51 protein-coding genes, 2 pseudogenes and 1 riboswitch (1 of these 54 cut by a window edge) are annotated in these 55,942 nt (G+C 65.8%); of the genes and pseudogenes, 24 read left to right on the top strand and 29 right to left on the bottom strand.

Translation table 11 applies throughout. The features are described from left to right. The 3 genes in view from RXV88_RS09150 to RXV88_RS09140 are tightly spaced (each overlapping or abutting the next) and all read right to left on the bottom strand, a layout consistent with a single transcriptional unit that may run on beyond the window. Positions 1-502 carry the 5' portion of a CDP-alcohol phosphatidyltransferase family protein gene (locus tag RXV88_RS09150; RefSeq protein WP_316292173.1) on the bottom strand. The gene continues 170 nt to the left of window position 1, outside the view, so the window shows 502 of its 672 coding nt (coding positions 1-502); the start codon lies at positions 500-502; the stop codon falls past the left edge of the window. After that, positions 495-3,011: an AMP-binding protein gene (locus RXV88_RS09145; RefSeq protein ID WP_316292171.1), complete on the bottom strand. Its 2,517-nt coding sequence runs from the start codon at positions 3,009-3,011 to the stop codon at positions 495-497. The genes RXV88_RS09150 and RXV88_RS09145 overlap by 8 nt, the downstream gene beginning before the upstream one ends. Next, the gene (locus RXV88_RS09140) at positions 3,008-3,712 is read right to left on the bottom strand and encodes a hypothetical protein (protein ID WP_316292169.1); all 705 of its coding nucleotides are present in this window, start codon (positions 3,710-3,712) and stop codon (positions 3,008-3,010) included. Before RXV88_RS09140 ends, RXV88_RS09145 begins: the two co-directional genes overlap by 4 nt. Before the next feature lie 186 nt (positions 3,713-3,898). Between RXV88_RS09140 and RXV88_RS09135 the strand changes: the two genes are divergently transcribed. After that, positions 3,899-4,618: a TIGR00730 family Rossman fold protein gene (locus RXV88_RS09135; protein ID WP_316292168.1), complete on the top strand. Its 720-nt coding sequence runs from the start codon at positions 3,899-3,901 to the stop codon at positions 4,616-4,618. Between the two features lie 504 nt (positions 4,619-5,122). Here RXV88_RS09135 and RXV88_RS09130 read toward each other — a convergent pair. Further along, positions 5,123-5,248 (bottom strand): hypothetical protein, encoded by a 126-nt coding sequence (locus tag RXV88_RS09130; RefSeq protein ID WP_316292165.1) that lies wholly within the window; start codon positions 5,246-5,248, stop codon positions 5,123-5,125. A gap of 938 nt (positions 5,249-6,186) precedes the next feature. On the opposite strand from RXV88_RS09130, the pseudogene RXV88_RS09125 reads away from it, so the two are divergent. The 3 genes and pseudogenes from RXV88_RS09125 to RXV88_RS09115 all read left to right on the top strand — a co-directional run. Further along, positions 6,187-6,810, top strand: a pseudogene (locus RXV88_RS09125) (IS481 family transposase); the annotation flags it as partial. Between the two features lie 347 nt (positions 6,811-7,157). Then, positions 7,158-7,730 carry a hypothetical protein gene (locus RXV88_RS09120; RefSeq protein WP_316292163.1) on the top strand — a complete coding sequence of 191 codons (573 nt, stop codon included), beginning with the start codon at positions 7,158-7,160 and terminating at the stop codon, positions 7,728-7,730. Next, positions 7,714-7,935: a hypothetical protein gene (locus RXV88_RS09115; RefSeq protein ID WP_316292162.1), complete on the top strand. Its 222-nt coding sequence runs from the start codon at positions 7,714-7,716 to the stop codon at positions 7,933-7,935. Before RXV88_RS09120 ends, RXV88_RS09115 begins: the two co-directional genes overlap by 17 nt. Before the next feature lie 205 nt (positions 7,936-8,140). Here RXV88_RS09115 and RXV88_RS09110 read toward each other — a convergent pair whose 3' ends face one another. The 3 genes from RXV88_RS09110 to RXV88_RS09100 are packed head-to-tail and all read right to left on the bottom strand — an operon-like array spanning position 8,141 to position 10,329. Continuing rightward, positions 8,141-8,605: a CoA-binding protein gene (locus tag RXV88_RS09110; RefSeq protein ID WP_316292161.1), complete on the bottom strand. Its 465-nt coding sequence runs from the start codon at positions 8,603-8,605 to the stop codon at positions 8,141-8,143. Further along, the gene (locus RXV88_RS09105) at positions 8,606-8,974 is read right to left on the bottom strand and encodes a 2Fe-2S iron-sulfur cluster-binding protein (RefSeq protein ID WP_316292159.1); all 369 of its coding nucleotides are present in this window, start codon (positions 8,972-8,974) and stop codon (positions 8,606-8,608) included. Then, a complete protein-coding gene (locus RXV88_RS09100; protein WP_316292158.1) occupies positions 8,971-10,329 on the bottom strand; it encodes a selenium-binding family protein in 1,359 nt (452 codons plus the stop codon). The genes RXV88_RS09105 and RXV88_RS09100 overlap by 4 nt, the downstream gene beginning before the upstream one ends. Before the next feature lie 82 nt (positions 10,330-10,411). Between RXV88_RS09100 and RXV88_RS09095 the strand changes: the two genes are divergently transcribed. Further along, on the top strand, positions 10,412-11,182 hold the full coding sequence (locus RXV88_RS09095) for an IclR family transcriptional regulator (protein ID WP_316292157.1): 771 nt from the start codon (positions 10,412-10,414) through the stop codon (positions 11,180-11,182). Here the strand turns inward: RXV88_RS09095 and RXV88_RS09090 are convergent. The 8 genes from RXV88_RS09090 to RXV88_RS09055 all read right to left on the bottom strand — a co-directional run bounded on the left by RXV88_RS09090 (position 11,179) and on the right by RXV88_RS09055 (position 18,711). After that, positions 11,179-11,592 (bottom strand): universal stress protein, encoded by a 414-nt coding sequence (locus RXV88_RS09090; protein WP_316292156.1) that lies wholly within the window; start codon positions 11,590-11,592, stop codon positions 11,179-11,181. The two genes, RXV88_RS09095 and RXV88_RS09090, sit on opposite strands and share 4 nt — an antisense overlap. A 181-nt stretch (positions 11,593-11,773) precedes the next feature. Then, positions 11,774-12,487, bottom strand: a complete 714-nt coding sequence (locus RXV88_RS09085; RefSeq protein WP_316292154.1) for a ThuA domain-containing protein — start codon at positions 12,485-12,487, stop codon at positions 11,774-11,776. Beyond that, on the bottom strand, positions 12,484-13,353 hold the full coding sequence (locus tag RXV88_RS09080; RefSeq protein WP_316292152.1) for an NAD(P)-dependent oxidoreductase: 870 nt from the start codon (positions 13,351-13,353) through the stop codon (positions 12,484-12,486). Before RXV88_RS09080 ends, RXV88_RS09085 begins: the two co-directional genes overlap by 4 nt. Continuing rightward, on the bottom strand, positions 13,353-14,873 hold the full coding sequence (locus RXV88_RS09075; protein WP_316292151.1) for a sugar ABC transporter ATP-binding protein: 1,521 nt from the start codon (positions 14,871-14,873) through the stop codon (positions 13,353-13,355). The genes RXV88_RS09080 and RXV88_RS09075 overlap by 1 nt, the downstream gene beginning before the upstream one ends. After that, positions 14,870-15,871, bottom strand: coding sequence for an ABC transporter permease (locus RXV88_RS09070; RefSeq protein WP_316292150.1), 1,002 nt, complete (start codon positions 15,869-15,871; stop codon positions 14,870-14,872). Before RXV88_RS09070 ends, RXV88_RS09075 begins: the two co-directional genes overlap by 4 nt. A 13-nt stretch (positions 15,872-15,884) precedes the next feature. Further along, a complete protein-coding gene (locus RXV88_RS09065; protein ID WP_316292148.1) occupies positions 15,885-16,859 on the bottom strand; it encodes an ABC transporter permease in 975 nt (324 codons plus the stop codon). 31 nt (positions 16,860-16,890) lie between these two features. Further along, complete coding sequence (locus RXV88_RS09060) at positions 16,891-17,688, bottom strand: SDR family oxidoreductase (protein ID WP_316292146.1); 798 nt, start codon at positions 17,686-17,688, stop codon at positions 16,891-16,893. 75 nt (positions 17,689-17,763) lie between these two features. Beyond that, entirely contained in the window at positions 17,764-18,711 is a 948-nt protein-coding gene (locus tag RXV88_RS09055) for a sugar ABC transporter substrate-binding protein (RefSeq protein WP_316292144.1), read from the bottom strand. A gap of 369 nt (positions 18,712-19,080) precedes the next feature. Between RXV88_RS09055 and RXV88_RS09050 the strand changes: the two genes are divergently transcribed. From RXV88_RS09050 to RXV88_RS08995, 12 genes and pseudogenes are all read left to right on the top strand, one after another. Beyond that, the gene (locus RXV88_RS09050) at positions 19,081-20,763 is read left to right on the top strand and encodes an ABC transporter substrate-binding protein (RefSeq protein WP_316292142.1); all 1,683 of its coding nucleotides are present in this window, start codon (positions 19,081-19,083) and stop codon (positions 20,761-20,763) included. 23 nt (positions 20,764-20,786) lie between these two features. Then, positions 20,787-21,596, top strand: a complete 810-nt coding sequence (locus RXV88_RS09045) for an SDR family NAD(P)-dependent oxidoreductase (RefSeq protein WP_316292140.1) — start codon at positions 20,787-20,789, stop codon at positions 21,594-21,596. 88 nt (positions 21,597-21,684) lie between these two features. Further along, complete coding sequence (locus tag RXV88_RS09040; protein WP_316292138.1) at positions 21,685-22,983, top strand: Xaa-Pro peptidase family protein; 1,299 nt, start codon at positions 21,685-21,687, stop codon at positions 22,981-22,983. 99 nt (positions 22,984-23,082) lie between these two features. After that, positions 23,083-24,078: a thiamine pyrophosphate-dependent dehydrogenase E1 component subunit alpha gene (locus RXV88_RS09035; protein ID WP_316292137.1), complete on the top strand. Its 996-nt coding sequence runs from the start codon at positions 23,083-23,085 to the stop codon at positions 24,076-24,078. A gap of 10 nt (positions 24,079-24,088) precedes the next feature. Next, positions 24,089-25,084, top strand: coding sequence for an alpha-ketoacid dehydrogenase subunit beta (locus RXV88_RS09030; protein WP_316292136.1), 996 nt, complete (start codon positions 24,089-24,091; stop codon positions 25,082-25,084). After that, on the top strand, positions 25,074-26,384 hold the full coding sequence (locus RXV88_RS09025) for a biotin/lipoyl-containing protein (protein ID WP_316292134.1): 1,311 nt from the start codon (positions 25,074-25,076) through the stop codon (positions 26,382-26,384). The genes RXV88_RS09030 and RXV88_RS09025 overlap by 11 nt, the downstream gene beginning before the upstream one ends. Positions 26,385-26,401: 17 nt before the next feature. Continuing rightward, a complete protein-coding gene (locus RXV88_RS09020) occupies positions 26,402-27,859 on the top strand; it encodes an NAD-dependent succinate-semialdehyde dehydrogenase (protein ID WP_316292132.1) in 1,458 nt (485 codons plus the stop codon). Positions 27,860-27,869: 10 nt separating this feature from the next. After that, positions 27,870-28,754, top strand: a complete 885-nt coding sequence (locus RXV88_RS09015; RefSeq protein WP_316292130.1) for a 2-oxo acid dehydrogenase subunit E2 — start codon at positions 27,870-27,872, stop codon at positions 28,752-28,754. Between the two features lie 31 nt (positions 28,755-28,785). Further along, positions 28,786-29,541, top strand: coding sequence for an SDR family oxidoreductase (locus RXV88_RS09010; protein ID WP_316292128.1), 756 nt, complete (start codon positions 28,786-28,788; stop codon positions 29,539-29,541). A gap of 84 nt (positions 29,542-29,625) precedes the next feature. Next, positions 29,626-30,846, top strand: coding sequence for an FAD-binding oxidoreductase (locus RXV88_RS09005; protein WP_316292126.1), 1,221 nt, complete (start codon positions 29,626-29,628; stop codon positions 30,844-30,846). Positions 30,847-31,065: 219 nt separating this feature from the next. Continuing rightward, a pseudogene (locus RXV88_RS09000) lies at positions 31,066-32,466 on the top strand (selenium-binding protein SBP56-related protein). Positions 32,467-32,757: 291 nt separating this feature from the next. Continuing rightward, positions 32,758-33,402 carry a hypothetical protein gene (locus tag RXV88_RS08995; RefSeq protein WP_316292211.1) on the top strand — a complete coding sequence of 215 codons (645 nt, stop codon included), beginning with the start codon at positions 32,758-32,760 and terminating at the stop codon, positions 33,400-33,402. A 1,015-nt stretch (positions 33,403-34,417) separates the two neighbouring features. On the opposite strand, the gene RXV88_RS08990 is transcribed toward RXV88_RS08995, so the two are convergent. After that, entirely contained in the window at positions 34,418-35,416 is a 999-nt protein-coding gene (locus RXV88_RS08990) for a LacI family DNA-binding transcriptional regulator (RefSeq protein ID WP_316292124.1), read from the bottom strand. Between the two features lie 100 nt (positions 35,417-35,516). Between RXV88_RS08990 and RXV88_RS08985 the strand changes: the two genes are divergently transcribed. Continuing rightward, a complete protein-coding gene (locus RXV88_RS08985; protein WP_316292123.1) occupies positions 35,517-36,689 on the top strand; it encodes a phytanoyl-CoA dioxygenase family protein in 1,173 nt (390 codons plus the stop codon). 190 nt (positions 36,690-36,879) lie between these two features. On the opposite strand, the gene RXV88_RS08980 is transcribed toward RXV88_RS08985, so the two are convergent. Next, positions 36,880-37,584, bottom strand: a complete 705-nt coding sequence (locus RXV88_RS08980) for a hypothetical protein (protein WP_316292122.1) — start codon at positions 37,582-37,584, stop codon at positions 36,880-36,882. Further along, positions 37,556-37,831, bottom strand: coding sequence for a hypothetical protein (locus RXV88_RS08975; protein ID WP_316292121.1), 276 nt, complete (start codon positions 37,829-37,831; stop codon positions 37,556-37,558). The genes RXV88_RS08980 and RXV88_RS08975 overlap by 29 nt, the downstream gene beginning before the upstream one ends. Before the next feature lie 158 nt (positions 37,832-37,989). Here RXV88_RS08975 and RXV88_RS08970 point away from each other — a divergent pair, with 158 nt between their 5' ends. Next, positions 37,990-38,643 (top strand): hypothetical protein, encoded by a 654-nt coding sequence (locus RXV88_RS08970; RefSeq protein WP_316292119.1) that lies wholly within the window; start codon positions 37,990-37,992, stop codon positions 38,641-38,643. Positions 38,644-38,699: 56 nt separating this feature from the next. On the opposite strand, the gene RXV88_RS08965 is transcribed toward RXV88_RS08970, so the two are convergent. From RXV88_RS08965 to RXV88_RS08955, 3 genes are read right to left on the bottom strand one after another with little or no spacing between them, the layout of a single operon-like run. Next, entirely contained in the window at positions 38,700-39,398 is a 699-nt protein-coding gene (locus RXV88_RS08965; protein ID WP_316292117.1) for an ATP-binding cassette domain-containing protein, read from the bottom strand. Further along, positions 39,385-40,902, bottom strand: a complete 1,518-nt coding sequence (locus RXV88_RS08960; protein ID WP_316292116.1) for a thiamine/thiamine pyrophosphate ABC transporter permease ThiP — start codon at positions 40,900-40,902, stop codon at positions 39,385-39,387. The genes RXV88_RS08965 and RXV88_RS08960 overlap by 14 nt, the downstream gene beginning before the upstream one ends. Continuing rightward, positions 40,878-41,858, bottom strand: coding sequence for a thiamine ABC transporter substrate binding subunit (locus RXV88_RS08955; RefSeq protein ID WP_316292115.1), 981 nt, complete (start codon positions 41,856-41,858; stop codon positions 40,878-40,880). Before RXV88_RS08955 ends, RXV88_RS08960 begins: the two co-directional genes overlap by 25 nt. A gap of 37 nt (positions 41,859-41,895) precedes the next feature. Then, positions 41,896-41,993: riboswitch (TPP riboswitch) on the bottom strand. 172 nt (positions 41,994-42,165) lie between these two features. Here RXV88_RS08955 and aroC point away from each other — a divergent pair. Further along, entirely contained in the window at positions 42,166-43,272 is a 1,107-nt protein-coding gene (gene aroC / locus RXV88_RS08950; RefSeq protein ID WP_316292114.1) for a chorismate synthase, read from the top strand. 55 nt (positions 43,273-43,327) lie between these two features. On the opposite strand, the gene RXV88_RS08945 is transcribed toward aroC, so the two are convergent. Both RXV88_RS08945 and RXV88_RS08940 read right to left on the bottom strand, forming a co-directional pair. Further along, positions 43,328-44,197, bottom strand: coding sequence for a DMT family transporter (locus RXV88_RS08945; RefSeq protein WP_316292111.1), 870 nt, complete (start codon positions 44,195-44,197; stop codon positions 43,328-43,330). 65 nt (positions 44,198-44,262) lie between these two features. Beyond that, positions 44,263-44,790 carry a cytochrome b/b6 domain-containing protein gene (locus RXV88_RS08940; protein ID WP_316292109.1) on the bottom strand — a complete coding sequence of 176 codons (528 nt, stop codon included), beginning with the start codon at positions 44,788-44,790 and terminating at the stop codon, positions 44,263-44,265. Positions 44,791-44,971: 181 nt separating this feature from the next. Here RXV88_RS08940 and RXV88_RS08935 point away from each other — a divergent pair, with 181 nt between their 5' ends. The 3 genes from RXV88_RS08935 to RXV88_RS08925 all read left to right on the top strand — a co-directional run bounded on the left by RXV88_RS08935 (position 44,972) and on the right by RXV88_RS08925 (position 49,165). Further along, complete coding sequence (locus RXV88_RS08935; RefSeq protein WP_316292108.1) at positions 44,972-46,108, top strand: lytic murein transglycosylase; 1,137 nt, start codon at positions 44,972-44,974, stop codon at positions 46,106-46,108. A 429-nt stretch (positions 46,109-46,537) separates the two neighbouring features. Then, the gene (locus tag RXV88_RS08930) at positions 46,538-47,116 is read left to right on the top strand and encodes a hypothetical protein (RefSeq protein WP_316292107.1); all 579 of its coding nucleotides are present in this window, start codon (positions 46,538-46,540) and stop codon (positions 47,114-47,116) included. A gap of 246 nt (positions 47,117-47,362) precedes the next feature. Further along, on the top strand, positions 47,363-49,165 hold the full coding sequence (locus tag RXV88_RS08925) for a calcium-binding protein (protein ID WP_316292105.1): 1,803 nt from the start codon (positions 47,363-47,365) through the stop codon (positions 49,163-49,165). 159 nt (positions 49,166-49,324) lie between these two features. Here the strand turns inward: RXV88_RS08925 and RXV88_RS08920 are convergent, their stop codons facing one another. Further along, entirely contained in the window at positions 49,325-50,437 is a 1,113-nt protein-coding gene (locus RXV88_RS08920; protein ID WP_316292104.1) for a site-specific DNA-methyltransferase, read from the bottom strand. Between the two features lie 91 nt (positions 50,438-50,528). After that, a complete protein-coding gene (locus RXV88_RS08915; protein ID WP_316292103.1) occupies positions 50,529-51,158 on the bottom strand; it encodes a ribonuclease HII in 630 nt (209 codons plus the stop codon). A gap of 154 nt (positions 51,159-51,312) precedes the next feature. On the opposite strand from RXV88_RS08915, the gene RXV88_RS08910 reads away from it, so the two are divergent. After that, a complete protein-coding gene (locus tag RXV88_RS08910; protein WP_410468811.1) occupies positions 51,313-52,110 on the top strand; it encodes a sterol desaturase family protein in 798 nt (265 codons plus the stop codon). A 9-nt stretch (positions 52,111-52,119) separates the two neighbouring features. On the opposite strand, the gene RXV88_RS08905 is transcribed toward RXV88_RS08910, so the two are convergent. The 4 genes from RXV88_RS08905 to petA form a co-directional block, all read right to left on the bottom strand. After that, on the bottom strand, positions 52,120-52,899 hold the full coding sequence (locus RXV88_RS08905) for a methyltransferase domain-containing protein (RefSeq protein WP_316292099.1): 780 nt from the start codon (positions 52,897-52,899) through the stop codon (positions 52,120-52,122). 136 nt (positions 52,900-53,035) lie between these two features. After that, positions 53,036-53,827, bottom strand: coding sequence for a cytochrome c1 (locus tag RXV88_RS08900; protein ID WP_316292097.1), 792 nt, complete (start codon positions 53,825-53,827; stop codon positions 53,036-53,038). Between the two features lie 16 nt (positions 53,828-53,843). Further along, positions 53,844-55,190, bottom strand: a complete 1,347-nt coding sequence (gene petB / locus RXV88_RS08895) for a cytochrome b (RefSeq protein WP_316292096.1) — start codon at positions 55,188-55,190, stop codon at positions 53,844-53,846. A 10-nt stretch (positions 55,191-55,200) separates the two neighbouring features. Beyond that, entirely contained in the window at positions 55,201-55,767 is a 567-nt protein-coding gene (gene petA, locus RXV88_RS08890) for a ubiquinol-cytochrome c reductase iron-sulfur subunit (protein ID WP_316292094.1), read from the bottom strand. Between the last annotated feature and the right edge of the window lie 175 nt (positions 55,768-55,942).

Genomic DNA, 55,942 nt, shown 5'->3' with positions numbered 1-55,942 from the left:
CCAGACCGGCCACCGTGAACATGCGCTGTTGTTTCGCGAAGACCCCGCGATAATCCGCCGGCGCTCCGGCCAGAACGCCAATCGCCCTGACGTAGGCCACCAAGAGCGCGAGGCAGGCGGCGAGCCAGCCGGCCAGCGGGCTGCCCCCCAGCCCATAGCCCGCCCCGACCAGCAGCGCGACGTCCGAAACGCGGTCCGGGACCTCGTTCCAAAGCGCGCCGGTCGCCGTGCCCTTGTCCTGCTCCACCGCAACCATGCCATCGAACATGTTGGACAGCCCGCGCAGCAAGACCATGACGGCGGCCGCCAGCCACAGCGCCCGCGCTGCTTCCGGAAAGACCTGCGTCAGCGCAAGCGCGGTCCCCGCGCCGACGCCGGCCGCCAGACCGAAGCCCGAAATCATGTTCGGGGTCAGACCCCGCGCGGCCATGAGGCGCGCCGCCGCCTGGGTGATCCGCATCTGCCGCGCCGGAATGGGGCGCCGCCCGATATCGTCAGCCATTGTTCGGCCCTCCGTTCCTCAACGTCTCTTCCATGTCCAGAAGCTCGGCCACCCGGGCCTCCAGAAGGGCCCGTGCCTCTTCCGGCGGCATCTTCGGCGGGGTGACGACCGGCGCGCCGAACCGCACCGAGACCGGCGCACGGCGTGGCCAGGTCGCCCCCTTGCGGAGCAACCGGGCACCGCCGGTGACGGCGATCGGGACGACCGGCAGATCGAGTCCCCTGGCCAGCAGGCCGATGCCCGCCTTGAACGGCAGCAGGCGGCCGTCGGGCGAGCGCGTACCCTCGGGGTAGATCAGGATCGACCAGCCCTCATCGGCCAGCAACCCGCAATGCCCCAGGCTCTCCCGCACGCGCCCTTCTCTGGAAAACGGGAACGCCCCCAGGACGGCAGCGGCGAAGAGGGCGGCGATGCGCCTTGCAAAGAAATAATCCGCCGCCGCGGCCACGGCGGTCTTGCGGCGCAGGCCCGCAGGCAGCGCGCGCAGGATCGACACCGTATCCGCGTGGCTGGCATGGTTGGCCACGAACAAAATCGGCCCCTTCGCGGACGCAAACGCCTCCTGTCCGGTCACCGTGAAGGGGCGGGCGAAAACATGATGCGGCAAGAACAGAAGCAATGGCTGCAGCAGCGCCCGCGCAACGCACGCCGCAGCGGTGCGCGGCCAGTTTGCCAGGTTCACGGACTGGGCGGTGGGGACCGGATGGCTCAGAAGCAGGGCCAGGTCGGCCACCGTCGCAAGCCCGGCAATCGCGTCCTCGGGCATTTCCAGCCCGGTTTGCCGCTCGATCTCGGCGGCCAGTTCGACGCGGCCCAGGGAGTCGATGCCGAGGTCGGTATCGAGCCGCATTTCGGGAGAGAACGCTCCACCTGACCGGGTGACCCTTTGCAGGATCCGGGCGATCTTGTCGGTGGGCGCGGCGGGGTCCGCTCCGGACGCCCCGTCCGTGTCCTCGTCCTCCCCCGGCCGCAACGCGCGCCGCTTGATCTTGCCCAGCGCGGTCTTCGGAAAATCGCCCTGCCACAGCGAAAACCCGGTGATACGCTGATGGCTGGCCAGCGCCGCATTGGCCCGGTCGAGCGCGCGGGCCGCGTCCGCCTCGGCGTTTCCGTCTTCCAGCCGGATCACCGCGTGCAGCCGCTCGCCTTTCTTGTCCGGGACGCCGAGAACCGCGCATTCGCGGACTTCGGGCTGGCAGGCCAGTTCGCGCTCTACATCGACGGGAAACACGTTCATGCCGCTTGGCAGAACGATGCGCTCGGACAAGCGCCCGACGATCCGGAAACGGTGCCCCGGCATCTCCTCTGCGATGTCGTCGGTCCGGTACCAGCCATCCGGCGTGAAGGCCGCATTGGTGCGCTCGGGATCGTTCCAGTACCCGCCGAAGACATTGGGCCCGCGCACCTGAAGCTCGCCCTCGTCCGACAGCCGAACCTCCGTGCCCTCGAGCGGGCGTCCGGCGCTGCCCGGGACGCGATCATCGAAGCCGTTGGTCAGGATCACCGGCGCGCATTCGGTGGCGCCGTAGCCCTCGATGACGCGAATGCCCGTGCGTTCCCAGGCTTTCATCAACTCGGCCGGCAGACCCGCCCCGCCGCAGAGAAAGTAGCGCAACCGCCCGCCGAACGCCCGGTGCATCGGCAGGAAGAGCAGCCGGCGCAGCGCCATCGGCAAGTGCGGCGCGATCTGGTGCTGCAGTGCCCAGAGCCCTCCCATGCCGCCGGACCGGGCCCGGTCGTCGGCCGCACCACGCAGCAATTCCAGAAATCCGGGCACCACCACCATCCCGGTCACGCGAAAGCGGCGGGTCTCGGCAAGGATCGCCGAGGGTTTCAGCGAGGGCGTGTAATGGACGGTGCCCCCCATCAGCATCGGAAGGAACAGCCCGACGGTCTGTTCGTACATATGCGACAGCGGCAGGATCGAGACCAGCCGCATCGCCTCGCCCGGCGGCACGACACCCGACACGCCCCGCACGTCGCTCAGAATATTGCCATGGGTCAGCACCACGCCCTTGGGATCGCCAGTCGTGCCCGAGGTAAAGACGATTTCGGCGATGTCGTCGTGCCCCGGCTCGGGCATCTGCGGGGCGTCGTTCGCGGCAAGGGGAAGATCCTCGATGGCGATCACGGGCAAGCGGGTGGCAACCCGCGCCGACCGCGGCGCGATTACGGCGACTGCCTGGGTTTTTCGGCATACCGCCTCCAGAAACTCGTCGGTTGCGTTCAGGTCCAGCGGCACGGCGACGACACCCGCGCGGAAGAGGCCAAAGAGCGCAGCGACCGTGCGGATGCCAGACGGCGCGATCAGCAGCACGCATTGCCCCTTAAGTAACCCATGCTCGCCCACAAGCGCGGCGGCCATCGCTGCGGACGCCTGCTCCAGGTCGCGATAGGTCAAGGTCCGGGTGCGGAGCCGTTCGCGTGAGGTCAGGCAGGGGGCCTCGCCGTAGAGCTTCGCGCAATGCCGGACAAAATCCGGCAGAGATGCGGGGAAACCTGTATTCACCTGGCCACCTCTTGTCCTGGACCGGCAAACGCACGGGTTTTGAGAAAGGTCGACGCCTGATCGAGGAAATGGGCGTCATCGTAGACATCGTCATGCGAGAGCGGCACCGTGACGATCGCATCCGCGTCCGGCAGAAGCCGCTCCAAGGCCTCGGGGGAGAGATCGAGCGTCGCCTCTTCGATACCCAGCCACCGGGCGAGCGCCGAACTCTTGGTCTCCACGATCAGCCCGGCGCCAAGCGGCGAAGACGGGAAGGACAGGCTGGCCGGGTCGGTGCGCGACAGGTCCACGACCGACCGAAATCCCAGAAGCGTCAGCAGGAACGCCGGCACCCGGGCGCAGAGCCGGCGCGCCAGCTGTTCCTGCAAGGGACCCCGGTCCCAGACCGTTCGCCCGATGGGCCACCGTGCGCCCTGCGCATGAAGCAACCTGAATATGACGCCGCCGCCGATATAGAACACGAAATGCAGCCGCCCCGCGCCGTCCGGAGCGAAACGCCGCCGCAACAGGAAGGACACCCAGGCCGCGCTCGCCCGCAGCCCCAGCGGGTAGGGGATCCACGGCACGAAAGCCTGGTCCCCGAAGGCCGCGCGGAAATATTGCCGTGCGGAGCGGCGCTTTCGCCAGCCCGCGGTCAGGCCAACCAGAACCACGACCACGTCCTGAGCGGCGATAGTCCCGATGTCAGTCGCTCGGACCATTCATGTTTCCATCCATCCGGTTCCCCTGAGCCATGCCTCGAGCCTCAATCCCTCGATCGAAGGGCGGGCGGCGCTTTCAGCATAGAGAAGCGTGTGCGCAAAAAATTGATCTACGACAATGAACGGCGGGCCGTCGCGGGTTTCTATGGAAAGTACCAAAGACCGACAGCGAGGGGGAAACGGCAGATGACCGATCGGATCGTGCAGGACAACAGGGGTCTGCTCGACCTCATTCTGGGGGCCGAGACCGCGCTGCTTCGTGGACGGCGCACGCGGGCCGAAGACGTCGAGGCGGCGGTCGGGATCTTTCTCGAACTGCTGCGCGGCTTCGAGCTTCTGAACGTGCCCGATCCCTGCGTAACCTTGTTCGGCTCCGCCCGCATCTGCGAAGGCGAACCGGCCTACGAGACCGCGCGCGCCGTCGGCGCCGCGTTGGCGGAAGCAGGTTTCGCCGTCATGACGGGGGGTGGGCCCGGCCTCATGGAAGCCGCAAACCGCGGTGCGAAGGAGGCGGGCGGCTACAGTGTCGGATGCAACATCCGGCTTCCGACCGAGCAGGAGCCGAACCCCTATCTCGACGATTTCGTCGAGTTCGAACATTTCTTCATCCGCAAGCTGATGCTGATCAAGTATTCCTGCGGCTTCGTCATCCTTCCCGGCGGCTACGGGACCCTCGACGAGGCGTTCGAGGTCGCAACGCTCATCCAGACCGGCAAAATCGAGCGTTTCCCGATCGTCGTGATGGACAAGGAGTTTTACGGTCCCTTCGAGAAACTGATCCGCGGCCGGATGAGTGAAAGCCGCCTGGTCGACGAAGAACGGCTGGACATCGTGCTATTGACCGACGACCCGGCGGAAGGGATCGAATGGATCCGGTCGCACGCGAAAAACGGCTTGGCGAAGTAGCAGGTTGCATGCGAGCGTCGAACAAGGCAGCCAGTTCATTACCGCCGCCAAATTTGTATGCCTCCGCCTCGGCGACAGGGCATCGGGCCGATCCCGATCAAGCTTGACCCGGCATCGCTTCACCGTGAAGGCGTGGATATCGCGATGACTTTTGGCGGCCAAGTCATGGGCTCGATTTCAGCGAAATTCTTGGGCCGGTGAAGACATTCGTCAGGCGCGGACCGAAAGATCCGACTATTCTGCTCGGATGGAAAGCTGGGAAACAGTTCCCAAAGGGGCTTCCATGGTTATTGAACCACGCGGTGCGGGCAGTCTCGTTCGCAATGGCTACGGTGACGAGGCGGGTTCCTATGCTGCAGGCACCCCGTTGAGCCAATGTTCGACTTTCATGAGGTCTGAACACCCTGCATGCCGTATAAGAATGGTAAGTTCAGGATGTCTCGATAATCATGACGGGACCTGGCGAAAAACAGGCTCTGACGGCACAAGTTTTGAGACGGCCTTTCATGATTTTTGTGCCGGTGGATTCTTGCGCGTCGCAATATTGATGACGGTCTTGTCACGCTCTTGATGACAGGGTTTTGCTTTGGAATTGTGGCCTTTTGGATTGTGCGCCGCAGCTTTGGCCACAGGGAGGTCTCCACCCTGCTTCCAATTCTTGTACTGGCGCCGTCCTTGGTTGGATGGACTGCTCGGCATGGGAAGCTCTGCCAGCTCATACTTTGGAGAGGACGCAACGCCGCGCAAGCCCAGTTGGGCTGGGGTGTTGACTGCATAAATCCCTTCGCCTGAAGCCCGTGGAAGGCTTTTCCGGCTGTGTTGCGGGTCACTCCCATGCCATCCGCAGCCTGACGGACACTGAGCCGGATCCGACCGTTGTTGTTGTTTTGAGGACCTTTCCACTCCAGTTTCAGCAATGGGTAGAGGGCCTGAGCGAGCGGTGAGAGCGCTCTCCAAGCGTCAGTTTCCATCATGTTGCGAACCATCTTCGTGAAGTGCTCTTCGCGGCGCTCGTTTTTCTGTCACGGCCCATCGGAACGAACCACGTCAAAGGAATTACCGTCGGCATCGCACCCAAAATCCGAGCAAGCTGCGGCTGCTTGCAGCGGTTCGGCACTGGTTTTGAGACCAGAAGAGACCCCGCCCAAACGCTTGACGCTTTGGGCAGATTTTCAGGGTTAGGAAGGGTAACACCGGAGTGGCCCGATCTACCCCAAGCGCGTTTCTGTAATGCTCTGATATGCAAAATTAATCTGGGTCCTCGTCTGAGGCTTCTGCCTGAGCAATGGTCCAGAAAAGTACCTGTATTCGGTCGCGCCGCCAGCGCGCGTCTTCAATAGATGTGAAGGAGGCTCGGAACCGGTTATCTTCAAAGGTGATAGGCACCCGGTACTTGGAGCCGCGAACCTCGATGTTTCTCATGCCGGATTTGACCGTTTGCTCATAGTATTCTTGGTCTTGCTCAAGGGTCTAAATGATCCGAGCCACGTGCGGTGGGGGTGGAACCTTAGGTGTTTGATCCCAGGGTTTGATGGTGCGATCCATTCGTCGGAATCGAAGGACGCCTTATGGGACAGATACGCCACGGCTGCGCCACGACCACGCACGCCATCCGAGCAGCAATACTGCGATCGCAAGCTTCGAACGCGGAACTGAGCCGGGAGCTTGGCATCAACGTCAAACCATCGCCAAATGGCGCAAGCGGCAGACGGTGGAGGATTTGAGGACCGGGCCAAAGAAGCCAAGCTCCACCGTTCTCAGCGAGGAGGAAGAGGCCGTCGCCGTCGCATTCCGGCGTCATACCCTGTTGCCACTGGACGATTGCCTTTACGCCCTTCAGCCGACGATCCCGCATCTCACCCGCTCTTCGCTGCATCGATGTCTCCAGCGGCACGGCATCTCTCGTTTGCCCGACGTGGACGGCCCCTCTCACACATGCAAGCATGTGTTGCCGGGCAAGGGACAAGCCGAAGCGGCAGCGGTTCAAGCGTTACCCGATCGGGTTATTCCACATCGACATCGCCGGACTTCGCACGGCCGAAGGCAAACTCTATCTCTTTGTCGCCATTGACCGGACCAGCAAATTCGCAGTGGCTCAGATGGTCGAGAAGGCAGATCGCAAGACGGCATGGGATTTCCTCGAACTCCTGCTCGATGCTGTGCCCTACCGCATCCATACGATCTTGACCGAGTTGCCAGTGGTTGCGCCATTGGTCCGAGCGACCACTGGCGACGGCATCCAGTTCGCCGAGCAACCCCGGAACCGGAACACCATCTATTCCAGACCGATGCGGTTCGACATGTGAATTGGGTTTTTAGATGAAAGGAGAAGCTTATGGATGTTTTTAGGAATACTCTGGAAAGCAAAACGGCGTTTGCCGGGATCGCCATTCTCGCTTTGATTTGATTGAACGCTCGGTGAGCGTACTGTTTCTCTGCGGGTCGAGAGCCGATGCCTGCAAGATGCAGTGCGCCCTTCGTTCCATCTCCCTTTGTCCGGTGATATTGCTGAGCGGTTTCCAGCATCAGTGAGTTGCCCATGAAGTATGTCGCGCCGTCTGCCAAAGAAACCGCGTTCAACTGCCCTCACTGCGGGGCGCTGGCGAAACAGCATTGGAGCGATATCTTCGTGCGGTACAAGGGCGTCAAGCACCCGCTTCCTACAATCGTTGGCGAAGGCGGCGCGGACGAATTTGATTTGAAAGAACTGGAAGATGATTTGAAGCGAGAGCTCACCGAGTGGGCAAATAGGATGGCCAAGGGGGCACCCTTCCTCAAGTTCAGCAAACAACGCACGGCGGTCCACCACACGTTACACAATGTACATCTCTCGACTTTCTACAATTGTGACAAAGTTTCGGTGTGGATCTATGACCGCTTGACCTACCCCCAAACCGGAGAAGCCCCGGCGGCGAACCCGGATATGCCCGACGACATCCGGCGGGACTATGACGAGGCAAGCACGATCCTTGACCGGTCGCCCAGAGGGGCGGCGGCGCTTATCCGCCTTGCTATCCAGAAGCTCTGCAAGGAACTGGGTCAGCCCGGAAAGAACATCAATCGGCGAACTGGTGAAGGGCGGGCTCGACCCGAGGGTGCAGCAGGCGCTTGATGCCGTCCGGGTCATCTGGAACCACGCCGTACACCCCGGGCAGATCGACCTGCGGGATGACCGGGCGACGGCAGAGACGCTCTTCAAGCTCCTGAACCTCATTGTGGACAAAACCATATCCGAGCCCAAGCACGTCGCTGAGGTCTACGCCTCTCTGCCCGAGGGCGCGGTGAAGGCCATCGAAAAGCGGGACGGAAAGGCGTAGGTCTGCATCCTGTTCAAGGAAAACCTGCTTTTGACGCCCGGCCCCGGTCATCGCATTCCGAAAGATGACTTCGCGAAAGCTTGGTGTTCGGCAACCATTCCTGAGAGGGGAGCCTTTACCTTCCCCGCCCCTCCGGATGGCCCGAGGTCATCTCGTCGGGAAAGACCTGATCGCCCCCAATCCGGCCCCGCGCGTACCGCCCGCGTCAGATCGCCAGGTCGAGGCGGGGTTTCCAGAACGGGCGGAAGAGCTCGATCTTGGGGCAGCGGTCCATCACGACCTTGAGGCCCGCATCCTCGGCCAGTTTGGCGGCGCGGTCGTCGTAGACGCCGATCTGGCCCCAAAGCACCTTGGCGCCGATCTCGATGGCCTGCTCGGCGATGCCGTAAAGCTCTTCCTTGGGGCGAAACACCTCGACCATGTCGACGGGACGGTCGATGTCCTTGAGCGAGCGGTAAACCGGGATGCCGCGGATCTCGGTCACCGCCGGGTTGGGGTTCACCGGGATCATGTCATAGCCGGTCTCGTGCAGCACGCGCAGCACGCCGTAGCTGAACTTGGTCTTGTCGGCGCTCGCCCCGACCATCGCGATGGTCTTCACCGAGCGCAGGATGTCCGACAGGTAGGCCTGCGGATAATCGTAGCGGCGGTCGATATCGGCGTCGGGCATTCAGATCTCCTTTGGGGTGGCGATATCCGCCTTGAGCTCGTGCGGCTCCAGCGGATCGAGGAAGGGGTTGCGGTATAGCGTGTCGTGACTTTCGACGCCGATCTCGAGCGTGCAGTCCGACAGCGGACGCGCGACGCAGAGCAGCACGTAGCCATGCGAAAGCTGGCGGTTGTTAAGCGCGACCTGCCGGCGCTGGTCGACACTGCCATCGGTCAGCTTGGCGGCGCAGGTGATGCAGCCGCCGTATTTGCAGCCATAGGGCAGATCGACGCCCTGCTCGCGCAGGGTGTCGAGCAGGGGGCGCCGGGCGTCGACCGTAAGGGTCGCACCGCCGCGATTGGCCAGCGTGATGGTCCGCGTCCCGCTCACAGCCAGATATCGCTGGTGCAATCGCCGCCGGGATAGCGGGTTTCATGGCAGCGCGAGGGGCCGTTGGGTTCCTGCCCGAAATCGACGATGAACTCCTCGTTGATCTTCATGCCGCCGTTTTCCACGTCGCAGTCGATCATCACCATCACGCCGCCTTGCGTGCGGATTCCGGGGTAGAACTGGTTGTCCCACGTCGAGAAGAGCGAGGTGGTGACGTAGAGCCGCTTGCCGTCCAGCGACAGCTGGAACATTTGCGGCCCGCCCGCGACCTTGACGCCGTTCACCTCGGGGGCCTTGCCCAGCAGCCCGCCCATCCAGACCTGTCCGGTCAGCTTGGGGTTATGCGGATCGGTGATGTCATACTGGCGCATGTCGCCGTGCAGCCAGTTGTTCAGGTAAAGATACTTGTCGTCCATAGACACAAGGATCGCCGACATCACCCCCGGCACCGGGATCGGCCATTCGGGATGCGGTTCGTTCTCGACGTCGATGATCTTTTCCCATTCCCACTTGCCCGCCTCGGACTTCCAGAAATGGATCACGTTGCTGGACAGCGCCGCGCCGCAGAAGCCATGCGTGCTGTCGGGGTCGTGCAGGAACTTGACCTCAAGCGGGATAAGCCCGTCCTCGCCCAGATACATCGTCTCGACCGGCTTGCGCGCCTCGAAATCCCAGATGTGCAGGCGGCGGCCGTATTTCAGATGCCCCACCTCTTCCAGATCGAAGCCCGGCATGAAGGTGTTGGGCGCGGCCCATTCCGAGCTGATCATCACGTTGTGGCGCGGCTGGTACCAGAAATCGTAGCCAAAGGGGATGTCGCCCATCGAGGCCTCCCAACGGCCCATGATCTCGAAATCCTTGTTAAGGTGCAGATAGCCGCCCGGCGCCTCACCCTTGGCGTCGCCTAGGAACGAGATGATGATCTCGGATCCCAGGCAATGCACCGTGTGGGGCCCCGACAGGTCGGTCTTGGATTTGATCTCGGCCCCGTCGATCACCTTGTGCAGGCGCGGCGCGCGCGGGTCGGTGGCGGTGTCGACCACGTGGATGTTGTTCGACCGCACACCCGGCACCAGCAGGTATTTCCGCGCCATCGAGCTGTCGTCATGGCAGGACGAACAGGCGTTCCAGCCCATGTGGTGCAGTTCGTCCCCGATCCCCGGCATCTCGAGCCGGTGGATCACCTGGGAATAGGTCGGGCTGTCGGGGTCGGCGTCGACCGTGGCCAGATAGTCGGGCTTTTGAATGCCCGTCCCGGTGTAGATGGCGATCGTGTAGAGCAGCTTTTCCCGAGGCGCCTTGATCGCCTCCTGCGGGCTTGCATAGCCCGGTCCGCAACATGCGCCATCCATCATCCGACCTCCCAATATTGATTCCTCTTTGTGTATCGTATATCGAAAAGTTAGTTATCGTATAGTGAGAATATGGCGACTCGTCATGCATCTTGAACGCCTCACCCTGATCCTGGAAATCGTCGGCCAGAAAGAGCAGGCCTCCGTGGCCGAGATCTGCGCGCATTCCGGGCTGCCGAAACCGACGGTCTACCGGCTGGTGCAGGATCTGGCCGGGGCAGGGCTGCTGACGCCGCTGGGGCGCGGCCGCTTCGCCGTCGGAACCCGGCTGAAGCGGATCGCGCGCGGGGACCAGTCCGACCGCGCGCTGCTCGAGGCGATCGCGCCCGCGTTGAAACGCGCCGCGACCGAACATGGCGCGGCGTTCTTTCTGTCGCGCCTGCGCGGGCGCGCGGTCGAGATCGTCCATGTGGAAACGCCTGAAACCGGCGTGTCCTACCTGCACCCGGGGCTGGGCAAGCGGCCGCTGCACGCCTGTTCCTGCTCAAAGGCGGTCGCGGCCTTCGCGCCGGATCTCTTTGCGCCCGGCGATCTGACGGGCCGTCTAAAGGCCTATACCGAATTCACCCTCACCAGCCCTGACGATCTCGAAGCCGAATTCGCGGCGATCCGCCGGCGCGGCTATGCCGAATGCGTCGAAGAGATCGAGCGGGGGATGTGTTCGGTCGCAGCACCTCTGGGTGAAACCGGGCCGGGTGCTGCGATATCCATCGGCGCCACCGGGTCGAGCCGCGTGTTCACCCCGGCGATGCGGGACAGGATCGGCCAGATCCTGACCGATATGGCGCGCGATCTGTCGTCCGTGCTGGGCTGGGCCGGGGCGGAAACGCCCCGGAAAACCGGCGAGGTCGCTTAGCTGCGCACCACGTAGACCGAGCATTTCGCATGCGTGACGACGTGGCTGGCGGTCGTGCCCAGCAGGTAATCCTGCACCTTGGGGTTCGCCGATTCCATCACGATCACGTCGACATTGCGCTCGTCCGCCAGCTTGACGATCTGGCGGTGCACCGCGCCGGTGCGCACGACCGCCTCCATCTCGACGCCCTCCGCGGGATGGGCGGCAAGGAATTTCTTCAACTCGTCGCCCCAGAAGCCCTTGGAATCGCGGATGTTCAGGTTGCGCTCGAACTCCGGCGCGACGGTGGCCACCAGCAGCTTGGCACCGCGGCGTTTCGCCATCGCGATGGCCTCTTCATAAGCGCCGTAATCCGATTTCGCGTGCCGAAGGTTGACGGGGCAAAGGATCAGTTTCGTATCGCGGGACATTCAATGTCTCCTTTTCAAATCGCGGCCACGGATGCCTTCTGGCGGATCCTGGGCCTTGGAATTCAGCGCCGGGCGGGTTCCTCCATACGGCATTCGGGCCGCCCTGTCGCCCGTTGCCTTCGGGGCAGGCGCAATTCCGGACCAACGCCGGAGCGTTGACAATGTTCCAAGGGGCAGGGCGTCAAAGCGCTGTCTTGCCCTCGGCGGCCCAGATTGCGCCGCGCCGGATGATCTCGGTCACCTGCGGTAGGCGCAGGTCGTCCAGTTCGTGCCCGATCGAGCAATAGAACACCCGGCCCTTGTCCCAGCGGCGTTTCCAGACCACCGGGATCACCGTGCCCTCGATCCACCAGAGGTGATCGCCGGAAAAGGTCGTGGTCGCCAGCACCTCGTTCGACGGATCGACCAGCATGTAATATTGCTCGGACGTCAGGCGGAAGCTGCGGATGCCGCGCACGATGGGGTCGTCGGGGCGGCAGATGGTGACGTCGTAGTCGATATAATCCTCGCGCGGCTGGAGGTTGTCGGGCCAGCCGGGCGGATGGGCGACGAACTGCCCGCCGATCAGGAAGTGATAGGTCGGACGGTCGCGAAAGGCGTCGCCCATATGCCCATGCCACCCCGCCAGCCCGCAGCCGTTGCCGATCAGCTGCAACAGCCCGTCCTCCTGCGGCTTGGTCATGTTGCCGAACTCTTCGCGGTGGCCGGACCGGGCCGAGGACCAGATCGGCGTGATGAGATCCAGATCGGCCAGATCGCCGGGCCGCTCCAGCGGCTCGAGCGTGTCGTAGACATCGACCTCAAAGCCGTTCTCTTCCAGCAGGGCCTTGTACCAATCGGCGAAATCGGTGGGGGCATGACCCTCCCATCCACCGACGAAAAGTGCGGCTTTCATTCTGATTTTCCTCGCATATAGGCCAGCATCGCGGCCATGTCCCTCTGCCCGAAACCGGCGGTTTCGGCGGCGCGCAGCTGCGCCAGCGTCTCGTGCCCCTGCGGCATGTCCGTTCCAAGGGCGCGCGCCAGCGCCGCCGTCACCTCCATGTCCTTGCGCGCCAGCGCCACGGTGAAGGTCACCGCATGGGCGGCCTCGTCCAGATAGAGCGGGCGGCGGTATTTCAGCATCGGTGCGCAGGCGGCGGAGGCTTCGATCACGTCGAACGCGGCTTCCGCGTCGATCCCGGCGGCCTCGGCCAGGGTCATCGCCTCGGCCAGGGTCTGGTTGATGCCGTGGATCAGGCTGTTGACCGCCAGCTTCATCACCGCCCCCGCGCCGGGCTGGCCCAGACAGATGGTTTCCTTGCCCATCGCGTCGAACAACGGTTTCAGCGGCGCGGCCTCGTCTTCGGTGCAGCCCGCCATGATCAGCAGTTGCGCGGCCTCAGCCGCCTGCGTCGCGCCAGAAACAGGCGCGTCGATCACCGTCACGCCTTCGGGTGCTTTGCGCACCAGTGCTGCGATGTGATCGGGGCTCATGGTGCCCATTTCGACGAAACGCCGGGCCGTCGCACCGGCAAAGAGCCCCTCAGGCCCCAGATGCACGGCGTCCGACGACGCGTCGTCGGCCAGCATGGTGATCACCACATCGGCCTTGTCGGCCAGATCGCGGGGGGTGTCGGCCACGGTGCAGCCAATCTCTTCGGCCAGCGCCCGGGCCTTATCCCCCGAGCGGTTCCAGATTGTCAGCGCGGCGCCGGACCGGGCCAGATTGCGCGCCATCGGCGCGCCCATCCGGCCCAGCCCGGCAAAGCCGACGTGCATCAGGCGACCTGTGCGCCGTTGTCCGCGCCGATGCCGGAAATCGCCTGGATCAGCTTGTCCTCGGTCACTTCCTCGGCGGTGAAGGTCCGGATGATCCGCCCGCTGTACATCGCGACGATCCGGTCAGACACATGCAGCACCTCGGGCATCTCCGACGAGATCACGATCACCGCATAGCCCTGCGCCGCCAGATCGCGGATCAGCTTGTGGATCTCGGATTTCGAGCCGACGTCGATCCCGCGCGTCGGTTCATCCACGATCAGCACGTTGGGATGCATCGACAGCCATTTGCCGATCACGATCTTCTGCTGGTTGCCGCCCGACAAGTTGCCCACCTGCTGCTTCCAGCCCGGGGTGCGGATGTCCAGCCGGTCGCGGTACTGGTCGAAAATGGCGATCTCGGCGCCATCGGCCACGAAGGGCCCGGCCTTGAGATCGTCGACCTGCGGCAGGGTCATGTTGTCCCGGCAGTTCATGCCCAGCACCAGCCCCTGGCCCTTGCGGTCCTCGGGGACCAGCGAAATCCCCTTCGTGATGGCGTCGGCGGGCGAGTTGATGCGCGTCTCCTGACCGTCAAGCAGGATCGTCCCGCCCGCCGGCTCGCGCAGACCGAAAAGCGTTTCCGCGATCTCGGTGCGGCCCGCGCCCACAAGGCCGTAGAACCCCAGCACCTCGCCCCGGCGCACCTCGAAACTGACGTCCTTGTAAAGGTCGCCGCAGCTCAGCCCGCGCACCTCCAGCGCCACGTCCCCAAGCTCGTGATGGCTGGCGTTGCGTGTGAGGTCGAGCTTGCGCCCGATCATCAGCTGGGTGACGTCCTCTTCGTTGGTGTCGGCGGTGTTCAGGGTGCCGCGGTAGTTCCCGTCGCGCAGCACGCTGATCCGGTCGGTGATCTTGAAGATCTCTTCCATCCGGTGCGAGATATAGATGATCCCCACGCCCTGCTTTTGCAGATCCGCGATCACGTCGAAAAGCACGACCTTTTCCGCGTCGGTCAGCGACGCGGTGGGCTCGTCAAAGATCACCGCCTTGGCATCGACCGTCAGCGCGCGGGCGATCTCGACCATCTGCTGGTTGGCGATCGACAGATCGCCGACCCGGGTGCGGGCGTCGAAGCCCACCTTCAGCTTGCGCAGGATCTCGTTGGTCTGAGATTCCAGCTGGCCCCAATCGACCAGCCCGAAGCGTTTGCGCGGCAGCTCGCCCAGATAGATGTTCTCGGCCACCGTCAGCTCGTCGGCGAGGCTCAGCTCCTGGTGGATAAAGACGATGCCCTTGGCCTTGGCCTCCAAAGGCGAGCGCATGACGACGGGCTGTTCCTCGACGATGATCTGGCCCTCGTCGGGCTGATAGATGCCGCCCAGGACCTTCATCAGGGTGGATTTGCCCGCGCCGTTCTCGCCCATCAGCGCATGCACCTCTCCGGGCATCACGGTAAAGGACACGCCGTCGAGGGCGCGCACGCCGGGGAAGGTCTTGACGATGCCTTCCAGGCGCAGTGCCGGTGTTTGGTCGGTCATACTCTCAGCTCCTCCTTGCCCTTGATGTTCAGCTGCCGGTCTAGGAACAGCACCGCGATCAGGATCAGACCGATGACGAGGTTCACCGTCTCGGTATCCGCCCCGATGTGCGACAGCCCCTTGCGCAGCAGCTGGATCGCCAGCACGCCGCCGAAGGTCGACACGATCGACCCGGCCCCGCCGGTCAGCTTGGTGCCGCCCAGAACGACGGCGGTGATCACCCACAGTTCGTAAAGCTCGCCGTCGTTGGGGTTCACCGATCCGCTTTCGGAATAGAACACCACCGCCGACAGCGCCGCCAGAAAGCCGATGATCATGAAGTTGATCATGAAATGCGGGCCCACGCGTATACCGGCGTTGACGGCCGCCTCGCGGTTGTTGCCGATGGCATACGCGTTGCGGCCATGCACCGTGCGGTTCATCAGGAACCAGATCGCGGCGGTGACCAGCAGCAGGAACCACGTGGCCGTATGCAGGCCCAGGAACTGCGCCTCGGCGAAATCGACCAGGGTCCAGTTCAGGTGGCTGGTGGGTTGTTCACCGTTATACATGAACACCAGCCCGCGATAGCCCAGCATCGCGCCCAGCGTCACGATGAAGGCGTCGACCCCGGTCTTCCAGACGATGATCCCGTTCAGCGCGCCCAGCAGCGCGCCCGCGGCAAGCGCCAGGATCCACGCGACCGGGATCACCCAATCGCCGAGGCCCGCAAAGATCGGCCAGGTCATGGTGTCCAGCAGGATGATCGCGCAGATCGCGTAGATGGCCCCGACACTCAGGTCGATATTGCCGTTGATCATCACGATGGTCATGCCCATGGCGATGATGCCGATGGGGGCCGATTGCTTGAACAGCAGCAGCATGTTGTCGACATCCATGAAGGCCTTGTCGGACAGCGACATGAACTCGCCCGCGATGCTGAAGAAGATCAGCTCGAGCACGATGAAGCCCCAGATGGCCCCGCGCTTGAGAAAGGTGGAAAGCGTTCCCGGTTGCATGTTCTCTCCTCCTTTACGCGATCGGGGACCAGAGCTTGCCGCGCTTGGCTGCGATATCGAGCCAGACAGCAAGGATGATGATGACCCAGGTCACCACGTACTGGACGTAGAATTGCAGACCGACCAGCAGCAGGCCGTTCTGGATGAAGCCGAGGATCAGCACCCCGATCACCGTCTTGAAGACCGTGCCCGACCCGCCCAGCAGGGACGCGCCGCCCAGGATGACCGCGGCCAGCACCTCCAGTTCAAGCCCCTGACCGACGGTGTTCTGCGATCCGAGCGACCGGCTGGCCTGGATCAGGCCGGCGGTGGCGACGCAGAAGGACGACAGGATATAGCAGGTAAAGACCACCCGCGCCCGGCGGATGCCCGAAAAGGTCGCCGCCGTGCCGTTGCCGCCCACCGCATAGACCTTGCGCCCGAAGGGTGTCTTGGCCAGCAGCATCCCCAGAAAGGCCGCTAGCAGGACGAACATCAGGATCGGCACCGGAATACCCAGCGCGTCCCCCTGTCCGAAGACGCTGAACCAGGTGCCCTCCTTGTCGGCGATGTCCATGTTCTTGCCGCCCGAATAGGTCAATGTCAGCCCGTGAATGGCCGACAGCATCCCCAGCGTGACGATCAGCGAGTTGAGCTTCAGATAGCCGACCAGAAATCCGATGAAGGCCCCAAGGCAGAGCGTCATGGCGAACATCGCCGGGATCGCCAGCGTCGGGCCGATCTTGTCGTGCAGATCCAGAACGACGATGGTCGAGAACGACATCATCGAGCCGACCGACAGGTCGAGATTGCCGCTGATCACCACAAAGGTGACCCCCAGCGCCATCACGCCCAGAATGGCCGACGACCGAACGACGCCCATGATGTTGTCGGGATCGACGAACCGCTGGTTCGCCAGCGTAAACCCGATCATGAATAGCACGAAGGCGACCAGAATGCCTTGTCGCGCCAGAAAGCCGCCGATCTGTTGCTTGGTCAGCCCTGCCATTGTGTCCTCCCTGTTGTCCTTGTTGCGCCGGTCAGACCAGCGTCATCCCGCCGTCGATCATCACGATCTGGCCGGTCATGTAATCGCTGTCCTTCGACGCCAGGAACGTGGTCGTCCCGGTGATGTCCTCGGGCTTGGCGACCCGGCCCTTGAGTATCTCGGCCGAGAATTCCTCCATCGCCTGCCCGGGGCGCTCGGCCGCGCCGATCTCCATCAGGTCCTTGTCGACCTGTTCCCACATTTCCGTGGCCACCACGCCGGGCGCAAAGCCCGTTACGGTGATATCGTGTTTCGCCAGGTCGCGGGCGCCGGATTGCGTCAAGGACACCACGCCCCATTTCGACGCGCAATAGGGGGCGACGTTGTCGAACCCCTGGCGGCTGGCGATCGAGGCGGTGTTGATGATCTTGCCGGACGTGCCCTGGCGGATGAACTGCTGCGCCGCTTCCTGCATGCCGATCAGGCAGCCAAGCCCGTTCACATCCATGATGAAGCGCCAGTTCTCCTCGGTCACGTCGAGAAAATTCATCGGCTTGTTGACGCCGGCGTTGTTGAACTTGACGTCCAGCTTGCCGAACACGTCGACCGCATGGGCGATCATCGCGCGCACCTGGTCGCGCTTGGTCACGTCGACGGCTGAATGGGTCACCTTTGCGCCCGTCGCTGCGGCGCGGCCGTCGTTGGCGGCGGCCACTTCGGCGACTTTCCCGCCGTTGATGTCGGCAAAACAGACGTCCGCGCCTTCATCCAGAAGCGCCTCGCCTATGGCGCGGCCGATCCCCTGCGCGGCGCCGGTCACAATGCAGGAACGACCTGAAACGCGGCCCATGTTCCCCTCCCGAAATGTACTATTTTTATATTGTATCCCGGGCGCGGCGCACCGCGCCCGGGGGGCAAGCGGATCTTAGAAGACCGGCTTGGTGAAGTCGCCCTGGTTGTCCTGGGTGATCTTCGGCGTGTCGAAGTAGTTCAGGAACGGCACGTCCTTGCCCTCGAGCACGTCGATGGCGGTCTGCAGCGCCGCGCGGGCGTCATCGACCGGCGACTGGTAGATCGAACCCCAGTACTCGCCGCGCTCCATCGCCTCATAGCCCACCGCAAAGTTGGTGGCGCCGACGAAGATGATGCCTTCGCGGCCGGCGGCCTTGGCGGCGTTCAGCGCGCCCACGCCCATGTTGTCGTCGCCGGCATAGACGCCGTCGATGTCGTCATATTTCACCAGGAAGGCTTCCATGACCTTCTGGCTCTTTTCGCGGTTCCAGTCGCCCGGCTGGGTCTCGATCACGGTCACGTTCGGGCAGACCTCGGGCAGACGGTCGTCGAAGCCCTTGGCGCGCTCGATCGCGGTGGTATAGCCCGGCTGACCGGTGATGTGCACGACCTGCGCTTCGTTCTCGATGCCCATGTCCTTGAACTTGTCGCACATGATTTCGGCCGAACGCGCGCCCTGGGTGATGTTGTCGGGGCCCGAGAAGGACGCCACAAAGTCAAAACCCGCCTCGGCGATGTTCGAGTTGGTCACGATCACCGGGATGCCGGCCTGCTTGGCCTTGCGCACGGCGGGGATCACGGCCTCGCCGTTGGTCGGCCAGATGATGATTGCGTCGACTTCCTGCTGAATCAGGTCTTCCATCTGGGCGATCTGGCGCGCCACGTCGCCGCCGGCGTCCAGCACGACGGTCTCGACATCCGGATTGGCGTCGGCAGCTTCGATGAACGCCTTTTCATAGGTCGTCTGATAGCTGTCCACGCCCACGTTGTTCTGCGTGATGCCGATCTTCATGGTCTCTGCAGACGCGGCACCGGCAAGAACCACGGCCGTGCTCGCAGCAAGGATTGTGCGAAGTTTCATTAAGGTATCCTCCCGGAATTTACCTGTTGTCATTTTTTCCGGCCCCAGGTCCCCTCCCGGGACCGGACCCATCATCCGTCGAGTCGGACGACTGATCTGAACCATGCCGTGCCTCAAACCGCCAAAATGTAGCAAAAATGTCCATATCGGATAAAAATATAATCAATGTGGACAGAATTGCGATACGTTCTGGATGTCATTTTGAACATTCATGAAAGGCACACCGCGATGTCCGAGGCAGATTCGTCAAAAGTGAACAAATTTGCAGGGCGGCGACCAGAACGCAACGACAGGGCGCAGACACACCTCATGAATGTCTTAGGGACAGAATTCGAACGGGTTCCGGTTTCGCCGCAGGCGAAGACGGAAATGCTTCGGATTTTGTCCTTTCTGGAGGATTTCGGCGCCGAACTGGAGGATGCCAGCGATCTTTTCGCTCCCAACCCCTACCTGCGCATGTCGCTGCATCTGCTGCAGGGGCATTTCGACGCCCGGACCGTGACGCCGACCTCTCTGATCGCTGTCAGCGGCGTGCCCTACGCCACTGCCAACCGGCGCCTCAAAGAGATGGTAGAGGCCGGTCTGATCGAACAGCGCCCCCGCACCAAGACCGGCAAAAGCTTTTCCATGCACCCCAGCGAGACGCTGCTGGAGCAGTGGATGAAGCTCTCGGGGCGCATCCGCCGCCTGTCCGAGACGCATTTCGGCGGCAAGGAACGCGGGCGCGACGCCGAGGATTACTATTACGGCGGCTCCTACCTGGCGGCGCAGTCGATCCCGCCGCTCAAGGTGCTGGCGGAACCTTTGAAGGCGCCGGGGGGGATCCGGGTGCTGGTACACGGCGATCCGACCTTTATGGTGATGGACAACCTCAAGCGCCAGTTCGAGCAGGTGATCGGCAACGAAATCCACCAGCGCGCCTTTTCCATCGACCGGCTGCGCGAAGAGGCGATGCGCAACGCCGAGCGCCCGGTCAGCCGCTACGACATCATCGCGCTCGACCTGCCCTGGGTGGGCGGGTTCGCCGAGCAGGAAATTCTCATGCCTCTGGACGAGGCGATGGATGTCGCCCGGCTCGATCCGGCCGATTTCCACACCGCCGGCTGGAAGGCCGCGCATTGGGGCGGGCGGCCCTACGGCGTGCCCGCACAGACCACGCCCGAGCTTTTCTTCTACCGCCGCGATCTCTTTGCCAAGGCGGGGCTGGAGCCGCCCGCCACCACCGACGCGGTCCTGACCGCGGCAAAAGCGCTGCACGATCCGGCGCGCGGGCGCTACGGCATCGCCTGGAACGCGGCCCGGGGCACGGCGCTGGGGCATACGGTGCTGATGACCATGGCCGATTTCGGCCAGCCCGTGCTCAACCTGCCGGAAATCGCGGGCGGGTTCGACACCGATCACCTGGCGGACCGCGATTACTGGCCGACAATCGACACCGATGCGGGGCTGCGCGCGGCGGAATTCCTGCTGGAGCTGATGAATTACTCGCCGCCCGATATCCTGTCGATGTCGTGGTACGAACGGGTCCGTCCCTATGCCGCGGGCAAGGTGGCGATGGCCTATGGCTACACCCTGCTGGCGCCGTATTTCGAGCTGGACGAATCGTCGCCCGCCCATGACCAGACCGGCTATCTGGCGCATCCCGTCGGGCCCGGGGCCTCGGCGGTGGCGCCGGTGGGCGGCTATGTGATGGGCATTCCCGCCAACCTGCCGTCCGACAGGGTGCGGGCCGCGGTCGAGGCGCTGATGGTCTTCACCTCGCCCGAGGCGCAAAAGCTTTACGTCCAGAACGGCAGCCGCACCAACCCGCGCTATTCCGTCGCCGCCGACCCCGAGGTGCGCCGCGCCTCGCCGATCTTCGAGGCGGTCGACGCCATGTCCTGGCGCGACGAGCTGCAATTCTGGCCGCGCCCGCCGGTGCCCGAGATCTGCGACATCATCCAGATCTGCGGCGAGGAATTCCACGACATGCTGCGCGGGATCATCCCCCCGCGCGACGCATTGTGCAGGTCCCAGAAGCGGGCCGAGGCGCTGTTCGAGAAATCCAGGTAAATAGACTACGAGGAGGAGACACCATGGACCCCAATCGCCTGAAAGGTAAGAACGTTCTGATAACCGGCGCCGCCCGCGGCATGGGCGCGGCCAATGCCGAGAACTTTGCCGCGCAAGGCGCCAACGTGTGCCTTGGGGATCTCGATCTCGACGCCGCGCAGGAAATGGCCGACAAGATCAACGCCGCCGGTAACGGCAAGGCGATCGCGGCAAGGATGGACGTGACCAAGCGCGAAGACAACGCCGCCGCCGTGGCGGCGACGGTCGAGGCGTTCGGCTCGATCAACGTGGGCCTCTTCAACGCCGGCCTCAACAAGCCCCGGTTCTTCATGGATATCGACGAAGACAACTGGGACATGATCATGAACGTCAACACCAAGGCGATGTGGCTGGGCATGCAGGAAACCGCCCGCCAGATGATCAAGCAGGGTCCGATGGAGGATCATCCCTACAAGCTGATCAACGTGGGCTCGATCGCCTCGCGCAAGCCGCTGGTGGATGTGACGGTGTACTGCACCTCGAAATACGGCTGCCTGGCGCTGACCCACTGCGGCGCGATCGCGCTCAGCGAGCACAACATCACCGTCAACGGCTATGCGCCCGGCGTGGTGGTGACCCCGCTTTGGGAGCAGCTCGACAAGGATCTGGTGGACATCGGCTTCAAGGAGCGCGAAGGCCAGGCCTATGACGACATCGTCCGCGACGCGCTGCAGATCAAGCGCGTGTCCTATCCCGACGACATCACCGGCACCGCGTCGTTCCTGGCAAGCGACGACAGCGACTACATGACCGGCCAGATGATCCACATCGACGGCGGCTGGTGCATCCAGTGACGTCGTAGGGTGCGCATTCACTGCGCACCGCCCCCTGAACCTTTCACAAAGAGGTGCGCAATGAATGCGCACCCTACGGAGTATCGCCATGTCACGCGCACTTATGCCCAACCTGCTGACGCCGCAGGATCTTGAACCCAACTGGAAATGGGAAGGCCGCATTCCCGCCTGGGGCCACACCTCGGTCGATTTCGAACGCCGGATCGACCACGACCGCCTGCGCCGCTACCGTCTGGCGCGCACCCGGCAGTCGCTCAAGAACTCGCCCGCCGGCACGCTGCTGCTGTTTGACGTGAATAACATCCGCTACGTCAGCGCCACCAAGATCGGCGAATGGGAGCGGGACAAGATGTGCCGCTTCTGCCTGCTGACGGGTGACGACAGCCCCTATGTCTGGGATTTCGGCTCGGCCGCAGTGCATCACAAGAAGTATTCCGACTGGCTGGAGCCCGACCACTGCCTCGCTGGCGTGGTCGGCATGCGCGGCACCATTCCGCCGGAATTCGGCCTGATGAAGAAATACGCCAAGCAGATCGCCGGGCTGATCCGGGACGCGGGCATGGCCGACATGCCCGTGGGCGTGGATTACGCCGAAACGGCGATGTTCCATGCGCTGCAAGAGGAAGGTCTGCATGTCGTGGACGGCCAGCAGATCATGTTGGCGGCGCGTGAGATCAAGAACTGGGACGAGATCCAGCTGCTGACCCAGGCGGCCAGCATGGTCGATGGCGTCTATCACATGATCTACGAAGAGCTGAAGCCGGGCGTGCGCGAGAACGATATCGTCGCGCTTTCCAACAAGATGCTCTACGAGATGGGCTCGGACGACGTCGAGGCGATCAACGCCATCTCGGGCGAGCGCTGCAACCCGCATCCGCACAACTTCACCGACCGCTACTTCCGCCCCGGCGATCAGGCGTTCTTTGACATTCTGCAGTCGTACCAGGGCTATCGCACCTGTTACTACCGGACCTTCAACATCGGCCGCGCGACCAGCGCGCAGAACGACGCCTATGTGAAGGCGCGCGAATGGATCGACGCCTCGATCGACCTTATCCGTCCGGGTGTGAGCACCGACGTGGTTGCGCAGGCCTGGCCCAAGGCCGAGGAGTTCGGGTTCCCGGATGAGGACACGGCCTTTGGTCTGCAGTTCGGCCACGGGCTGGGGCTGGCGCTGCACGAGCGGCCCATCATCAGCCGGGCGGTGTCGCTGGATCATCCGATGGAGATCAAGACCGGCATGGTTTTTGCGCTGGAAACCTATTGCCCGGCCGCCGACGGCTATTCGGCCGCGCGGATCGAGGAAGAAGTGGTGGTGACCGAAACCGGCTGCGAGGTGATCAGCCTCTTCCCGGCCGAGGAACTGCCCATCGCCAACCGTTACTGAGCTGGGTCGAGGGTGGGGGGCTGTCTGCCCCCCACACCCCCCGAGAGTATTTTAGCCAAGAAGAAGACAGGGGCGTCGCGCCCCTCAGAGGACATTGCCATGGCTGCCGCCAAGACCAATACCGAGGATTATCTGCGCATGTACCGGCAGATGGTCCGGATCCGCACTTTCGAGGATAACGCCAACCAGCTTTATCTTTCGGCCAAGATGCCGGGGCTGACGCATATGTACTCCGGCGAGGAGGCCGTCGCCGTGGGCATCTGCGAGGCGCTGACCGACAGCGACCGCATCACCTCGACCCACCGCGGCCACGGTCATTGCGTGGCCAAGGGCGCGGAATTCAAGCAGATGTTCTGCGAGCTTCTGGGCAAGGAAGAGGGCTATTGCCGGGGCAAGGGCGGCTCGATGCATATCGCCGACCAGAGCCACGGCAACCTGGGCGCCAACGCCATTGTCGGCGGGTCCATGGGGATCGCCACCGGCTCGGCCCTGCGTGCCAAGCTGCAGGGCGCGGACGACGTGACGGTCTGTTTCTTCGGCGACGGCGCCACGGCCCAGGGGCTGCTCTATGAGGTCATGAACATGGCCGCGCTGTGGAACCTGCCGGTGATCTACGCCTGCGAGAACAACGGTTATTCCGAATACACCAGGACCGAAGAGATCGCCGCCGGGTCGATCACCGCCCGCGCCGAGGCCTTCGGGATCGAGGCGCATCAGGTCGACGGGCAGGACGTGCTGGCGGTCAACGCATTGACGCAGAAGCTGGTCGAGCGCGCCCGCAAGGGCGAGGGCCCGTTCTTCATGGAGCTGATGACCTACCGCTATCACGGCCACCATGTGGGCGACATCAACCGCGAATATTACCGGTCCAAGGACGAAGAGAAGGACTGGAAGGACAACCGCGACCCGATCATCCGCTTCCGCGGCTGGCTGGTCGAGCAGGGCATCGCCACCGAGGACGAGATCGAGGCGATGAACGCCGAGGTCAAGGAGGATGCGGCCGCCGCCGTCGACTATGCGCTGAACGCAAAATACCCGGACGCGTCCGAGGTCGACATGCACGTCTTTACCGACGTCGAACACGCGCTGGCTTGAGGAGGAAGCGATGCGAGATATTACCCTGTCCCAGGCCGTCAACGAGGCCCTTGCCGAGGAAATGCGCCGCGACGAGACCGTCTTTATCATCGGCGAGGACGTGGCCGAGGCCGGCACACCCTTCAAGGTGCTGTCGGGCCTTGTCGAGGAATTCGGCACCGACCGCGTCATCGACACGCCCATCGCCGAGCCCGGTTTCATGGGGCTGGCCGTGGGTGCGGCGATGACCGGCGCGCGGCCCGTGGTCGATCTGATGTTCGGCGATTTCATCTTTCTGATCATGGACCAGCTCTGCAACCAGGCGGCCAAGACGCATTACATGTCGGGCGGCAAGCTGAACGTGCCGCTGGTGCTGCGCACCAATCTCGGGGCGACGCGGCGGTCTGCCGCGCAGCACAGCCAGTCGCTGCACGCGCTGGTCGCGCATATCCCGGGGCTCAAGGTGGCGATGCCGTCCTCGGCCTATGAGGCCAAGGGCCTGATGAAGACCGCGATCCGCGACAACAACCCGGTCGTGATCTTCGAAGACAAGCTGATGTACCAGGAAAAGGCCCCGGTCCCGGAAGAGGAATTCCTGATCCCCTTCGGCCAGGCCAACGTCAAGCGCGAGGGCACCGACATCACCCTGATCGGCACCTCGTCGATGGTGCAGATATGCGAAAAGGCCGCCGAGATTCTGGCCAAGGAAGGCATCGATGCCGAGGTGATCGACCCGCGCACCATCGTGCCGCTGGACGAGGCGACGCTTTTGGCCTCGGCCAAGAAGACCAGCCGCGTGATCGTCGTGGACGAGGGGCACCAGAGCTTTGGCGTCACCTCGGAAATCGCCAGCCGGATCAACGAAAAGGCCTTTTATCACCTCGATGCGCCGGTGCTGCGCATGGGGGCGATGGACGTGCCGGTGCCGTTCTCGCCCGCGCTCGAGGATCTGACCGTGCCGACGCCCCAAGGCGTGGCCGAAAAGGCCCGTATGCTGGTGGCGGGGGAGATGATCCATGCCGCTTGATGTCATCATGCCCGCGCTCGGCATGGCGCAGGAAACCGGCGTGATCGTGACCTGGCACAAGAAACCGGGTGACGCGGTCGCCGAGGGCGACGTGCTGTTCGAGGTGGAAACCGACAAGGCGACGATGGAGGTCGAGGCGCAGGGCGCGGGCTTTCTCTCGGGCGTCAGCGCCGGAGAGGGCGACGAGGTGCCCGTCGGCAACGTCATCGCCCGGATCACCGACAGCGCCGAGCCCGACGCGGCGCCGTCCGCCGCCGCCGGGGACCCTCCCACCCCCGACGGCGGCGGCTCCGACCTGCCCGAGGGCGCGCAGATCATCATGCCGACGCTCGGTATGGCGCAGGATTCGGGCCTGCTGGTCGGCTGGCTGGCCAAGCCGGGCGACAAGGTCGGCGCCGACGATCCGCTTTTCGAGGTCGAGACCGACAAGTCCACGATGGAGGTGCCCGCCGGTGCCGAGGGCTATCTGGCCGCCTGCCTCGCGCGGGCTGGCGAAGACGTGCCGACCGGCCAGGTCATCGCCATCCTGACCGCAGAGGCCCCTTCGGAAACCATCGAACGCAGCGCCCTTGACGGCGGTGCCCCCGCACCCGCACCCGCCGCCGAGGCACCCGCCGAAAAGGCTCCGGCAGCCAAACCCGCACCGGCCGCGAAAGCCGCGCCCGTGCCCGCGCCGGCGACCGGCGGCAAGATCCTCGCCTCGCCCAAGGCGAAGCGCCTGGCGCTGGAACAGGGGCTCGATCTGGGGCGTTTGGTTGCAGAGGGCGTGCCGCAGCCTTACCATGTTGCGGATATCGAGACGCTCAAGCACCTGCCTGCCGAGGCTGCGCCGGCCGCCGGGGCCACCCCCGCCGCCGCCAGCCTGCATCTGACGGCAGAGCTGCCCGCCGAGGGCTTCACCGCCTTCGCGGCCTGGGCCGCCGACGCCGCCGGGCTCAAGGATGCTGGCGCGCTGCTGGCGGGTCTGGGCGGGGCCTGCCTGCCGGGCGACGCGGCCATCGTGGCCGTCGAGGCCGCGGGGCGCCGCCGCCTCTTCAGCATGGCCGCCGGGCCGCTGGCGGGCGTGACCGAAACCGACGACGCCACGCCCGATCTGGTCGTGCGCGATCTGCGTCTCAGCCGGATCACCGGCCTGCGCCTGGGGGCCGAGGCCGCCCCGGTGCTCAGCCTGACCTCGACTGGATCGGGCGTGGCCCTGACGCTGGAATGCGCACCAGGCCAATTGCGCCCCGAGGACGCGCTTTCGCTGATTTCCGACTTCGCGGGTCGGCTCGAGCAACCGCTCCGCCACCTGCTGTAACGACAAGGACACCTGACATGACCGCCCATGACCCGAAATTCGACACCCTGCCCACCGATCTATACATCGACGGCGGCTTCCGTGCGGGCAGCGGGGGCGAACGTTTCGACGTTCTGAACCCCGCCACCGAAACGGTGATCGCCTCTGTCGCCTCGGCCGAGATCGCCGATGCCGACGCCGCGCTCGACGCCGCCGAAAAGGCGATGGCCGACTGGGCCGCGCGCACCCCGCGCCAGCGCTCCGAAGTGCTGCGCAAGGCCTGGGAACTGATGACCGCGCGGCTCGAGGATTTCGCCCATCTCATCACGCTGGAAAACGGCAAGGCCCGCGCCGATGCGATGGGCGAGGCGACCTATGCCGCCGAATTCTTCCGCTGGTTCGCCGAAGAGGCCGTTCGCGCCGACGGGCTGATCACCCACGCGCCCGCCTCGGGCGCGCGCATCATGGTGCAGCACAAGCCCGCCGGGCTGGCCGTGCTGGTCACGCCGTGGAACTACCCCGCCGCCATGGGCACCCGCAAGATCGCGCCCGCGCTTGCCGCTGGCTGCGCGGTGATCATCAAGCCCGCCTCCGAAACCCCGCTGACCATGCTGGCGCTGATGCCGCTTCTGGAAGAGGCGGGCGTGCCGCCGGGGCTGGTCAACGTGCTGCCGTCCAAACGCACCGGCGCGCTGGTCGATCACATGCTGCACGACCCGCGCGTGCGCGTCGTCAGCTTCACCGGTTCGACCGGCGTGGGCCGCAAGCTGCTGCATTCCGCCGCCGATCAGGTGCTGAAACCGGCGATGGAACTGGGCGGCAACGCGCCGCTTCTGGTCTTCGAGGATGCCGATCTGGACGCCGCCGTCGAAGGCGCGATGCTGGCCAAGATGCGCAACCTCGGCGAGGCCTGCACCGCCGCCAACCGGTTCTACGTGCACGAAGCCGTGGCCGAGGCCTTCACGGCGAAATTCACCGCTGCCATGGCCGCGCTCAAGATGGGCGACGGCACCGATCCGTCGGTCGACGTGGGCCCGCTGGTCAACGCCAGCACCCGCGACAAGGTGGCCGAATTCGTCGCCGACGCGGTCGCCAAGGGGGCCAAGATCGAATGCGGCGGCACCGCGCCCGAGGGGACGGGGTACTACTATCCGCCCACCGTCCTGTCGAACGTGTCCGAGGATGCCGACTGCGTCCATGACGAGATCTTCGGCCCCGTCGCCGCGATCCAGACCTTCACCGATCAAGAGGACGTCATCCGCCGCGCCAACGACACCGAATACGGGCTGGTGGCCTATGTCTTCTCCGAGGACATGAAGCGCGCGCTGCAGGTCTGCGAGCGGCTGGATTACGGCATGGTCGGGCTCAACCGCGGCCTGGTCAGCGACCCCGCAGCCCCCTTCGGCGGCACCAAGCAATCGGGCCTCGGGCGCGAAGGCGGCCACGAGGGGATGCTCGAATTCATGGAAACCCAGTACATCTCGGCCAGCTGGTAAGGGGGCGATCATGTCGGACGTCATCGCACCGCCCTCGGTCCGGGCTCTGGCCCTGGAAAAGGGCATCGACATCGAAAAGCTGGCCCGCGATCTGGGCCGCACCTCGATCGCGCGCGAGGATCTGGAGGGGGGCGGCAAAGCCTCTGCTCCTGCGCCCGCCGGGGACACCTCGTATTGGGAGGTGGACCACAGCCAATACGGCCCCGTCACCGAAGAACCGATGAGCCGTTTCGGCCTGCGCGCCGCGGCCAATCTGGGGGCGGCCAATGCGCTGATCCCGCAGGTCACCCATCACGACCGCGCCGACGTCACCGCCATCGAGGCCTTGCGCCGCGAGCTCAGGCCCGAGGCGCAGGCGCGCGGCGTCCGACTGACCGCGCTGGCGTTTCAGGTCAAGGCGCTGGCGCGCTGCCTGCGCGAATTCCCCCGCTTCAACGCCTCGCTCAGCGCCGATGGCAAGACGCTGATCCTCAAGGATTACGTCCATATCGGCATCGCCGTGGACACCGCCCACGGGCTGATGGTGCCGGTGATCCGCGACGCCGACCGCAAGGGGCTCTGGCAGATCGCGGCCGAGATCACCGATCTCGCCTCCCGCGCGCAGGACCGCAAGATCCGGCCCGAGGAAATGGGCGGCGCGTCGATGAGCATCTCGAACCTCGGCGGCATCGGCGGCATCGGCTTCACCCCCATCGTGAACCCGCCGGAACTTGCGATCCTCGGCATCACCCGGACCGAAACCGTGACCCATTGGGACGGCGACACGCCGCGCCCGGTGCCCATGGTGCCGCTCGATCTCAGCTACGATCACCGGGTGATCAACGGGGCGGATGCGGCGCGCTTCATGACCACGCTGGCCGGGATGCTTGCCGACCCGCGCCGGATGATGGTCTGATCGGGGGCGCAGCTTTCAGGGGGCAACCGACATGACCGCACTCAGCATCGACCTATCGGGCCAGACCGCGCTGGTGACCGGGGCCAGCCGTGGCATCGGGCGGGCGATCGCCGAGGCTCTGTTGGCCTGCGGTGCCAAGGTCATCGGCGTCGGCACCCAGATCGAGGGCGACGAAGACCTCGCGCGCGACCTCGGCGAAGCCTTCCGGCCGCTCAACTGCGATCTCTCGGACCGCGCGCAGGTCGCGGGCATGATCGACGGGCTGGCCTCGGACGGTACGCAGATCGACATCCTGGTCAACAACGCCGGCATCATCCGCCGCGCCGCCGCGGCGGAACACAGCATGGCCGATTGGGACGCGGTGCTGGACGTCAACCTCGACGCCGCCTTCCTGCTGGCCCGCGATCTGGGTCGGGGGATGGTGGCGCGGGGGCGCGGCAAGATCGTCTTCGTCGCCTCGGTGCTGTCGTTCCAGGGCGGCATCCTCGTGCCCGGCTACGCCGCCAGCAAAGGCGCCATCGCCCAACTGACCCGCGCTTTGGCCAATGAATGGGCCGCACACGGCGTCAACGTGAACGCCGTCGCCCCCGGCTATGTCGCCACCGACAACACCGCCGCGCTTCAGTCCGATCAGGACCGCACCGCGGCGCTCATGGCGCGGGTGCCCGCCGGCCGCTGGGGCCGCCCCCAAGAGATCGCGGGCCCCGTGGCCTTCCTCGCCAGCGATCTGGCGGCGTTCATGCACGGTGCCGTGGTGCCCGTCGACGGCGGCTGGCTGGCGCGCTAGCGCGCCACGGCGCGAAACCCCATTGGCGGCGGCCGCGTTTTCGGCCACCTTGCGGCAAACCCGCCGCACAACTCTCAGGGCAGAATGGCCGCCACATACGACACCACCCCGCAGCGCAGCCGCTATGACGTGATCATCGTCGGCGGCGCCATCATGGGCGCCGCGACCGCGTGGTTCCTGACCGAAATGCCCGATTTCGACGGCACGGTCCTGGTGATCGAGCGCGACCCGACCTACGCCCAAAGCGCCACGATGCTGACGACCTCGTGCATGAGGCAGCAGTTCTCGACCGCGCTCAACGTGCGGATCAGCCAGTTCGCGGCCGATTTCGTCACCAACCTGCGCGGGTATATGGGCGGCGACGACCGCGTGCCCCAGCTGTCGATCCACTCTTTCGGCTATATGTACCTCGCCGATACTCAGGCCTTCGCCGAGGTGCTGCGCGCCAATCAGCGCATCCAGCGCGACGCCGGGGCGGCGACGCAATTGATGACGCCCGACGAGATCCGCCGCGCCTATCCGTTCTACAACGTCGATGACATCGTCCTGGGCTCGATCAACCTAGTGAACGAAGGCTACTTCGACGCCTCCGCCGTCTTCGACTGGCTGCGCCGCAAGGGGCGCGAGCGCGGGGTCGAATACCTGTCGGGCGAGGTCGCGGCGATGACCCGCAACGCCTCCGGCACGCGGGTCGAAAGCGTGACTTTGGCCTCGGGCCAGGTGCTGTCCTGCGGCCATGTGGTCAACGCCTCGGGCGCGCGGGCGGCGCGTACGGCGGCGATGGCCGGGATCGACCTGCCGGTCGAGCCGCGCAAGCGATATTCCTGGGTCTTCCGCGCCGAACATCCGCTTGACCGCGACCTGCCGCTGACCATTGACCCTTCGGGTGTGCATGTGCGCGAAAACGGCGGCGGCACCTATCAGGCCGGGGCGCATTCCGACATCGACCCGGCGGTGGACCCGGACGATTTCACGATGGACTTCGGCCTCTGGGAAAACCACGTCTGGCCGGTGCTCGCGACCCGCATCCCCCAGTTCGAGTCGATCCGGGTCGAGGCGGAATGGGCCGGGCATTACGCCATGAACACTGTCGATCACAACGCCATCATGGGGCCCCACCCGGTGGTCGGGAATTTCATCTTCCTCAACGGCTTTTCAGGCCACGGGCTGCAACAGGCCCCGGCGATGGGGCGCGGCACCGCCGAATGGCTGACCTACGGCGGCTATCGCAGCCTCGATCTGACCCCGTTCCACATCGACCGGATCCTCTCGGGCGCGCCATTGGTGGAGAGTGCCGTGATATGACGGCCCGGGCGGCCGCTTTGCTGCGGCGCGGCAGGGAATTATGTGGATTTCAACGCATGATTGAACCAAGCTGCGCGAGGGGCCGGGAGGACGGTCCCCGCAACGCCGCGCGGCGGTTCCGGACATGACACCAAAGCCGCCGTTTTCCCGGTGGCCGTCATGCCAGGGCACGCGCGGTCCGGCACTTTTACGACTGCATTTCTAGGGAGGACATAAATCATGAACCTGAGACCGGATCCGACATTCCACGCCACGCCTAAGCTCGCGATGCAGGCCCCGCCGGAAACGCTCGCCTTCACCCTGATGCTCAGCCCCGACGGCTCGCAGCCCGACGGGCTTGCCGTGGTCGACGTCGACCCGACGTCCAAGACCTATGGCCAGATCGTCCATTCCCTGATGATGCCCAACAAAGGTGACGAATTTCACCATTTCGGCTGGAACGCCTGTTCCTCGGCGCTGTCGCCGCTCACCGGCCACGCCTTCCTGGAACGCCGCTATCTGATCATCCCGGGCATCCGGTCGTCGCGCATCTACGTCGTCGACGTGAAGGACCCACTCAAGGCCAAGATCCACAAGATCATCGAACCCGAAGAGCTGATGGCCAAGACCGGCTATTCCCGCCCGCACACGATCCATTGCGGCCCCGAGGGCATCTATGTCAGCACCCTGGGTGGCGGCGGCGCGGATGGCACCGACGGCCCTCCGGGTATCTTCATCATGGATTGCGAGACCTTCGACATCCTCGGCCGCTACGAGATGGACCGGGGCATCTAGGACAAGCATTACGATTTCTGGTGGAACCTGCCGCGCGATTACATGGTCAGCTCGGAATGGGGCCTGCCGCCGCAATTCGAGAACGGCATCGTGCCCGAGGATTTGCTGAGCAACAAATACGGCCACCACATCCATTTCTGGGACCTGCGCGGGCGCAAGGTGGTCAAGAGCATCGATCTAGGCGCCAATCACCAGATGGCGCTCGAGATTCGGCCCGCACATGATCCGGTCAAGGAATACGGCTTTTGCGGCGTGGTGGTGGACACGACCAACCTGCAAGGCGCGATCTTCACCTGGTGGCGCGACGACAACGGCGAATGGCAGGCCAAGAAGACCATCACCATCGACCCGGTGCCCGCCGATGCCGACGACCTGCCCGAGCTGCTAAAGGGCTTCGGCGCCTGCCCGCCGCTGGTCACGGACATCGACCTCAGCCTCGACGACAAGTATCTTTACGTCGCCTGCTGGGGCCTGGGCGAAATGCACCAATACGACGTCAGCGACCCGTTCAACCCGGTGCTGGCGGGCAAGGTCGAGATCGGCGGCATCGTCCGCAAGACCAAGCATCCCAACGGCAAGGACTTCGGCTATGGCCCGCAGATGGTCGAGATCAGCCGCGACGGCAAGCGGGTCTACTGGACCAACTCGCTCTATTCCACCTGGGACGACCAGTTCTATCCCGGCGACCGGGGGGCGGCGATGGTGATGGCCGATGTGGGCGAGAACGGCGGTCTGACGCTGAACGAGGACTTCTGGGTCGAGTTCCCGGAAGGCTACCGCAGCCACCAGATTCGTCTGGAAGGCGGCGATTGCTCCACCGACAGCTTCTGCTACCCCTCGGTGTGAGAATGCGCAGCGCAGCCCCGGGCTCGACCCGGGGCCTCCGCCGCAGCCGGGCCGGGCAAAATCGGTGGACCGACGCCGAACGGGGCGTCCCCGGCCGCGTACCGGCGCGGCTCCCGCAGCCACCAGCTCCCTCTCGCGGGCACCGCCTGCGCCACCGGCAGCCTCTGCTACCCCCCGGTGTGAGAATGCGCAGCGCAGCCCCGGGCTCGACCCGGGGCCTCCACCGCAGCCCTGTCACGAGGCCCCGGGGCAGGCCCGGGGCTGTGTCGCGTGGGTGACGCGGGCAGCACCATGGCGGCGCTCTGGGGCGCGGTGATCCTGTCGGGGCTCTACCACGGGCTCAACCCCGGTATGGGCTGGCCATTGGCGGTCTCCGCCGGGCTGATGGCGCGCCGGGCCTCGGCGCTTGGGCAGGCGCTGGCGTTGCTGGCTCTGGGCCATTTCGTGGCCATGCTGGCGATCCTGCTGCCGTTCTCGGCCATGGCGACGCTGGTCACCTACGAGGTGCAGATCCGCGCCGCGGCCGCCCTCGCGGTCATGGCCTTGGGGGTTTACCTGCTGATCAACCGGCGCCATCCGCGTTTTCTGGCGCGGGTGAAACCCACGCATCTGGCGCTCTGGTCGTTTCTGGCCGCCATCGCCCATGGCGCGGGGCTGATGCTGGTGCCGATCTATCTGGGCCTTTGCGCGCCGGAAGAGCTCGACGCAGGCCACCGTGCCGCCGGTGAGCTGATGGCGCAGACCGCCGGCATCGCACTGGCGGTGGCGGCGTTGCACACCGCCGTCATGGCGCTGGCGGGATCGGCGCTGGCCATCGGGGTCTACCGCTGGCTGGGTCTGCGGTTCCTGTCGCAAGGCTGGTTCAACCTCGACGCGGTCTGGGCGCTGAGTCTGATCCTCGTGGGCGCCATCGGCCTCTGGACCGCGCTCTGGTAGGGCCGGGCCAAGCCACCAAAAGCCGCCGCTGACCCGTCCTCGTCGCGCCGCCCCTTACGCCCCTTACGCGCTTTGCCAGCCCATCGCGCCAGTGGCCCCGGACCGCCCCACCGTTCCGACCTCCGCCATCCTGCGTCGGGCAGGAAGATGCCGTCCTGACCGCGATCACGCTGCTGTTGACCGGTTCGGTCGTCGTCCGGCCTCTGCTATTCAGCATTGGATGGCCAGAACCTGCCCTTGACCGCAGTCACGCCGCTATCGGCCGGCTGCGTTCTGGCGCATTCTGACCACAGCAACCTCGTGTGAGGTTGGCACGCCCCAAACGCCCCCCGCAACGTCACGCCGCCGAAGGGAGAGCCATGCTCTTACCGCCTCCCACGCCCTTCAAGCCTCCTCGCAGGTTGGACCAAGCCCCCCGACCGGTTGACCGGTCCGCGACCGCCATCGTCCTACCTCCACGATCTCTCGAAGAGCCGGCCAAGCCGGGCATCCCGCGCAGGGTCGCGCCGCCGAAGGGAGAGCCATGCTCTTACCGCCTCCCACGCCCTTCAAGCCCCCTCGCAGGTTGGACCAAGCCCCCCGACCGGTTGACCGGTCCGCAACCGCCATCGTCCGACCTCTACGAGCCCTCGAAGAGCCGGCCAAGCCGGACATCCCGCGCAGGGTCGCGCCACCGAAGGGAGAGCCATGCTCTTACCGCCTCCTACGCCCTTCAAGCCTCCTCGCAGGTTGGACCACCCCCCCCGACCGGTTGACCGGTCCGCGACGGCCATCGTCCGACCTCCACGAGCCCTCGAAGAGCCGGCCAAGCCGGGCATCCCGCGCAAGGTCGCACCGCCGAAGAGCGCGCAAGCCTGTGAGTGGCTGACGTCCGGCCTCCATTACCCTGCGCAGGGTGGGTGGCCCCGGCGCGCCCCCTGGCAATAAGGTGAACCACCCCCCGATCGCATATGCGTCGAGTGACTTTCTCATGCAGGGGAAACGCCCCCGCCGAAGCCCTCGCGCCGCCACCGGTCTACCGGACCACAGGGGGCACCAGCATCCGCAGCGCGGCACCTTCGGCTGGGGCAGGCGGGGGCTGGCGCAGGCGCAGGGCGGTGAAGATGCGGCAGGCGTTGCGGATATCCTCGCGCAGGTCGTGGTAGAGCAGCACGTCGATCCGCCCCTCGGCCAGCAGCGCCCGGTTGTCGGGGTCCAGGTCATGCGCCACGATCACCCGGGGCCGGTGTCCGCGCGCTTCCATCTCGCGCACCAGCCGCCGGTTGCCGCCGCCGACGGAATAAAGCGCCTCGGGCGCGCGCGCGGCCACCTCGGCGGCAAAGCCGGGCGCCACGCCCTCGGCCAGCGTCTCGATCCGCGCCGCCGGACAGAGCCGCGCCAGCTCGGCCCGGAAGCCCTGCGCGCGTTCTTCCTCGCCGCGAAAGCGGTCGTTGCGCAGCGTCACCAGCACCCGCGGCGCGGCCAGATCGGGCAGCCAGCGCGCCATCAGCCAGGCCGCCACCGCGCCCGCCCGCGCATTGTCGAGCCCGACATAGCCCCTGCGCCGGGTGCCTTCCATGTCGCTGGCCAGCGTGACCACCGGGATGCCCGCCGCCTCGAGCCGGTCGATCCCGTCCTTCAGCCGCGCGGCCTCGGGCCCCATGACGATCACCCCGTGCGAGCCGCGCCGCCTCACCCTTTCCATCCCCGCCAGCATGTCGCTCACCGCAAAGCGCACCCGCATGTCGCGCCGCGCGCGGATGACGGCGGGCTGCATCAGCGGCAGTTCTTCGCGCAGCGCCACGTCCAGCGCGTCGATGAAGGTCTGCGGGGCCTCGACCAGCAGATCGATGAACATCTTGCGCCCGCTCAGCGCCAGCTGCGCCGACTGGCTTTCCAGCTCGGCAATGGCGTGGCGCACCCGGTCGGCGGTCTGGGCACGCACCCCGCCGCGGCCGTTCAGCACCCGGTCCACCGTCGCCGTGCCCACGCCCGCCTGCAGGGCGATGTCCTTGACCAGAAACCTGTGCGCCATCTCTCCGCCCGTTCTTGATGGTTTTTTGATGGATTTGCGTGACGCCGCGCAGCCTAGACCGCGCTAGGCTGGGCGCCAAGCATTGATGGGAGGATCAACCATGCTCGATCAGGGAACCGCAGCGCCGGTCTGGCTGTCCGAGGCCGATTGCGACATCGCCGCCTTCGCCGACCACGTGGCGCAGACCACCGCCGCCGCCGACCACCCTTTCGCGACCGAGATCGTCAGCAACATCCCCGTCTATGACGGCCCTGCGCTGGAGCGGGGGGACGAGGCGCAGTGGCGGGCGGTCATGGCAGAATGGAACCGGGTCTTCGCCACCGGCGCGGGGATCATCGCGATCCGGCAGGGTTATACCGATATGGCGCTGATCGACGCGGTGACAGAGGCGCTGAATGCGATCATCGCCGAGGAAGAGGCCACGGGCGCGGGGTCGGGCGATCACTTCGCCGCCGCCGGGGCCAATTCGCGGATCTGGAACGCGCATGAGAAGCTGGGGATCGCCGCGCCCGAGCTCTTTGCGCGCTACAACGCCAACGAATGCGTGCGCCGGGCCAGCGAGGCCTGGCTCGGGTCGGGCTACCAGATCACCACCCAGGCCAATGTGGTGCGCCCCGGCGGCAAGGCGCAGACGGCGCATCGCGACTACCACATGGGGTTCCAGACGGTGGAGACGCTGCGCGGCTACCCGGCGACCCAGCACGCGCTGTCGGCGCAGCTGACCCTGCAGGGGGCGGTGGCGCATTGCGACATGCCGCTGGCCTCTGGGCCGACCAAGCTCCTGCCCTATTCGCAAAGCTACCTGCCGGGTTATATCGCCATCCACCGGCCCGAGTTCCGGGCGCTTTTCGAGGAAAATTATGTGCAGCTGCCCTTGCAGAAGGGCGACCTTTTGTTTTTCAACCCCGCCACGTTCCACGCGGCGGGCGAGAACCGGACGACGGACATCCAGCGCTTTGCCAACCTGATGCAGATCGGGTCGGCCTTTGGCCGCTCGATCGAGATCGTCGACCGGATCCGCCTGTCCAAGGCGGTCTACCCGGCGCTGCTGGCGCTGAAGGAGCGGGTGAGCGCCCGGGCGCTGGACAACATCGTCGCCGCCACGGCCGAGGGCTATCCGTTTCCGGCGAACCTCGATCTGGAAAGCCCGCTGTCGGGCATGGCCCCGCCCAGCCAGCAGGACGTCATGCGCCAGGCGCTGGCCGAAGACTGGACCGCCCGGCGCTTCGCCGAGGCGATCGACGCGCAGGCAGAGTTGAAACGGTCGCACTGAGGGGCGGTGCGCAGTAAATGCGCACCCTACGCCGATGCGCGCGACACCGTAGGGTGCGCCTTCATGGCGCACCGGCCCTGCGCGCGGCGTCTTGGCTTTTTCTGAATATTCATAAGTAAATCAATAACTTATACGTCAGGCCCACTGTCCCACTGTTTCGCGTGCGAAACATTGGGACAGCTTTGCTGACCTAAACCACCTCGATCACATCCTTGTCGATCGCCAGCACGTATCCGCGCCGGGTGATGTTCTTGACCAAGAGCTCACTCACCAGCTGGTTGCCCAGCCCGTCGCGCAGCCGCTTGATCCTTGTGGCCCCCGCCGCCTCGTCGCAATCGGCCTCCGCCCGGCCCGAGATCACCGCCTCGATCTGCGCGCCGGTCAGCATCTCGTCGTCCATCCGCGCCTCCGCCAGCACCGCCAGCGTCTCCATCATCGCGCCCGACAGTTTGAAGCCCATGGTATTCAGATAGACCGTGTTCTCCTCACGGCTGATGATCAGCGAGCTGACCTGGATCCCGGCCCTCTCGATCTGCGCCATGCGCCGGTTCAGCGTCACCAGCATCACCAGGAACACCAGCGCCGCCACCAGAAGTGCTGCGGCAAAGACCAGCAGGATGAAGATCACCATCCGGTAGCTTTCCAGCACATCGGCAAAGGCGGTGCCCGATTGCGCCAGGATCTCCAGCAGCTTGATCTCGGCCTGCGCGGTCAGGTCGTCGTTCTCGACGAAAATCCGCTCGACCCGCGCGTCGAAGGCGTTCGCATCGGGCAGCGTCAGCAGCAGCACCGCGCCCGCGCCCGCCAGGATGGCGACGATGGCCGCGATCCCCATCGCCACGATCCGCGCGCCTGAACGGCGGCTGTCAGTAACGGAGGAAGTAGTCACCGGCATTCGCCTTTTGCTGATCGGTCGGCGCCTCGGCGCTGACCTGAACCACATTGAGCAAGGTCCAGCCGCTGCCTTGCAGACGCTCGGACACCTCGCGCTCGGCCTCCTGCGGATCGCAGGCGTCGATCTGCATCACGCCGTAATGCAGCCGCAGGGGGTTGTCCTGCTTGGCCTTGTAGCCTGCAAAGCAGGCGGCCTGCGCCGTGGCGGGCAGGGCCAGCAGGACCAGGGGAAGAAGAAGATGTTTCATGCCCCGAACCCTGCGCGCAAGCGGGCGGAAATTCAATAACCGCGCTGCGGCTATTCGATAGCAGGGGGGCGATATTGCCTGACCCCGCCGCCCGGACCCAGCCTCGATCCATGGCGCGGCCTGTCCCGCCTGAAAACATCCAGCCACAGGAGGACCCCATGTCCCGCAAATTCATCGCCACCGTTCTGGCCGTGTCGGTCACCATCACCGGCCTTTCGGTCATCCCCGCCCGCGCGTCCGAGGCAGAGGACATCGCCCGCATCCTCGGCACCGCCGCCACGCTCTACATTCTGGGCAACACCGCCCAACGTGCTGAAGACGGACGAACTCACACCCGTCCCGTACATTCGCGGATCCATGACGACAGGTACTACGACCGCAACCGCGATACGGGCCGCGTCTCTGGCGAGAGGGGGCACGACCGCGATAGGGATCGCATCACGCGCGACAGACAACGCGACCGTGTGCGCACGCCCGAGCGCGGGATCCGGCACTGGGATCAGTACCATGCGCGCACCCCGTGGGGCCGGGACGGTCACCGAGACACGAACCGCGCGCGCCAGCCCCATGACGGCGAGCGCTTTCGCGACCACCGCCGCGCCTTGCCCGCAAGCTGCCTGCGCGAGCTGCGCGGCCACCACGGCCATCCCCGCCGTGTCTTTGGCAAACGCTGCCTGAAGAAACGCGCCGATGTGCGCTATCTGCCCGCCGTTTGCGAAACCGGCTTCCGGGGCCGCAGCGGCAAATGGCGCCAGGGCTATCGCGCCGGATGTATGCGGCATCAGGGGTTCCGGATCGCCTGGAACCGCTGAGGCCTTGGCCCCAAGACCGCCGCGCGCAAGCTCCCGCCCTTGCGCGCGTTGCGCTGTCACTCGCCCAGATAGGCGCGCAATGCCTCGGGTGGATTGCGGAAAAGCTCGGCCGTGGCCACCGCCGGATGCGCCACGAAATCGGCCACCAGCACCGTCAGATCGGCAAAGCGCCGCGCGTCCTCGGGGTCGTGGCTGACCATCAGCACCAGCGCGCCGATCTCTTCGGCCACCTCGCGCACCAGCGCCAGCATCTCGGCTTTCAGCGCCGGACCCAGCGCCGCGAAGGGCTCGTCCAGCGCCATGATGGGCCGCGCCTGCAACAGCACCCGCGCCAGCGCCGCGCGGCTTTGCTGGCCGCCCGACAGCGCGCCCGGTTTGCGCCGCTCCATCGCGTCCAGCCCGACCCGCGCCAGCGCCGCGCCGATCCGCTTGCGCCCCTCGGCGTCCGGCGCGCGCCCGTCGGGCCGCACCGCCAGCCCGAGGTTCCGCATCAGGTCGAGATGCGGAAAGAGGTTGTTCTCCTGAAACAGCATCCCCACCGGGCGCTGGTCGGGCGGCAGCCCCGTGATGTCGCGCCCCTGCCAGAGGATCCGCCCCGCCTTTGGCCGCAGAAAGCCCGCTATGGTATCGAGCAGCGTCGACTTGCCCGCCCCCGACGGCCCGATCACCGCCACCCGAGCGGCGGGCGGCAGCTCGAGATCGGCAGTCAGGGTGAAATCCCCGGTTTCGATGCGAACGTTCTCAAGCCTCAGCATTCACCCGCCCCCCGCGATCGAACAGCCAGAACAGCGCCAGGCTCAGCGCCAGCAACAACAGCGCCGCGCCCGCCGCCGCCTCCATCCGGTAGGACCCCATCAGCCGGTAGACCGCCAGCGGCAGCGTCGTCCGGTCGGGATCGGCGAAAAGCGCGATCACCCCCAGATCGCCCATCGACAACGCCGCCGTCAGCCCGGCGGCAAAGCCCAGCGGGCGGCGCAGGCGCGGCAGGAACACCAGCCGCGTCCAGGCCCAGGGCGTCAGCCCCAGTGCGTGGCTCAGCCGCGCGAAATCGGCGCGCACCGCCTCGGCCTCGGGGCGCAGGATGCGCAGCGCAAAGGGCAGCGCGACCAGCGCGTTGACCAGCGCGGTGACCACCAGCGCCAGGTCGAACGGGTTGGCAAACGGTCGCACGATCACGAAGAGCCCGGTGCCCAGCACCAGCGGCGACAGCGCGATGCCCGCCAGGCCGACCACCTCGCCCGCTCGCGTCGCCAGCGGCAGCGCCCAGATCAGGCAAAGGACGGTCGACCCCAGCGCCACCGTCACCGAATGCGTCGCCGCGCGCCAGACCTCGACCGGCATCAGCGGCAGGCCGGGCAGGCCCCGGACCACGACGCTGGCCAGTGGCGCCAGCAGGAAAAGCGCCGCCAAGACGATCCAGACCCCGTCCGAAATGCGCGCCGCCGCCCCGGCGCCGTCCCAGCGCGTCACCACCCGGTCGAGCCCAATGCCAAAGCCTTCGCCCCGCGACAGCTGCAGCGCCACCAGCCCCGCGGCCAAGGCCAGCCCAAGCTGCACCACCGACAGCACCGCCGCGCGGCCCAGGTCAAAGTCGAACCGCACCGCCTGATAGATCGCCAGCTCGATCGTCGTGGCGCGCGGCCCGCCGCCCAGCGTCAGCGCGACGGCAAAGCTCGACAGGCAGATGACGAAGATCACGGCAAAGGCCCCCGGCGCGATCCGCGCCAGCATCGGCGCCTCGATGGTGCGGACCATCGCGCCCGGGCTCAGCCCCAGCGACGCCGCCAGCCGCAGCCGCTCTGCCGGGATCGCCAGCCAGCCCTGCAGGATCAGCCGCGTCGCCAGCGGCAGGTTGAAGAACACATGCGCCAGCACGACGCCATGCAGGCCGTAGATGCTGAACCCCGGCAGGCCAAGGGCGCGCAGCGCGTCGTTGACCAGCCCCTGCTGGCCGAAGACCGCGATCAGCCCCAGCACCGCCACGATCACCGGCAGGATGAACGGCGCGCCCAACAGCGCGATCAGCAGGCCCCGGCCCGCAAAGCGCCGCCGCGCCAGCGCCCGCGCCACCGGGATCGCAAACAGCACCGACAGCGCCGCCGACAGCGTCGCCTGCACCAGCGTGAACCGCAGCGCCTGGCCAAAGCCCGGCCCCAGGCCCGCGCCGCCCCCGGCAAAGACCAGCACCGCGGCGACAGGGCCCAGCGTAAGCCCCGCCACCGCCAGCGCGGCGATTATTGCGACAGGCCGGAGCGCCATGCCTCGATCGCCTGATCCCGCAGGGCCGCCGCCTCATCCTCGGAATAAAAGAGCACCTTTTCCGGCAGGTCGAGCTGCTGGAACCCCTCGGGCCACTTGTCCTGCGGCAGGGCCGCCGGGATCGACCAGTTGCCGGTGGCGATCATGCCCTGGAAATCCTCGCTCAGGACGAACTCCATGAACTGGTCCGCCAGCTCGGGCTGGTCCGTGCCGGCCACCTTGGCGGCCAGCTCGACCATAAAGTAATGCCCCTCGGGGAAGATCGCCGCCTTCTTGGTCAAGTCCTCCTCGGCGATGATGTGATAGGCGGGCGACGTGGTGTAGCTCAGCACCATGTCCGCCTCGCCATCGGTAAAGAGGCCATAGCTTTCCGACCAGCCCTTGGTCACCGTCAGGATCTTCGGCGCCAGCCTGGCCCAGGCCGCTTCCGCGCCCTCGCCATAGACCGCCTGCACCCACAGCACCAGCGCCAGCCCCGAGATCGAGCTGCGCGGATCCTGGATCACGATCTTCAGATCGTCCGGCGCCTCCAGCAGCGCCTCGAAACTCGCGGGCGCCTCTTTCAGCCGCGTGGTGTCGTAGACGAATGCCGTGTGACCGTAGTTGAACGGCAGAAAGACGTCGTCGGTCCAGTCGATGGGCAGTGTCAGCGCGCCCGTATCGACCCCGTGCGCTGCGAAAAGCCCGCTCTCGCGCGCCTTCCTGGTGACGTCGGTGTTCAGCCCGATCACCACATCCGCCTCGGTCCGCTCTCCCTCCAGCAGGATGCGCGGCAGCAGGTCGCCGGGCTTGTACTGCAGATCGCAGCCGCAGCGCGCCTCAAACAGCTCTTCGATCTTCGGGCCGGGGCCCCATTCCGAGGTAAAGTAATCGGGCGCGTAGACCGTCAATACGGGCGTCTGCGCCAGCGCCGCGCTGGCAGTCATCATGGCCGCGGCAATCGTCAGGGCTTTCATCAAGCATCCTCCAATTTTGCGACGGATGGGCAAGATCGGAGGCATTCCGCACCTTCCCTCCGCCGGTGTTAACCGGTTCAGGTTCAACGGGTTCGCATAACGCATCTCAGCCCAAAGGCACCCCGAGGTATGCAAAGACCTAGTGCGCAAGCCGCCCCCATGCAAGCGCAATCCTCACCCCTTCATCTGGTCATAAATATCCCGGGGAGCGCGAGGGGCTGGCCCCTCGCTCCGCCGCTAGCCAGATGCGAAACCGCTTGAGACCGGGACCCCTCTGGCCTACCACACGCGCAAAGGAGTTGCGCCCATGAGCCTGAACACATTCGGACATATCTTCCGCGTCACCACCTGGGGCGAAAGCCACGGCCCCGCGCTTGGCGCGACGGTCGACGGCGTGCCGCCGGGCGTTCCGGTGGACGAGGCCGGGCTGCAGGTCTGGATGGACAAGCGCAAGCCGGGGCAGAACAAATACACCACCCAGCGGCGCGAACCGGACCAGGTGCGCATCCTCTCGGGCGTCTTCGAGGGCCAGACCACCGGCACGCCGGTGCAGCTGATGATCGAGAACACCGACCAGCGCAGCAAGGATTACGGCGACATCGCCGAGAAATTCCGCCCGGGTCACGCCGACATCACCTATTGGCAGAAATACGGCATCCGCGACTATCGCGGTGGCGGGCGGTCCTCGGCGCGCGAAACCGCCGCGCGGGTCGCGGCGGGGGGCCTCGCGCGCGCCGCGCTGGCGATGCTCGCCCCGGGGATCCGGATCACCGGCTATATGGTGCAGATGGGCCCGCGCGGCATCGACCGGAACCGCTTCGACTGGGACGAGATCGCCCGCAACCCCTTCTGGTGCCCCGACCCTGATGCGGCGGCGGATTGGGCGGAGTACCTCGACAATCTGCGCAAGTCCGGCGACAGCGTCGGCGCGGTGATCGAGGTGACGGCGCGCGGTGTGCCCGCGGGGCTCGGCGCGCCGGTTTACGGCAAGATCGACACCGATCTCGCCGCCGCGATGATGTCGATCAATGCCGTCAAGGGCGTCGAGATCGGCGAGGGCATGGCGGCCGCGGCGCTGACCGGTGCTGCCAATGCCGACGAGATCGCCATGGGCCCCGACGGGCCGGTCTACAATTCCAACCACGCCGGCGGCGTGCTGGGCGGGATCACCACCGGGCAGGATCTGGTGGTGCGTTTCGCGGTGAAACCGACCTCGTCGATCCTGACCCCGCGCCGTACGATCACCAAATCCGGCGACGAGACCGAGATCGTCACCAAGGGCCGCCACGACCCTTGCGTCGGCATCCGCGCCGTGCCGGTGGGCGAGGCGATGATGGCCTGCGTCGTGCTCGACCATCTGTTGCTGCACCGCGGCCATGTCGGCGCCAATCGGGGTGCGATCGGCCCGGCCTGAGCTTCGGGCCGGACCGGCCCTCATCGGAACTTCACCGCCACCCGCCTCTGCCCGATCAGGCGTCGGCAGATTTGGCGAGCTGCACGGCCAGGATGCCGAAGGTGATCACCGCCACGCCCACGATGTCCAGCGGGCCGAGCCGTTCGCTCAGGATCAGCGCGGCGATGGCGACGCCCAGAAACGGGTTGAGAAAGTGGAAGGTGGCCGCGCGCACCGCGCCGATGCGGTGGACCAGCAGGAACCACACCAGCGTCGCCGCCAGCCCGGGCACCAGCGTGGTATAGACGAAGGCCACGATCAGCGGCCAGGACCAGTCGATGGATATGGTCTCGAACGCCGCAGCCGGGATCGCCAGCCCGGCGCTGCCCACCAGCATCTGCAAGCCGACGATCATCAGAAAATTCCCGCCCGAGGTCGCCCCGCTCAGCGTCAGCGTGGCCACCGTCAGCGCCGCCACCCCGGCGATGCAAAGCCCGACGCCGAACAGATCCACGCCCCCCGACAGCCGCGCGCCCATGATCAGCGTTACCCCGGCGATCCCCGCCACCAGCCCGGCGATGCCCAGAGGCCGGATGCGCGCGCCGTAAAGCCGCCATTGCGCCAGCGCCACCCAGAGCGGCAGCGACGAGGCGATGATCGCCGCCAGCGACGCCTGCACCGTCTGCATCGCGACGAAGTTCAGCCCCAGATAAAGCGTGTTCTGGCAGATGCCGAACAGGAACGTCGCCCGCCATTGCGCCCGCGTCAGCCGCCAGCTTTGCCCCATGGCGCAGGCGATCAGCACCGCCAGCAGGCCCGATATCAGGAACCGCAGCGCCAGCGCGCTCAGCGGCGGGGCGGCGGCCACGATGACCCGCGCCGAGGTAAAGGCCGAGGACCACATCACCGCAAAGGCCAGCCCCATGAGAATTGCGCGCAGGTCCATGTCGTCTCCGGTTCGGTTCGGGCGCAGATGATCCTCTGCGGGCCGCAGGGTCAAGCCATTAAGGGTCAGAGAAATCGATAGAAAAAACGCGGCAGCATGATGCGCAGCGCGTTGTCGCGCAGCCGGACGTGCCGCCAGATGTGAAACCCGGCGTGAAAGGCGACGATGGCGGCGAGGATATAGAACTCGGCCGCGTGAACGCGCCCGACCCAGTCGTTGGCGCGCGGCAGGCTCAGCGGCATGCCGATGGGCACGATCCCCCCGGCCCAAAGCTGGCGCGAGGCGGTCACGCCCAGCAGAAAGCCGCTCAGCGCCACGCCGAAGAGCCCCCAGACAAGCGTCTTGTGCAGCGCCTGGTGCACGACCCGGGCGCGCGGGCCCAGCTTGGGCCCGGGGCGGCTGGCCAGGCCGCGGCGCAGGTAATCGGCCCACCAGATCAGCGCCAGCGTGACGAAGATCAGCCCCAGCACCGAATGCAGCTGCACCGCCCAGGATCCGATGAGCGCCACGTCGCGGGGCTGGACCAGCACGAACCACAGCGTCAGGGGCAGCACGGCCCAATGCAGGCATTTCAGCGCGGTGCGTCGTGTCATGGCGGGGGCCACCCGGTCGTTGCAATGGCCAGGGACGGGCCGGCGCGCGGGGCTTTGCCGGTCCGGTCCGGCAACGCTTGGAGCGGGGCCGGAGTTCTGGCAGACTTGGGTCAAAAGGTGGGCCGTTCGGAGCGCGGATCAAGGCGCCGCGCGCGGCGGAGAAACAGAGGCGGGCAGGGTCATGGGTATCACGAGACGGCATTTCGGGCTGGGGGTCGCGGCGCTGGGGCTGGCCGCCTGCGGCGGCGGCGCACCGGTGCCTTCGCCAGAGCCGGGCGGGCTGCCGCCCGATCTGCGGCCCGCGCCGAACCCCGGCTACGCCGCCTGGGTCGCCGATTTCCGCAGCCGCGCCGGTGGCTATGGCCTCAGCGACGGAGCGCTGGCGCTGGGCTTTCGCGGCACCGGCTTTTTGCCCGGCGTGATCACCCGCGACCGCAACCAGACAGAGGTCAAGCGCAGCCTCGAGGATTATCTCTCGATCGCCGCCTCGGACGAGCGGATCAGCAAGGGCCGCGCGGCCTATGCCCGTCACCGCGCCACGCTGGCCGCGCTGGAGCAGCGCTACGGCGTCGACGCCCGCATCATCGCCGCGATCTGGGGGCTCGAAAGCTTTTACGGCGAGCGGCGCGGCGAGGTGCCGGTGGTGTCGGCGACTTCGACCCTGGCCTATGACGGGCGGCGCGGGGCGTTCTTTGAAAAGCAGCTCGTGGCGGCGCTGAAGATTTTGCAGAACGGCGATGTGAGCGCCTCGCGGCTGGTGGGCAGCTGGGCCGGGGCGATGGGGCATACTCAGTTTATTCCCACGTCTTATCAGGCCTTTGCGGTGGATTTCACCGGTGACGGGCGGCGTGACATCTGGTCGGAGGATCCGACCGACGCGCTGGCCTCGACCGCCGCGTATCTGGCGCGCAACGGCTGGTCGCGCGGGCTGCGCTGGGGCGGAGAGGTCGGCAACGGCGCACCGCAGGGCAGCGTGATCCAGCCGCAGGCGGGCGGGCCGCAATTCGCCGTGACGGGCAATTTCCGCGCCATCAAGCGCTACAACAATTCGGATGCCTATGCGATCGGGGTGGGCCATCTGGCCGATCGGATCGGCGGGGCGGGGCCGCTGCGCGGCACGTTTCCGCCGGACGAATACGGGCTGACCAAGGACGACCGCATCGCGCTGCAAAAGCGGCTGACGGCACGGGGTTACGACACCGGCGGGGCGGATGGCGTGATCGGAACCAAGACGCGCGAGGCGATCAGCGCCTATCAGGCGCGGTTCGGGCTGGAGGTGACGGGCGATCCGTCGCCGGCGCTGTTGCGGCGGCTTTAGCGACCGTCCGCCGTACGGTCATGTCGCGGACTCAAGGCCGCAGGCTGCCGCTTTGAGGAGGTTGGCGCATCGCTCATTCGAGGCAATGACCTGGCGGGGATCAAGCGCGCGTAGCTGCAGCGCACCCCACGGGCAGGCGCTAATGCCGACCGATGTTCTCTGTCCCGCTGTCGCGGAATCAAGGCCGAAGGCCGCCGCGACCAGCGCCTGCCCGTCCCGGCGGGCTGGCGCTTTGGCCGATGTGGGCGCATCGTTCGTTCGGTGCAATGACTTGGCGGGGATTAAGCGCATAGACTGGATGTTGCGGCGCCACCCCACGGGCAGGCGCTGGTCGCGGCGGCATTGGCGGGGCGGCTATATGATTGAGATCATTTCTATCGGACGCGTGGCCTGCCACAAGAGGCCGTACAACGAAAGGTGGAACGGTTCATGAAACGATATCTCTTGCCCGCGGCGCTTATCCTTATGCCGGTCGTAGTTGGCGCGCAGAGCGGGACGCACGGCGCGGATCATAGCCACATGGATCATGGCAGCCATGGCGTGACGCCCGCGCCGGCCCCCGCGCCGCTCAGCGAGGGCGGGCAGGCGGCCTTTGCGGCAATCCAGGAGGTGGTGGCGGCGCTGATGGCCGATTCCGGCACCGACTGGACGCAAGTCGATATCGAGGCGCTGCGCCAGCATCTGATCGACATGGACAACGTCACCCTGCGCGCCAAAGTTCGGGCGGAGGATATCGAGGGCGGAGCGCGTTTCGAGGTCACCTCGGACGTGCCGGGCGTCATGGCCTCGATCCGGCGGATGATCCCCGCTCATGCCGCCACCGTCGACGGGGTCGAGGGCTGGCGGATGACGGCCGGGGACATCGACGGCGGCGCGGCGCTGACGGTGCAGGGGGGCGATCCCGCCCGGATCCGGGGTCTCGGGTTCATCGGGATCATGACGGTAGGGATGCACCACCAGACGCATCACCTTGCGCTGGCGCGCGGCGGGAACCCGCACGCGCACTGAGGGTCTTTCGTCGAAAAATCCCCAAGGTGCCTGCGCCCGAGTCGCGGCGGCTTTCCCGGCTCTGTCTTGAAGTGACCCACCGGAGCGGCCGTTCATCCCTGCGCAGATCCGTCAGCGCGGCGCATCGGCGCAAATGGGCCGAGCCCCCGCAGGCAGGTCGATTTCTTTGATTTTTTGTCAATTTCGCTGACCTTGGCGGCAGTAGAGCCACGGTCTGTAGGATTGACTGTCAAAGGAGGGGAGACAATGCCCCATGAAAACGGCTCGCCGGACTGGACCGGCGGTAATCCCGGGCTGAACCCCGGTCGCGGCGGCGGCGGAAAACCTGACGGCGCGGGCAGCAAAAAGGGCGATCTCTTCGGCGATCAGCTTGTGCTCTACCGCGATCTCGACCCGACCGATGGCGGCGGGAACGGGGAGCCCGTGCTGGATGGCAACGGACAGCTGATCCCGGTCGGCTATGATTCGACGATGGTTCTGGGGGGCCCTGACGGGCTTTTTCCGATCTATTTCGAGGCTGACGCGGAAGGCGATTACGAGATCCCGCTCGAGCTTTTGCCTTATGTGCAGGAAGTCGAGCTGGAGCGCGCCAACGTCGCCCGTGCGCCGGCCAAGGTGCAGGAAAAGGCGCTGGCCGCGGCGCTGGAAAAGATCATGACCGCCGATGAGATCGATACCGATCCGGCGGGGCGGATCATGTACAGCACCGATGGGGGTGCGACCTTCCTCACGATCGACGCGCCGCTGGAGAACCTCGCGCTCTTTCAGTTCCTGATGACGAACGCGGACGGCTCGCCCGGAGCCTGGCCCGACGTGACCGATCACTGGGATCCGGTGTTCATCGAGCTGCTTGGCGATCCGGTCGCCACCGACGGCTACACCGATCCGGTCTGGGACCCCTCGGCGCTGCTGGGCGCGGCCTGGTCCAAGGAGGGCAAGATCACCCTAGACGCCATGCTTTACGAAAACACCACGCTGGGGGTGAACAAGGTCACCGGATCGGGCGCGACGCTCGCCGTCACCTATTTCGACTTCAGCGACGCGGGCGGCGAGCTTTACGATTACGACCGCGCGGCGACTTACGGCGACACCTGGCTGCAGTGGATCGAGTACGACGAGAACGGCGATCCCTACAACGTGCAGGGCACGGTCTACGATGCGGTGTTCGGCGGTGTGGACTGGGCGGACGAGTACCTTCTGCTCAACGATCAGGGGAACACGGACCCGAGTGACGACGAATTCGACTATGCCGGGGCGACCGATTCCGGTGTGAACGACTTTGCCGCCGCGGCGGACGACAGCCGGGCTGTGATCGAGTTCATCCACAATTTCCGGGCGTTCGAGATCCCCGCCCCGACGGCGGCGCCCGAACCGGCGCTGGCATCCTCTGCTGCGGCGCTGTCCCACGACGAAGGGCCTGGCGGCGATGACGGGCACGATCACGAACCCGAGGTCGTGATGGGCACGAACCAGCCCGACACCATCGACACCGGCGGCGGCCCGCAGGAGATCCATGGGCTGAACGGCAATGACGTGATCCATGCCGGGGGCGGCCCCGACACGGCCTATGGCGGCAATGGCTCTGACGAGATTTACGGTCAGGGCGGACCCGACATGCTCTATGGCGGCAACGGACGTGACCTGCTGAAAGGCGGCGGCGGCCCGGATACGCTCGAGGGCGGCAATGGCGCCGACACGATCGAGGGTGGCCGCGGCATGGACACCTCGACCGGCGGTGGCGGGCCCGACACGTTCGTCTTTGCCTCGCCGCAGGACGTGCCAGGGCACGGCCCATGCGACGAGGGACGGCGGGAAACCATCACCGATTTCGACCCCAACGTCGACACGGTCGATTTCCGCGGGCTCGGGCTCGACGGGTTCTCGTCCGGTGCCGAGGCCTATCACGCCTGGGCCGTGCAGGACGGAGACAACAGCGTTCTCTACGTCGACACCGACGGCAACCTTGGGGGCGCGCATCCGGCGGAGATGGGCATCCTGCTGTTGGGAGTGGACGCGTCCGACCTGTCGGACAGCTGCTTCCTCTTCTGAGGTTCCATAGAAGCCGACGAACGCCCCGTCATCCTCTGGCGGGGCGTTTGCTTTCCGGCATGGCCAACAAAAAAAGACCCCGCCAGAGATGGCGGGGCCAGTTAGTGCCCTCGCATGAGGCAGGGCACCGGCGGTGTTCTGTGATCTGTCGGAAAGCGCTCAGTTGGGGCGGTCGCTCATCTCGGCGCGGATCTGCTGGCGCAGCACGTCGATGGGCACCGTCTTGCCGTCGCGCTTGAAGTGCCAGTAGGTCCAGCCGTTGCAGCTGGGCGCGCCTTCGAGATGCGCGCCGACCTGATGGATCGAGCCCTTGACGTCGTCGCCCACCAGCGTGCCGTCGGCGCGGACCTTGGCGCTCTTGCCCGAAGGCGAGATCAGCATCTCGCCCGGGCGCAGCATCCCGCGCTCGACCAGCTGGCCGAAGGGCACGCGCGGCTCGGCGCGCTTGGACTGGCTGACCTCCAAAGCGGTCTTGTCGAAGCGGCGGACCTTGTCCAGGCGCTTTTCGGCGACTTCGCGATAGGCGGCCTCGCGTTCGATGCCGATCCAGTCGCGGCCCAGCATCTTGGCCACGGCGCCGGTGGTGCCAGTGCCGAAGAACGGGTCGAGCACCACGTCGCCGGGTTTGGTCGCGCCGACCAGTACACGGTGCAGCAGGGCCTCGGGCTTTTGCGTCGGATGGGCCTTGTCGCCGTTGGAATCCTTGAGCCGCTCGCCGCCGTTGCAGATCGGGATCACCCAGTCGGACCGCATCTGGATGCCTTCGTTCAGCGCCTTCAGCGCCTCGTAGTTGAAGGTGTATTTCGCGCCTTCGGATTTCGACGCCCAGATCATCGTCTCATGCGCGTTGGTAAAGCGCTTGCCGCGGAAGTTGGGCATCGGGTTCGACTTGCGCCAGACCACGTCGTTGAGGATCCAGAAGCCCGCGTCCTGCAGCGCCGCCCCCACTCGGAAGATGTTGTGATAGGACCCGATCACCCAGATCGCCCCGTCGGGTTTCAAGAGCCGGCGCGCGGCCTTGAGCCAATCCTGGGTGAACCGGTCGTAGGCCGCGAAGCTGGAAAACTGATCCCAGTGGTCGTCGACCGCGTCGACGCGGGAATTGTCGGGGCGGTGCAGATCGCCCTTGAGCTGCAGGTTATAGGGCGGATCGGCAAAGATTAGATCGATGGACGCCTCGGGGAGCGCGTTCATCACCTCGATGCAATCGCCATCGAGAATCGTGTTGAGAGGGAGCGCCGAGGCGCCCGTGGGTTTTGTCATCGTTTTCATTCTCTGCCTCTGTCCCCGACGCATGAATTGCGCTCTGTGGTTGCAGATGAATGTGAGTCAAAGCTGATTCGCGGTCAATTTCTTTTTTGAATCAGTCGGTTACGTTTTTATCTTGATACAAGATATTGTGCACCGGCTTGAACGACCGTCTATGGTGTGGGGTCACGCCGAGATTTTGAAGCGCCGATCTGTGGCTTTTCGACGGGTATCCCATGTTCGTCTCCCAGCCGTAGCCGGGATAGTGTTGCGCCAAATCCCACATGATGCGATCGCGCCATATTTTGGCCACAATCGAGGCCGCCGCGATGCTGTGTGAACGGGCGTCGCCCTTGATCACGGGCGTCGCCGGGCAGGGCAGATCGCGGGGCAGGCGGTTGCCGTCGACCAGCAGGTGATCGGGCCGATGCGGCAGGGCGGCGACGGCGCGGCGCATGGCGAGGTGGCTGGCCTGAAGGATGTTGATCTCGTCGATCTCTTCGACGCTGGCCTCGCCGATGCCGACCTCGGCGCTGGCGCGCACAAGGTCGCAGAGCGTTTCGCGCTGCTTTAGCGTCAGTTTCTTGGAGTCGTTCAGCCCTTGGGGAATGGCGGCGGGGTTCAGCACCACGGCGGCGGCCACCACGGGGCCGGCCAGAGGGCCGCGCCCGACCTCGTCCACCCCGGCGATGCGGGTGAGGCCACGGGCGTGCAGCGCCTCTTCGAATGCGAAATCCGGTCCCATGCGGGCAGATTGCAAAGCGTGGGCGGCGGCGCAAGGGCAATGCTGGACCCGGGATAGATCTTTTCGGCTCGGGCGCGCGGGCGTAGGCTGTCCGGCGGAGGAGGGGGCGCGTCTGGATCAGGAACCGGTCATTCGATTGGCGGTCTTGCTGGCGATGCTGGCGCTGATGGCCGCGTGGGAGCTGGCCGCGCCCCGGCGGCGGCAGGAGATCCCGCGCCTGCTGCGCTGGTCCAACAACCTGGCGCTGGTGGCGCTGGATGCGCTCTGTGTGCGGCTGGTCTTTCCGGTGGCCGCCGTGGGGCTGGCGGCGGTGGCGCAGCAGAACGGCTGGGGGCTGCTGAACGTGGTGGCGCTGCCGGGCTGGGTGGCCGTCGTGATCGCGGTTCTGGTCTTCGACTTTGCCATCTACCTGCAGCATGTGCTGTTTCACGCGGTGCCGGCGCTTTGGCGGCTGCACCGGGTGCACCACGCGGATCTGGAGTTCGACGTGACCACCGGCCTGCGGTTTCATCCCGTCGAGATCCTGCTGTCGATGGGGATCAAGATGGGGCTGGTGATGGCGCTGGGCCCGCCTGCGGTGGCGGTGCTGCTGTTCGAGGTGCTGCTGAACGCCAGCGCGATGTTCAACCATTCCAACATCCGCCTGCCGCACGCTGTCGATGCGGCGCTGCGGCTGGTCGTGGTGACGCCCGACATGCACCGGGTGCACCATTCGGTCCGCCCGTCCGAGACCAACAGCAATTTCGGCTTCAACGTGCCGTGGTGGGACCGGTTGCTGGGCACCTACCGCGCGCAGCCGCAGGGCGGGCACGAGGGCATGACGCTGGGGATCGAGCAGTTCCGCACCACGCGCGATCTGTGGCTGGACCGGATGCTGGCGCAGCCGCTGCGCGGGCGGGCCGGGGGCTATGCCATCAATCGCGAGCGCAAAGGCGAGCGGGACGGCGGCTGAGCCGCCCGGTCACACGGGCCTGGTGGCGCTGACGACGAACTGGGTGAGCGAAAAGAAGAAGCGCCCTGAGGCGGCGAGGGCTGTCTGTTCGTCGGCCCAGGCCTCGACCTCGTCGGCGGGCACCAGCCCTTCGGAGACGGCGTAGGCCTTGATGAGGTGGATCAGCAGATTGGCCAGCCCGTCGGGCTTCAGGACTTGGTCGCAGGTCGTGTGCGGCACGACCCGGTCCACGACGAACCCCGCCTCGGTCATCGCGTGCGGCAGGCGGGCCGGGGCGTCGACATGGGCGGCATGCGAATCCCACGCGGCCTTCATGCGGTTCATGCGCGCGGGATCGTCCGAGAACCAGACCCAGCTGTCGAAATGCACATCCGACAGCGTCAGCCGCCCCCCGGGCCGTAGCACGCGGAAGGCTTCGCTCAGCGAGGGGGCGTGATCGGGAATGTATTCGAAGACCTGAACGGACACGGCCTTGTCGGCGGTCCCGTCCGCAAGCGGCAGAGCGTCCGAGCGGCCCTCGATCAGCTCGGCCCAGTCCAGATCGGCGCAGCGCTGGACCGCAGCGGCGCGCATGTCGGCGCTGGGGTCGATCCCGATGACGTGGCCGCCGGGCCCGACCGCCCGCGCGAGTTCGAGGGTCAAGAGCCCGTTGCCGCAGCCGATATCCAGAATGGTCTCGCCAGGACGCGGATCGACCGCGTCGAAAGAGGCGCGGCGTCTCATACCAACATCGGCGCCTTGATAAGAGGCCTCAAGCAGGCGGGTGGTTTCGGCGTCGAATGCGAGCATTGAAATATCCCGGTCTAAAATCTCAGCTTACCACGACCGGGGAAAATCGCGAAACGGTGGGCGGGCGGTGGGGACGCTGACCAACGAAAAAGGCCCCGCCGGGGCGGGGCCTTTCGATCTGTTGCGGGGACCTAGGTCAGTCCTTGGTGCGGTTCTTGACCGGCGCCCAGATGCGCTTGTTGGTGAGGTAGAGCAGCACCGACAGCACCGTCAGGAACAGCACGCCGGCGAAACCGGCCTGTTTGCGGGCCATCAGCTTGGGCTCTGCCGTCCACATCAGGAAGGCCGATACGTCCTCGGCGATGTGTTCCAGCTCGGTCGAGTGGCCATCGGCATAGTCCACGTCGTCGCCATAGAGCGGCGGGCCCATCGAAATCCATCCGCCAGGGAAGGCGGTGTTTTCATAAAGGATGGTGCCGGCCTCTTCCTTGGTCTCACCGGTGTAGCCGGTGAGCAGCGACGCGATGTATTCCGGGCCGCCCATGCCCTTGAAGAACTGGTTGATGCCCAGTCCGTAGGGGCCGTGGAAACCGGCGCGCGCCTTGGCCATCAGCGACAGGTCGGGTGCGCCCAGAGCGTCGTTGGCCGGGAAGTGGTCGGTCGGCCTGGCCGGGCGGAAATCATCGAGCTCTGCGTCGAAGACCTCGAAGTTCTGCTCGGCATAGGCGCGGACCTGATCCTCGGGCAGGCCGGGGCCCATCTCCGAGGACAGATCGCGGATCGGCACGTATTTCAGGCCGTGGCAGGCCGCGCAGACCTCGGTATAGACCTGAAGGCCGCGCTGCAGCTGGGCCTGATCGAAGGTGCCGAAGGGGCCTTCGAACGAGAAGTCGAAGTTTTCGACGTGGCCCGATGTGCCGGCGGCGAAGGCGCCGCCGGTGGAGGTTGCCAGGACCAGTGCGGCCGTGGTGGCGAGTTTTCTGAACATTGTCAGGGGTCCTTTCTTACTCGGCCGGGGTCGCGTCGGCGACGGGCTTGCTGCCGCCGGACTTGGCGTAATGCGCATCGAAGTCCTCTTCGATGGTGGCCGGCTGCGGCAGCGGTTTCTCGATCACGCCCAGAAGCGGCAGGATCACCAGGAAGTAGGCGAACCAGTATGCCGAGGCGATCAGCGAGAAGGTGGCGTAGGGTTCCTCGGCGGGCATGGCGCCAAGCCACATCAGCGCGAAGAAGTCGATGACCAGCAGCCAGAACCACCACTTGAACATCGGGCGGTAACGGCCCGAGCGCACCGACGAGGTGTCAAGCCACGGCGCCAGCGCCATCACGGCGATCGCGCCGAACATGGCCAGCACACCAAAGAACTTGGCGTCGATGATGCCGCCGGTCAGGAAGGATGCGATCTGCACCACCCAGACCTCGGAGGTAAACGCGCGCAGGATCGCGTAGAACGGCAGGAAGTACCATTCGGGCACGATGTGCGCGGGCGTCACCAGCGGGTTCGCCTCGATGTAGTTGTCGGGGTGGCCCAGGTAGTTGGGCATGTAGCCGACGATGGCGAAGAAGACCGCCAGGATCACCGCCAGGGCGAAAAGGTCCTTGATCACGAAGTAGGGCCAGAACGGAAGCGTGTCCTTCTCGGCCTCGGCCTTCGACGTGCGGCGCACTTCGACCCCGGTGGGGTTGTTGTTGCCGGTGGTGTGGAAGGCCCAGATGTGCACGGCCACGAGGCCCGCGATCAGGAACGGCAGCAGATAATGCAGGCTGAAGAAGCGGTTCAGCGTGGCGTTGTCCACCGCCGGGCCGCCCAGCAGCCAGGTCTGGATCGGCTCGCCGATGAAGGGGATTGCGCCGAAGAGGCCGGTGATCACCGTGGCGCCCCAGAACGACATCTGACCCCAGGGCAGAACGTAGCCCATAAAGGCGGTGCCCATCATCAGCAGGTAGATCAGCATGCCGATGATCCAGGTGATCTCGCGCGGGGCCTTGTACGAGCCATAGTAGAGGCCGCGGAAGATATGCGCATAGACCGCGATGAAGAACAGCGAGGCGCCGTTCATGTGCAGGTAGCGCAGCATCGCGCCGCCGTTCACGTTGCGCATGATGTGTTCGATGCTGCCGAAGGCCAGATCGACATGCGGCGTGTAATGCATCACCAGCACGATGCCGGTGACGATCTGCAGCGCCAGACAGAAGGTCAGCACGATGCCCCAGATCCACATCCAGTTTAGGTTCTTGGGCGTGGGGATCATGATGGTGTCGTAAAGCAAGCCGACGATGGGAAGGCGCTTGTGCAGCCACTTCTCGCCGCCCGATGTCGGTTCGTAATGGTCGTGTGGAATACCGGACATTGTGGTCTCCTTATCCCAGCAGAATGGTGGTTTCGTCGACGAACTGTGCCGGCGGCACGGGCAGGTTCTGCGGCGCGGGGCCTTTGCGGATCCGGCCTGCGGTGTCGTAGTGCGACCCGTGGCAGGGGCAGAACCAGCCGTTGTATTCGCCTGCGCCGTCGCCCAGAGGCACGCAGCCCAGATGGGTGCAGACGCCCATCATCACCAGCCATTCGCCGGTTTCGTCCAGCGCGCGGTTCTCGTCGGTGGCGGGAGCGCCGGCGGGCAGATTGGCGTTGCGCGCGTCGGCGTCGATGGCGAGGTCGGACATCTCGACGGCCCGCGCCTCTTCGATCTCTTCGGCGGTCCGGCGGCGGATGAACACGGGTTTGCCCAGCCATTTGACGGTCAGCTGCGAGCCTTCCGACAGGCCGCCGACGTCAACGCGAATCGACGACAGCGCAAGCACGTCAGCCGAGGGGTTCATCTGGTTCACCAGGGGCCAAATGGCGGCACCTGCGGTGACCGCCCCTGCCCCCGCAGTGGCATAGTAGAGGAAATCCCTACGGGTGCCTTCGTGATCTTCTGCGTGTGACACGAGGTTAACTCCATTGCTCAGGGCCGATCTTCTGGCCGGAAAACGGTTGAGAACCACCCCGAAGGGAGGCCCATTCAGCGGGGTATTTAGCGGGACACCCCCCGACCGTCCAGCGCGCAAATCCGCGCAAACCCAATAAGTGCGCATGTGTCGCGGTTGATATCTGCGTGAGCGC

This window comes from Aestuariicoccus sp. MJ-SS9, assembly GCF_032586235.1.
Taxonomy (GTDB): Bacteria; Pseudomonadota; Alphaproteobacteria; order Rhodobacterales; family Rhodobacteraceae; genus Aestuariicoccus.
The sequence above is the reverse complement of the archived record's forward strand: the minus strand, read 5'-3'. Positions and strand labels throughout refer to the sequence as shown.

Excerpts from the sequence above, each read along its gene's own strand:
- RXV88_RS08975 (WP_316292121.1), bottom strand. The coding sequence starts at position 37,831 with ATGAAACATCTTCTTCTTCCCCTGGTCCTGCTGGCCCTGCCCGCCACG.
- RXV88_RS09090 (WP_316292156.1), bottom strand. The coding sequence starts at position 11,592 with ATGTCCCGCGATACGAAACTGATCCTTTGCCCCGTCAACCTTCGGCAC.
- aroC (WP_316292114.1), top strand. The coding sequence starts at position 42,166 with ATGAGCCTGAACACATTCGGACATATCTTCCGCGTCACCACCTGGGGC.
- RXV88_RS09085 (WP_316292154.1), bottom strand. The coding sequence starts at position 12,487 with ATGAAAGCCGCACTTTTCGTCGGTGGATGGGAGGGTCATGCCCCCACC.
- petB (WP_316292096.1), bottom strand. The coding sequence starts at position 55,190 with ATGTCCGGTATTCCACACGACCATTACGAACCGACATCGGGCGGCGAG.
- RXV88_RS08900 (WP_316292097.1), bottom strand. The coding sequence starts at position 53,827 with ATGTTCAGAAAACTCGCCACCACGGCCGCACTGGTCCTGGCAACCTCC.
- RXV88_RS09060 (WP_316292146.1), bottom strand. The coding sequence starts at position 17,688 with ATGGGCCGCGTTTCAGGTCGTTCCTGCATTGTGACCGGCGCCGCGCAG.
- RXV88_RS09005 (WP_316292126.1), top strand. The coding sequence starts at position 29,626 with ATGGCCGCCACATACGACACCACCCCGCAGCGCAGCCGCTATGACGTG.
- RXV88_RS09050 (WP_316292142.1), top strand. The coding sequence starts at position 19,081 with ATGCTTCGGATTTTGTCCTTTCTGGAGGATTTCGGCGCCGAACTGGAG.
- RXV88_RS08960 (WP_316292116.1), bottom strand. The coding sequence starts at position 40,902 with ATGGCGCTCCGGCCTGTCGCAATAATCGCCGCGCTGGCGGTGGCGGGG.
- RXV88_RS09140 (WP_316292169.1), bottom strand. The coding sequence starts at position 3,712 with ATGGTCCGAGCGACTGACATCGGGACTATCGCCGCTCAGGACGTGGTC.
- RXV88_RS08995 (WP_316292211.1), top strand. The coding sequence starts at position 32,758 with ATGGCGGCGCTCTGGGGCGCGGTGATCCTGTCGGGGCTCTACCACGGG.
- RXV88_RS09025 (WP_316292134.1), top strand. The coding sequence starts at position 25,074 with ATGCCGCTTGATGTCATCATGCCCGCGCTCGGCATGGCGCAGGAAACC.
- RXV88_RS09055 (WP_316292144.1), bottom strand. The coding sequence starts at position 18,711 with ATGAAACTTCGCACAATCCTTGCTGCGAGCACGGCCGTGGTTCTTGCC.
- RXV88_RS08940 (WP_316292109.1), bottom strand. The coding sequence starts at position 44,790 with ATGACACGACGCACCGCGCTGAAATGCCTGCATTGGGCCGTGCTGCCC.
- RXV88_RS08930 (WP_316292107.1), top strand. The coding sequence starts at position 46,538 with ATGAAACGATATCTCTTGCCCGCGGCGCTTATCCTTATGCCGGTCGTA.
- RXV88_RS08920 (WP_316292104.1), bottom strand. The coding sequence starts at position 50,437 with ATGAAAACGATGACAAAACCCACGGGCGCCTCGGCGCTCCCTCTCAAC.
- RXV88_RS09040 (WP_316292138.1), top strand. The coding sequence starts at position 21,685 with ATGTCACGCGCACTTATGCCCAACCTGCTGACGCCGCAGGATCTTGAA.
- RXV88_RS08915 (WP_316292103.1), bottom strand. The coding sequence starts at position 51,158 with ATGGGACCGGATTTCGCATTCGAAGAGGCGCTGCACGCCCGTGGCCTC.
- RXV88_RS09030 (WP_316292136.1), top strand. The coding sequence starts at position 24,089 with ATGCGAGATATTACCCTGTCCCAGGCCGTCAACGAGGCCCTTGCCGAG.
- RXV88_RS08935 (WP_316292108.1), top strand. The coding sequence starts at position 44,972 with ATGGGTATCACGAGACGGCATTTCGGGCTGGGGGTCGCGGCGCTGGGG.
- RXV88_RS08985 (WP_316292123.1), top strand. The coding sequence starts at position 35,517 with ATGCTCGATCAGGGAACCGCAGCGCCGGTCTGGCTGTCCGAGGCCGAT.
- RXV88_RS09120 (WP_316292163.1), top strand. The coding sequence starts at position 7,158 with ATGAAGTATGTCGCGCCGTCTGCCAAAGAAACCGCGTTCAACTGCCCT.
- RXV88_RS08905 (WP_316292099.1), bottom strand. The coding sequence starts at position 52,899 with ATGCTCGCATTCGACGCCGAAACCACCCGCCTGCTTGAGGCCTCTTAT.
- RXV88_RS09020 (WP_316292132.1), top strand. The coding sequence starts at position 26,402 with ATGACCGCCCATGACCCGAAATTCGACACCCTGCCCACCGATCTATAC.
- RXV88_RS09010 (WP_316292128.1), top strand. The coding sequence starts at position 28,786 with ATGACCGCACTCAGCATCGACCTATCGGGCCAGACCGCGCTGGTGACC.
- RXV88_RS09075 (WP_316292151.1), bottom strand. The coding sequence starts at position 14,873 with ATGACCGACCAAACACCGGCACTGCGCCTGGAAGGCATCGTCAAGACC.
- RXV88_RS09135 (WP_316292168.1), top strand. The coding sequence starts at position 3,899 with ATGACCGATCGGATCGTGCAGGACAACAGGGGTCTGCTCGACCTCATT.
- RXV88_RS08910 (WP_410468811.1), top strand. The coding sequence starts at position 51,313 with ATGCTGGCGCTGATGGCCGCGTGGGAGCTGGCCGCGCCCCGGCGGCGG.
- RXV88_RS08980 (WP_316292122.1), bottom strand. The coding sequence starts at position 37,584 with ATGCCGGTGACTACTTCCTCCGTTACTGACAGCCGCCGTTCAGGCGCG.
- RXV88_RS09110 (WP_316292161.1), bottom strand. The coding sequence starts at position 8,605 with ATGCCCGACGCCGATATCGACCGCCGCTACGATTATCCGCAGGCCTAC.
- RXV88_RS08925 (WP_316292105.1), top strand. The coding sequence starts at position 47,363 with ATGCCCCATGAAAACGGCTCGCCGGACTGGACCGGCGGTAATCCCGGG.
- RXV88_RS08945 (WP_316292111.1), bottom strand. The coding sequence starts at position 44,197 with ATGGACCTGCGCGCAATTCTCATGGGGCTGGCCTTTGCGGTGATGTGG.
- RXV88_RS08965 (WP_316292117.1), bottom strand. The coding sequence starts at position 39,398 with ATGCTGAGGCTTGAGAACGTTCGCATCGAAACCGGGGATTTCACCCTG.
- RXV88_RS09035 (WP_316292137.1), top strand. The coding sequence starts at position 23,083 with ATGGCTGCCGCCAAGACCAATACCGAGGATTATCTGCGCATGTACCGG.
- RXV88_RS09045 (WP_316292140.1), top strand. The coding sequence starts at position 20,787 with ATGGACCCCAATCGCCTGAAAGGTAAGAACGTTCTGATAACCGGCGCC.
- RXV88_RS08970 (WP_316292119.1), top strand. The coding sequence starts at position 37,990 with ATGTCCCGCAAATTCATCGCCACCGTTCTGGCCGTGTCGGTCACCATC.
- RXV88_RS09100 (WP_316292158.1), bottom strand. The coding sequence starts at position 10,329 with ATGATGGATGGCGCATGTTGCGGACCGGGCTATGCAAGCCCGCAGGAG.
- RXV88_RS09015 (WP_316292130.1), top strand. The coding sequence starts at position 27,870 with ATGTCGGACGTCATCGCACCGCCCTCGGTCCGGGCTCTGGCCCTGGAA.
- RXV88_RS08955 (WP_316292115.1), bottom strand. The coding sequence starts at position 41,858 with ATGAAAGCCCTGACGATTGCCGCGGCCATGATGACTGCCAGCGCGGCG.
- RXV88_RS09080 (WP_316292152.1), bottom strand. The coding sequence starts at position 13,353 with ATGCACGTCGGCTTTGCCGGGCTGGGCCGGATGGGCGCGCCGATGGCG.
- RXV88_RS09070 (WP_316292150.1), bottom strand. The coding sequence starts at position 15,871 with ATGCAACCGGGAACGCTTTCCACCTTTCTCAAGCGCGGGGCCATCTGG.
- RXV88_RS08990 (WP_316292124.1), bottom strand. The coding sequence starts at position 35,416 with ATGGCGCACAGGTTTCTGGTCAAGGACATCGCCCTGCAGGCGGGCGTG.
- RXV88_RS09065 (WP_316292148.1), bottom strand. The coding sequence starts at position 16,859 with ATGGCAGGGCTGACCAAGCAACAGATCGGCGGCTTTCTGGCGCGACAA.
- RXV88_RS09095 (WP_316292157.1), top strand. The coding sequence starts at position 10,412 with ATGCATCTTGAACGCCTCACCCTGATCCTGGAAATCGTCGGCCAGAAA.